General features: G+C 57.1%; 56 protein-coding genes, 1 tRNA gene and 3 pseudogenes (1 of these 60 running past the window's edge). 25 read left to right on the top strand and 35 right to left on the bottom strand.

The window, feature by feature from the left end:
* Window positions 1-388, bottom strand: partial view of a universal stress protein gene (locus WA845_RS08920; RefSeq protein WP_162719276.1) — the beginning only. Its footprint begins 437 nt before the window's first position; 388 of the gene's 825 nt are visible here — the first part of the coding sequence; the start codon lies at window positions 386-388; its stop codon lies beyond the left edge, outside the window.
* Between the two features lie 359 nt (window positions 389-747).
* Between WA845_RS08920 and WA845_RS08915 the strand changes: the two genes are divergently transcribed.
* The 5 genes from WA845_RS08915 to WA845_RS08895 all read left to right on the top strand — a co-directional run bounded on the left by WA845_RS08915 (window position 748) and on the right by WA845_RS08895 (window position 7027).
* Window positions 748-1035 carry a P-type ATPase gene (locus WA845_RS08915; RefSeq protein ID WP_162719277.1) on the top strand — a complete coding sequence of 96 codons (288 nt, stop codon included), beginning with the start codon at window positions 748-750 and terminating at the stop codon, window positions 1033-1035.
* Window positions 1036-1538: 503 nt separating this feature from the next.
* Window positions 1539-2918, top strand: coding sequence for an enoyl ACP reductase FabMG family protein (locus tag WA845_RS08910; protein ID WP_112556351.1), 1380 nt, complete (start codon window positions 1539-1541; stop codon window positions 2916-2918).
* Window positions 2919-3144: 226 nt separating this feature from the next.
* Window positions 3145-4254, top strand: a complete 1110-nt coding sequence (locus WA845_RS08905; RefSeq protein ID WP_006697873.1) for a PAS domain-containing protein — start codon at window positions 3145-3147, stop codon at window positions 4252-4254.
* 11 nt (window positions 4255-4265) lie between these two features.
* Window positions 4266-4691 (top strand): response regulator, encoded by a 426-nt coding sequence (locus WA845_RS08900; RefSeq protein WP_006697874.1) that lies wholly within the window; start codon window positions 4266-4268, stop codon window positions 4689-4691.
* A gap of 26 nt (window positions 4692-4717) precedes the next feature.
* Window positions 4718-7027, top strand: coding sequence for a GAF domain-containing protein (locus WA845_RS08895; protein ID WP_174151357.1), 2310 nt, complete (start codon window positions 4718-4720; stop codon window positions 7025-7027).
* A 368-nt stretch (window positions 7028-7395) separates the two neighbouring features.
* Here the strand turns inward: WA845_RS08895 and WA845_RS08890 are convergent, their stop codons facing one another.
* Both WA845_RS08890 and WA845_RS08885 read right to left on the bottom strand, forming a co-directional pair.
* A complete protein-coding gene (locus tag WA845_RS08890; protein WP_112556353.1) occupies window positions 7396-8013 on the bottom strand; it encodes a BA14K family protein in 618 nt (205 codons plus the stop codon).
* 226 nt (window positions 8014-8239) lie between these two features.
* A complete protein-coding gene (locus WA845_RS08885; protein ID WP_034497513.1) occupies window positions 8240-8545 on the bottom strand; it encodes a DUF1236 domain-containing protein in 306 nt (101 codons plus the stop codon).
* A gap of 168 nt (window positions 8546-8713) precedes the next feature.
* Here WA845_RS08885 and WA845_RS08880 point away from each other — a divergent pair, with 168 nt between their 5' ends.
* From WA845_RS08880 to WA845_RS08865, 4 genes are all read left to right on the top strand, one after another.
* Window positions 8714-9109 (top strand): DUF1236 domain-containing protein, encoded by a 396-nt coding sequence (locus tag WA845_RS08880; RefSeq protein WP_004446075.1) that lies wholly within the window; start codon window positions 8714-8716, stop codon window positions 9107-9109.
* A gap of 183 nt (window positions 9110-9292) precedes the next feature.
* Window positions 9293-10663: a sensor histidine kinase gene (locus WA845_RS08875; protein WP_051634459.1), complete on the top strand. Its 1371-nt coding sequence runs from the start codon at window positions 9293-9295 to the stop codon at window positions 10661-10663.
* On the top strand, window positions 10660-11307 hold the full coding sequence (locus WA845_RS08870) for a response regulator (protein WP_004446078.1): 648 nt from the start codon (window positions 10660-10662) through the stop codon (window positions 11305-11307). Before WA845_RS08875 ends, WA845_RS08870 begins: the two co-directional genes overlap by 4 nt.
* Before the next feature lie 107 nt (window positions 11308-11414).
* Entirely contained in the window at window positions 11415-11966 is a 552-nt protein-coding gene (locus tag WA845_RS08865; RefSeq protein WP_337322295.1) for a hypothetical protein, read from the top strand.
* A gap of 599 nt (window positions 11967-12565) precedes the next feature.
* Here WA845_RS08865 and WA845_RS08860 read toward each other — a convergent pair.
* Together WA845_RS08860 and WA845_RS08855 are read right to left on the bottom strand one after the other, a co-directional pair.
* Window positions 12566-12952 (bottom strand): aconitase family protein, encoded by a 387-nt coding sequence (locus WA845_RS08860; RefSeq protein WP_369250030.1) that lies wholly within the window; start codon window positions 12950-12952, stop codon window positions 12566-12568.
* A 95-nt stretch (window positions 12953-13047) separates the two neighbouring features.
* Window positions 13048-13836: a DUF4394 domain-containing protein gene (locus WA845_RS08855; protein ID WP_006697881.1), complete on the bottom strand. Its 789-nt coding sequence runs from the start codon at window positions 13834-13836 to the stop codon at window positions 13048-13050.
* Between the two features lie 197 nt (window positions 13837-14033).
* Between WA845_RS08855 and WA845_RS08850 the strand changes: the two genes are divergently transcribed.
* The 5 genes from WA845_RS08850 to WA845_RS08830 all read left to right on the top strand — a co-directional run bounded on the left by WA845_RS08850 (window position 14034) and on the right by WA845_RS08830 (window position 16312).
* The gene (locus tag WA845_RS08850) at window positions 14034-14579 is read left to right on the top strand and encodes a sigma-70 family RNA polymerase sigma factor (RefSeq protein ID WP_006697882.1); all 546 of its coding nucleotides are present in this window, start codon (window positions 14034-14036) and stop codon (window positions 14577-14579) included.
* On the top strand, window positions 14576-15280 hold the full coding sequence (locus WA845_RS08845; protein ID WP_006697883.1) for an anti-sigma factor: 705 nt from the start codon (window positions 14576-14578) through the stop codon (window positions 15278-15280). The genes WA845_RS08850 and WA845_RS08845 overlap by 4 nt, the downstream gene beginning before the upstream one ends.
* Before the next feature lie 142 nt (window positions 15281-15422).
* Entirely contained in the window at window positions 15423-15575 is a 153-nt protein-coding gene (locus tag WA845_RS08840; RefSeq protein WP_004446089.1) for a hypothetical protein, read from the top strand.
* A gap of 18 nt (window positions 15576-15593) precedes the next feature.
* Complete coding sequence (locus tag WA845_RS08835; RefSeq protein ID WP_128636256.1) at window positions 15594-15791, top strand: hypothetical protein; 198 nt, start codon at window positions 15594-15596, stop codon at window positions 15789-15791.
* A gap of 29 nt (window positions 15792-15820) precedes the next feature.
* Complete coding sequence (locus tag WA845_RS08830) at window positions 15821-16312, top strand: DUF4142 domain-containing protein (RefSeq protein WP_006697884.1); 492 nt, start codon at window positions 15821-15823, stop codon at window positions 16310-16312.
* A 253-nt stretch (window positions 16313-16565) separates the two neighbouring features.
* On the opposite strand, the gene WA845_RS08825 is transcribed toward WA845_RS08830, so the two are convergent.
* Window positions 16566-17471 carry a LysR family transcriptional regulator gene (locus WA845_RS08825; protein WP_006697885.1) on the bottom strand — a complete coding sequence of 302 codons (906 nt, stop codon included), beginning with the start codon at window positions 17469-17471 and terminating at the stop codon, window positions 16566-16568.
* A 110-nt stretch (window positions 17472-17581) separates the two neighbouring features.
* On the opposite strand from WA845_RS08825, the gene WA845_RS08820 reads away from it, so the two are divergent.
* Together WA845_RS08820 and WA845_RS08815 are read left to right on the top strand one after the other, a co-directional pair.
* The gene (locus WA845_RS08820; RefSeq protein ID WP_006697886.1) at window positions 17582-18331 is read left to right on the top strand and encodes an SDR family oxidoreductase; all 750 of its coding nucleotides are present in this window, start codon (window positions 17582-17584) and stop codon (window positions 18329-18331) included.
* 512 nt (window positions 18332-18843) lie between these two features.
* Complete coding sequence (locus WA845_RS08815) at window positions 18844-20799, top strand: methyl-accepting chemotaxis protein (protein WP_112556399.1); 1956 nt, start codon at window positions 18844-18846, stop codon at window positions 20797-20799.
* A gap of 149 nt (window positions 20800-20948) precedes the next feature.
* Here WA845_RS08815 and WA845_RS08810 read toward each other — a convergent pair whose 3' ends face one another.
* The gene (locus tag WA845_RS08810) at window positions 20949-22166 is read right to left on the bottom strand and encodes a GGDEF domain-containing protein (RefSeq protein WP_006697888.1); all 1218 of its coding nucleotides are present in this window, start codon (window positions 22164-22166) and stop codon (window positions 20949-20951) included.
* 449 nt (window positions 22167-22615) lie between these two features.
* Here WA845_RS08810 and WA845_RS08805 point away from each other — a divergent pair, with 449 nt between their 5' ends.
* Window positions 22616-23113 (top strand): DUF6985 domain-containing protein, encoded by a 498-nt coding sequence (locus WA845_RS08805; RefSeq protein WP_006697889.1) that lies wholly within the window; start codon window positions 22616-22618, stop codon window positions 23111-23113.
* 386 nt (window positions 23114-23499) lie between these two features.
* On the opposite strand, the pseudogene WA845_RS08800 reads toward WA845_RS08805, so the two are convergent.
* Together WA845_RS08800 and WA845_RS08795 are read right to left on the bottom strand one after the other, a co-directional pair.
* Window positions 23500-23905 (bottom strand): annotated as a pseudogene (locus WA845_RS08800) (GMC oxidoreductase); the annotation flags it as partial.
* 16 nt (window positions 23906-23921) lie between these two features.
* Window positions 23922-24713 (bottom strand): alpha/beta fold hydrolase, encoded by a 792-nt coding sequence (locus WA845_RS08795; RefSeq protein ID WP_006697891.1) that lies wholly within the window; start codon window positions 24711-24713, stop codon window positions 23922-23924.
* Between the two features lie 143 nt (window positions 24714-24856).
* Here WA845_RS08795 and WA845_RS08790 point away from each other — a divergent pair, with 143 nt between their 5' ends.
* On the top strand, window positions 24857-25324 hold the full coding sequence (locus WA845_RS08790; protein ID WP_006697892.1) for a MarR family winged helix-turn-helix transcriptional regulator: 468 nt from the start codon (window positions 24857-24859) through the stop codon (window positions 25322-25324).
* A 29-nt stretch (window positions 25325-25353) separates the two neighbouring features.
* Here WA845_RS08790 and WA845_RS08785 read toward each other — a convergent pair whose 3' ends face one another.
* On the bottom strand, window positions 25354-26133 hold the full coding sequence (locus WA845_RS08785; RefSeq protein WP_006697893.1) for an SDR family oxidoreductase: 780 nt from the start codon (window positions 26131-26133) through the stop codon (window positions 25354-25356).
* Window positions 26130-26456: a nuclear transport factor 2 family protein gene (locus WA845_RS08780; protein WP_006697894.1), complete on the bottom strand. Its 327-nt coding sequence runs from the start codon at window positions 26454-26456 to the stop codon at window positions 26130-26132. The genes WA845_RS08785 and WA845_RS08780 overlap by 4 nt, the downstream gene beginning before the upstream one ends.
* A gap of 136 nt (window positions 26457-26592) precedes the next feature.
* Here WA845_RS08780 and WA845_RS08775 point away from each other — a divergent pair, with 136 nt between their 5' ends.
* Window positions 26593-27489, top strand: coding sequence for a LysR family transcriptional regulator (locus WA845_RS08775; protein WP_006697895.1), 897 nt, complete (start codon window positions 26593-26595; stop codon window positions 27487-27489).
* Window positions 27490-27704: 215 nt separating this feature from the next.
* On the opposite strand, the gene WA845_RS08770 is transcribed toward WA845_RS08775, so the two are convergent.
* The 6 genes from WA845_RS08770 to WA845_RS08745 form a co-directional block, all read right to left on the bottom strand.
* A complete protein-coding gene (locus WA845_RS08770; RefSeq protein WP_112556403.1) occupies window positions 27705-28685 on the bottom strand; it encodes a D-2-hydroxyacid dehydrogenase in 981 nt (326 codons plus the stop codon).
* Between the two features lie 69 nt (window positions 28686-28754).
* The gene (locus WA845_RS08765; RefSeq protein ID WP_112556405.1) at window positions 28755-30263 is read right to left on the bottom strand and encodes a tripartite tricarboxylate transporter permease; all 1509 of its coding nucleotides are present in this window, start codon (window positions 30261-30263) and stop codon (window positions 28755-28757) included.
* A gap of 11 nt (window positions 30264-30274) precedes the next feature.
* Window positions 30275-30739, bottom strand: a complete 465-nt coding sequence (locus tag WA845_RS08760; RefSeq protein WP_112556407.1) for a tripartite tricarboxylate transporter TctB family protein — start codon at window positions 30737-30739, stop codon at window positions 30275-30277.
* Window positions 30739-31695 (bottom strand): tripartite tricarboxylate transporter substrate binding protein, encoded by a 957-nt coding sequence (locus WA845_RS08755; protein WP_112556409.1) that lies wholly within the window; start codon window positions 31693-31695, stop codon window positions 30739-30741. The genes WA845_RS08760 and WA845_RS08755 overlap by 1 nt, the downstream gene beginning before the upstream one ends.
* 94 nt (window positions 31696-31789) lie before the next feature.
* Window positions 31790-32473, bottom strand: a complete 684-nt coding sequence (locus tag WA845_RS08750; protein WP_162696253.1) for an RraA family protein — start codon at window positions 32471-32473, stop codon at window positions 31790-31792.
* 32 nt (window positions 32474-32505) lie between these two features.
* Complete coding sequence (locus tag WA845_RS08745) at window positions 32506-33555, bottom strand: hydroxyacid dehydrogenase (RefSeq protein WP_174151358.1); 1050 nt, start codon at window positions 33553-33555, stop codon at window positions 32506-32508.
* A gap of 122 nt (window positions 33556-33677) precedes the next feature.
* Between WA845_RS08745 and WA845_RS08740 the strand changes: the two genes are divergently transcribed.
* Window positions 33678-34559: a LysR family transcriptional regulator gene (locus tag WA845_RS08740; RefSeq protein WP_112556413.1), complete on the top strand. Its 882-nt coding sequence runs from the start codon at window positions 33678-33680 to the stop codon at window positions 34557-34559.
* 561 nt (window positions 34560-35120) lie between these two features.
* Here WA845_RS08740 and paoC read toward each other — a convergent pair.
* From paoC to WA845_RS08690, 10 genes are all read right to left on the bottom strand, one after another.
* On the bottom strand, window positions 35121-37325 hold the full coding sequence (gene paoC, locus WA845_RS08735; protein ID WP_112556415.1) for an aldehyde oxidoreductase molybdenum-binding subunit PaoC: 2205 nt from the start codon (window positions 37323-37325) through the stop codon (window positions 35121-35123).
* 5 nt (window positions 37326-37330) lie between these two features.
* Window positions 37331-38281 (bottom strand): FAD binding domain-containing protein, encoded by a 951-nt coding sequence (locus tag WA845_RS08730; protein ID WP_112556417.1) that lies wholly within the window; start codon window positions 38279-38281, stop codon window positions 37331-37333.
* The gene (gene paoA / locus WA845_RS08725) at window positions 38278-38913 is read right to left on the bottom strand and encodes an aldehyde dehydrogenase iron-sulfur subunit PaoA (RefSeq protein WP_112556596.1); all 636 of its coding nucleotides are present in this window, start codon (window positions 38911-38913) and stop codon (window positions 38278-38280) included. Before paoA ends, WA845_RS08730 begins: the two co-directional genes overlap by 4 nt.
* A 632-nt stretch (window positions 38914-39545) precedes the next feature.
* Complete coding sequence (locus WA845_RS08720) at window positions 39546-40415, bottom strand: D-psicose 3-epimerase (protein WP_112556419.1); 870 nt, start codon at window positions 40413-40415, stop codon at window positions 39546-39548.
* A 66-nt stretch (window positions 40416-40481) separates the two neighbouring features.
* Window positions 40482-41147 (bottom strand): nucleoside triphosphate hydrolase, encoded by a 666-nt coding sequence (locus WA845_RS08715; RefSeq protein WP_112556421.1) that lies wholly within the window; start codon window positions 41145-41147, stop codon window positions 40482-40484.
* Between the two features lie 26 nt (window positions 41148-41173).
* On the bottom strand, window positions 41174-42022 hold the full coding sequence (locus tag WA845_RS08710; RefSeq protein ID WP_112556423.1) for a sugar phosphate isomerase/epimerase family protein: 849 nt from the start codon (window positions 42020-42022) through the stop codon (window positions 41174-41176).
* 1 nt (window position 42023) lies between these two features.
* The gene (locus WA845_RS08705; protein ID WP_112556425.1) at window positions 42024-43019 is read right to left on the bottom strand and encodes an ABC transporter permease; all 996 of its coding nucleotides are present in this window, start codon (window positions 43017-43019) and stop codon (window positions 42024-42026) included.
* Window positions 43019-44032, bottom strand: coding sequence for an ABC transporter permease (locus WA845_RS08700; RefSeq protein ID WP_112556427.1), 1014 nt, complete (start codon window positions 44030-44032; stop codon window positions 43019-43021). Before WA845_RS08700 ends, WA845_RS08705 begins: the two co-directional genes overlap by 1 nt.
* Window positions 44025-45515, bottom strand: coding sequence for a sugar ABC transporter ATP-binding protein (locus WA845_RS08695; protein ID WP_006697920.1), 1491 nt, complete (start codon window positions 45513-45515; stop codon window positions 44025-44027). Before WA845_RS08695 ends, WA845_RS08700 begins: the two co-directional genes overlap by 8 nt.
* Window positions 45516-45630: 115 nt before the next feature.
* Window positions 45631-46608, bottom strand: a complete 978-nt coding sequence (locus tag WA845_RS08690) for a substrate-binding domain-containing protein (protein ID WP_337322294.1) — start codon at window positions 46606-46608, stop codon at window positions 45631-45633.
* A gap of 238 nt (window positions 46609-46846) precedes the next feature.
* On the opposite strand from WA845_RS08690, the gene WA845_RS08685 reads away from it, so the two are divergent.
* Entirely contained in the window at window positions 46847-47926 is a 1080-nt protein-coding gene (locus WA845_RS08685) for a LacI family DNA-binding transcriptional regulator (RefSeq protein WP_004446153.1), read from the top strand.
* Between the two features lie 267 nt (window positions 47927-48193).
* Here WA845_RS08685 and WA845_RS08680 read toward each other — a convergent pair whose 3' ends face one another.
* The gene (locus tag WA845_RS08680) at window positions 48194-49054 is read right to left on the bottom strand and encodes a LysR family transcriptional regulator (protein WP_112556429.1); all 861 of its coding nucleotides are present in this window, start codon (window positions 49052-49054) and stop codon (window positions 48194-48196) included.
* A gap of 217 nt (window positions 49055-49271) precedes the next feature.
* Here WA845_RS08680 and WA845_RS08675 point away from each other — a divergent pair, with 217 nt between their 5' ends.
* On the top strand, window positions 49272-50267 hold the full coding sequence (locus WA845_RS08675; protein WP_337322293.1) for a hypothetical protein: 996 nt from the start codon (window positions 49272-49274) through the stop codon (window positions 50265-50267).
* A 276-nt stretch (window positions 50268-50543) separates the two neighbouring features.
* Here WA845_RS08675 and WA845_RS08670 read toward each other — a convergent pair whose 3' ends face one another.
* The 5 genes from WA845_RS08670 to WA845_RS08650 all read right to left on the bottom strand — a co-directional run bounded on the left by WA845_RS08670 (window position 50544) and on the right by WA845_RS08650 (window position 53510).
* Window positions 50544-50966, bottom strand: coding sequence for a hypothetical protein (locus tag WA845_RS08670; protein WP_037092192.1), 423 nt, complete (start codon window positions 50964-50966; stop codon window positions 50544-50546).
* A gap of 223 nt (window positions 50967-51189) precedes the next feature.
* Window positions 51190-51579, bottom strand: coding sequence for a hypothetical protein (locus WA845_RS08665; RefSeq protein WP_037092194.1), 390 nt, complete (start codon window positions 51577-51579; stop codon window positions 51190-51192).
* A 166-nt stretch (window positions 51580-51745) separates the two neighbouring features.
* The gene (locus tag WA845_RS08660) at window positions 51746-52057 is read right to left on the bottom strand and encodes a hypothetical protein (protein WP_112416080.1); all 312 of its coding nucleotides are present in this window, start codon (window positions 52055-52057) and stop codon (window positions 51746-51748) included.
* Between the two features lie 259 nt (window positions 52058-52316).
* On the bottom strand, window positions 52317-52946 hold the full coding sequence (locus WA845_RS08655; protein WP_112556433.1) for a hypothetical protein: 630 nt from the start codon (window positions 52944-52946) through the stop codon (window positions 52317-52319).
* 171 nt (window positions 52947-53117) lie between these two features.
* The gene (locus WA845_RS08650) at window positions 53118-53510 is read right to left on the bottom strand and encodes a winged helix-turn-helix transcriptional regulator (protein WP_004446167.1); all 393 of its coding nucleotides are present in this window, start codon (window positions 53508-53510) and stop codon (window positions 53118-53120) included.
* Between the two features lie 81 nt (window positions 53511-53591).
* On the opposite strand from WA845_RS08650, the gene WA845_RS08645 reads away from it, so the two are divergent.
* Window positions 53592-54323 carry an SDR family NAD(P)-dependent oxidoreductase gene (locus WA845_RS08645; protein WP_112556435.1) on the top strand — a complete coding sequence of 244 codons (732 nt, stop codon included), beginning with the start codon at window positions 53592-53594 and terminating at the stop codon, window positions 54321-54323.
* 87 nt (window positions 54324-54410) lie between these two features.
* Here WA845_RS08645 and WA845_RS08640 read toward each other — a convergent pair.
* Window positions 54411-55161, bottom strand: a pseudogene (locus WA845_RS08640) (SDR family oxidoreductase).
* Between the two features lie 96 nt (window positions 55162-55257).
* Between WA845_RS08640 and WA845_RS08635 the strand changes: the two are divergent.
* Both WA845_RS08635 and WA845_RS25255 read left to right on the top strand, forming a co-directional pair.
* Window positions 55258-56208 carry an AraC family transcriptional regulator gene (locus tag WA845_RS08635; protein WP_112556437.1) on the top strand — a complete coding sequence of 317 codons (951 nt, stop codon included), beginning with the start codon at window positions 55258-55260 and terminating at the stop codon, window positions 56206-56208.
* Window positions 56209-56231: 23 nt separating this feature from the next.
* Window positions 56232-56407: pseudogene (locus WA845_RS25255) on the top strand (IS3 family transposase); the annotation flags it as partial.
* A 186-nt stretch (window positions 56408-56593) separates the two neighbouring features.
* Here WA845_RS25255 and WA845_RS08630 read toward each other — a convergent pair.
* Window positions 56594-56670: transfer RNA gene (locus WA845_RS08630), tRNA-Met, on the bottom strand.
* Window positions 56671-56717: the final 47 nt, after the last annotated feature.

Here is a 56717-nt window from a genome sequence, read left to right as displayed (position 1 = left end):
CAAGAACGGCCTCCAAGGTGTTTTGATCGCCGAGAAGATCGGCACCGATCATGACAAGATCGGCTAGTCTCGCCCTTCGATCAACCTCGTTATCAACGCTGAACACTTCCGTATAGGCACTTTCCACATTGTAGGGAATACCCGTGCCAGCCAGGAAACCTTCGAGTTCCCGCACCGTCTTATCAATCTGCGCTTGGTCCCTTTGCCGTTCGTTCATCCAGGGAACAGAGACATTGCTGACGTGTGCTCCGATGGGAGGAACGGCGGATGTTCCAATGACAAAAACGGAAAGATATCCGCAGAGGGCCTTCGTGGCGTTTACCACGGACAATATTTGGGCTTCGCCAATATTGGGACTGCATACGTGTAAAATAGCTAGGTCTGTCACTGCCGCCCTCCGCCCCTGGCATCCTGCTCAACCGCTCTTTCGACAACTCCTACATATCAAGTCTTAAGGTGGATATCTTTTTCGAATGCAATTTTTAATATATGTAAAATACCTGTTCAATGTCGAGCAATCGTCAGAAGGTCGCACATGCTTCCGTATGAAACGACAAGAATAATCCGGATGCTATTGCCAATCTTCCCAATCCTCGGGCTCGCGGTAGGCGTCGGGGCACAATACGGCAATCTTATCGGACTCTCAAATTCGCGCTGATCGCCGGGACAATTCCGGTTCTCGTCACTCTGGTTTTTCAAATCCTGAAAAGTCTCCGCGCGGGTGAACTCGGGCTCGACCTGATCGCCATGATATCGATGACCGGCGCGCTTGTTTTTGGCGAATACATGGCGGGGGCCGTCGTGGCGCTCATGTATTCCGGCGGGCAATATCTTGAGCATGCAGCTGAAGGACGCGCCAGACGCGAGATGACCGCCCTCCTGTCGCGAGCCCCCAGGAAAGCCAACCGGCGAAACGGTAATCACATCGAGGAAGTTTCAATTGAGGAAATCGACACGGGCGATGTCCTCGTCGTACGCCGTGGCGACCTTGTCCCCGTCGATGGGATGAGCCGCCTTGGCCACGTTGGCTCATAAAGTATTATTCCGGCCTCGGCCTGATTTATCAAATGAATGTTTTTTTCATTCATCATTCGCCAGGCGAATATACGGCCGCGCCAAAATCGGTCCAGGTGATCGAGAGCAACGTGCAAGGGAACTGGCCGGTCGCCTGTAATTCGATTGTGTCAAGGACAGCCGTTTATAGACGGCGCTTCCGAGTGCTCGTGAAAAGAGCAGGTTGGCGGCCGCCGAGAAATAACGCGCTGAAACCGCTTAGCGAAAATCTGTCTGCGTATAGAAAACCGGCAATATGGGTATGATGCCCAACTCTTCGCCGGCACTGCTGTCGCTAATTCGTACTGAAGCAACCGCGGCGAAAGGCGGATGTAATCCCGAGGTGTTTTCGGATTGCGCGGCTCTTCACGTTTTGAAATGAGCAGTCACCGAAAATGAGTTCCCATCGGCGAACTATGCGGTCATGTCTTGCTCAGATCGTATGGGCACCTGCTCGACGAAACGCGAAGCAAAGAGTTGACAATATGGAAAATCCGGTTGCGTTGAATCGTCTTTCCGAAAACACGATCTTCCGTAAGGGCGATGTTTTCGTACTCTTCGGCGAATTGTTCGGTCGCGGGTACGCCACCGGCCTGCTAGACGAAGCCAGACGGGCTGGAATGGAGATTGTGGGGATCACCGTCGGACGGCGCGACGAGAATAACGCCCTGCGGCCGCTCGACGCCGAGGAATTGTCTTCTGCGGAGGCCCAGTTGGGCGGTAGGATCATCAACATACCGCTTATGGCGGGTTTCGATCTCGATGCGCCGGCAGACGGCCCGACTCCAACCGATCTTCTGGCAAAGATGACGCTTGAGAGCTGGGAACACGACAGGCTCGACTGGGACTATCTGGAGCAATGTCGAGACATTGCCACTGCGCGTTTCAAGGCATCGCTGTCAAAGGTCATGACCGCTCTAGACGGAATGATCGCTAATGGCCGCAATGTTTTCTTCGCCCACACAATGGCCGGCGGCATTCCGAAGGCGAAGACATTCCTGGTCGTCGCCAATCGAATCTACAAGGGAACTGGCCCCCGCCACATGTCTTCTCAGACGCTGCTCGACAGCGATATGGGAAAGCTCATTCTGCAGAATTTTGACGATGTTTCTGCGAACACCTTTCGCCATCTCATCGACTTTAGCACAGCGATCCGCGAGCGCATCGAAGCCTCGGGCGGACAAGTGCGATATACGGCCTATGGTTATCACGGATCGGCGGTCTTGATCGATGGGAGCTATCGTTGGCAAACCTATACCAACTACACCCAGGGATATGCGAAGATGCGTCTCGAAGGCATCGCCGAGGATGCCTGGGCGAAAGGCATTAAGGCAACCGTCTACAACTGCCCTGAAATCCGGACCAATTCGTCCGACGTGTTCACCGGTATCGAGCTGCCCCTGATACCACTGCTGCTTGCGTTGAAGAAGGAAAACGGGAGCGAATGGGCCGACGAACAATGGCAGGCCTGCGAGCAGCTACTCATGGACGGCTTAACCATGAACGATGTTTTCCGGAAGATCACCGACATGCAGGCCAGCGAGGTCATGCGTCCATTCTATGATTTTTCGGCATGGCCCATGGCAAACAGCCAGGCACAGGCCGATTTGACCATCGGCACGTCAAACGAGATCACCCGGATGCATCGGGATGGCAAGACGATGATTAGTGATCTCCTGAGCAGTCTCGTTGTGACTGCAACAGGGCAACTGATCTTTGGCGAATCGTCTGAACCCGCGGGTCCCGTCCTTTGGCTCAACCACGATATTGTTGCCCGGCGACTTAACGCTTCCCACCCGCATTCTAAGTCTTCTGCGCCGCTCGTCGCTCAGGGGACGGCATCCCCGCATCCTGAGATGGCGTGACGGCGTCCCCAACCTGGCTTGGAAACCAGGTGTCTTGGCCTGGAGCGACAAATCCCGCCAGGGGAACGCCCCTCCAATTGGTCCCGTGTACTTGCAGCTTGTCGCAGGCGTCATAAGAAGCGAGTCCGTTGGAGCATCCAAGAAGGGCCGAAGCTCTTTTTTCCGCGACATTGGAACAAAATCGGAAGTGGCCCATTTCATCGGCGTACAATTCTCAGGGCGCTGAATGATCGACAACCAGAACTCCCGGCAGGACGCCAAAGACGCCGGTGAGCGTCTTGTGTCAGCGCATGCATCAGAAGATCCGTTTGCGGCCGCATTCAAGGCCACCCGCATGCCGATGCTGATTACGGACCCACGGCAGCCAGACAATCCCATCATTTTCTGCAACAAGGCGTTCTGCACCCTCACCGGCTACGAGGTTGGCGAGCTAATTGGACGCAACTGCCGACTCCTTCAGGGACCACAGACCGATCCGGACGCAGTCACCAAACTTCGTGACGCCGTTGCATCGCAAAAAGACATTGCCGTCGATATCCTCAACTACAGGAAAGATGGATCCAAATTTTGGAATGCACTTTTCGTAAGCCCGGTGCGCGACGTGTCCGGAGCCGTGATCTACTTTTTCGCCTCGCAGCTCGACTTCACCAATATCAAGAGTAAGGAAGCCGAACTCGCCCGCGCCCGGCACATTGCCGAGGAAGAAGTAGCGCTTAGAACGGCCGATCTGACCGAGGCCTTGCGCGCAAAAACGGCGCTCGTCCATGAGGTCGACCACCGCGTGAAAAACAATCTTCTGACGATCGCTTCCATCGTCAAGCTCCAGGCGCGAATGACAGACAACGAGGTCGTCGAGCGGACACTGATGTCCGTGCTGAACCGCGTCGAAGCACTGAGCACCGTTCAGCGCAAACTTCTGAACGATGAGGATGTTGGCCATTTCGACGTGGCGGATTTCGCCAACACCCTGATGCTGGACAAGATCGGTGCCTTGAAACGGACCGATATCAGTCTCACGACAGACCTTCACGAGGTCGTGGTTCCAGCAACCAAGGCATCTCCTCTGGCCTTGATCATCAACGAACTCATTGGAGACGCGATTGGCCGGGGACTGAAAGAAGGCGGTGGTGAACTGCATCTGGAAGTGAAGCGACTCAACGGTCACTTCCTCATTCGGGTCGTTGACACCGTTGTCCCGGTGGAAGTGGATAGCGAACAAGCCGCCTTCAGCAAGAAGATGCTGGAAGCGTCACTAAAGCAGTTGCGTGCAACGATCGTAAGGACCGTCGATGGTCGCCGTACTGACGTGCGGGTCACGCTCTCTGTAAAAGACTGAAAGGATATCGCGTGAAAATCTTGATTGTTGAAGACGAGGCTTTGCTGGCTATGGAGCTTGAGAGCGAGGTCGAAGAGGCCGGGCACGAGATCGTCGGCGTCGCCGCCGAAAGCAAGCAGGCTTTATCCTTGATCGAAAAGTCCTCGCCACAGTTCGCCTTTGTGGATATTCAGTTGCTGGACGGTCCCACGGGTATCGACGTCGGCCGTCATCTTGCGTCCCGTTCAATTCCCTATGTCTTCGTTTCCGGAAATCTGAAGCGGATTCCTGAGGATTTTGCGGGCGCCCTTGGTGCGATCGAAAAACCTTACACCATGAACGGACTGCAAAATGCGCTGGAATTCATCGACACCATTGTGAACGGTGAGCACCAGTCCGTCACCGCGCCTCCAAGCCTCGTTTTATCACCCCGTTTGCTCGCTGCTATGTCGGCGTGAAACGCATCCGTGATTAGGGATTGACCTTGAACTCACCATCTGAACGCATTGAAGCCGTTCGCAATTCTGGTTTGCTTGATGTTCAGGGCCAATCCGAATTCCAGGATATTATCGAGGTTGTCAAAGCCGGGCTGAAATCTCCAGTGGCACTGATTTCCATTCTTGATGAGCACCGGCAGGTCTTCATCGCCCATCTGGGCCTTCCGGAAAAATGGGCCGAGGCGGCAGAAACGCCGCTGACGCATTCCTTCTGCCAGCACGTGGTTCGCGACAAGATACCCCTCATTATCGGGGATGCGACACTCCACGACCTCGTCAGGGACAATCTGGCCATCACCGATCTCGGCGTGATTTCATACATGGGTGTTCCGGTCACGATGCCGGATGGCCTGGTAATCGGTGCGCTCGCGGCAATCGACGGAGAGCCGCGAAACTGGACCGAAAGCGAGCTGGAGTTGCTGAGCCGGATCGGGCGCGTCGTCTCCAATCAGATTGCGACCTTCCTCTCCGAGCGTCGATGGGGAACACTCTTTCAACAGCTAGAAGAAGGCATCGTCGTCGGCTCCGTGATCCGCGATCTTGAAGGGTCGATCATCGACTGGCGGTTTGATACAATCAACCCGGCCTGGAGTGTTCTCCTTGGCTTGCCCGGAGATGGCGTCCCGGGCCGAACAATGCGGGATGTCTTCCCCGACTTCGAGGAAGAATGGATTTCCGATGTCGCCGAAGCGATGGAGACTAGGCAAAGCAAGCGTTTCACTCGCAAGATTCGCTCCCTGAATCGCTGGTTCGATGGCTATGTCCAGGCGACTGGCAACGATAAATTCGTCATCATCTTCGTTGACGTTACCGATCGGATGCAGGCGGTGGAGGCGCTACGCAACAGCGAGACGAAGCTGCGACTGATCGTCGAAGGCGCCAAGGATTACATCATCCTGACGCTTGATGAAAACCAACGCATCACCAGCTGGTTCGGCGGCGCGGAGGAGACTTTCGGCTGGTCGGAAGCGCAGATGCTCGGCAGACCGTTCGAAGAAATTTTTACACAGGAAGATCGGGCGGCGAATATTCCGCAGTTTGAGATCGAAACGGCGGGCCGCGACGGTGTTGCACTTGATCGCCGATGGCATCTTGCCGCCGATGGTACGCGGGTTTTTCTTGACGGCACCATACGCCCGATGCCCAATCACTCCTCATCCCATCTTTCCGGCTTCATCAAGGTTGCGAGAAACGCGACAGCCCAAAAGCTGTCGGAAGACCGGCAGCTCGCTTTTCTGGAGCTGGGCGAAAAGATCCGCGAACTCGACTCGGTCGCCGAGGTCGCTTTCGCAGCAGCGGAAATCATGGCTCGAAACCTGCAAGGGGCAACGCGAGCCGGTTATGGCATCGTCGATCCGATCGCCGAGACCGTGGAGATGCTGCCTGACTGGCGCGCGCCCGGAATGTTCACCGTTGCCGGCCAGCATCAATTTCGCGATTACGGTTCCTATATTGAAGACCTCAAGCGTGGCGAACTGGTCATCATAGCTGACGTTGCGGCCGATCCAAGAACCTCGGCGTCAGCGGAGCTTTTGAACTCGCTGGGCATCTCCGTCCTCGTCAACGTCCCTATTCTTGAGCGGGGCGCTTTCGTCGGCGTCATGTTTGTGCATTACGAAAAGCCGCACGAATTTTCTTCAGAAGAACGGGATTTCGTGCGGACGATTGCCGATCGCACCCGCGAAGCAATATCGCGGATACGTGCGGAAGAGGAACAGCAGGTTCTCAACCATGAGATAAGCCATCGGCTGAAGAACACGATGGCGATGGTTCAGGCAATTGCGACCCAGACCCTTCGGCCCGTCACCGACAGAGCGCCCGTCGAAGCGTTTGTCAGCAGGCTGCACGCACTTTCAAAGGCGCATGAAGTACTGCTCACTCACGACTGGTCATCGGCGCGTATGATGACCGTGATCGATACCGCGCTTCGACAACTCTCTCTTCCGGATCGTTACCGTCTGTCAGGTTCCGACCTTGAAATCGGGCCGCGGACTGCGCTCAGCCTTGGCCTTCTCATGCACGAACTCGGCACCAACGCTCTGAAATATGGCGCGTGGTCGAGCGACGGTGGAAAGGTCATCGTGACCTGGAGGGTTGAGCCCATCGGTGGGGATGGCATGGTTGTTGTGGAGTGGAACGAACAGGACGGCCCGCCGGTGGAACTGCCGTCGGCAAAAGGGTTTGGATCGAAGCTGATCCGCATGGGCCTTCTGGGAACCGGGGGCGTCGAGATCAATTACGATCCTGACGGACTGCGCGTGACCATGCAGGCGCTGGTTTCACAGCTTGAGCAGTGACATCGAGCCGAAGCCATAGTGAGGGGCAACCATGATCGGCAAACCAGTTTTCGACCGACCGTCCATGGCTGCCGACTGCAACTGTCAGCACCAGGGCTCACCGGTGAAATACCTGCTAGTTTAGCGCTGAACCTGCAGTTAAGGATGTAGCCGAACAGCGCCAATTTGGCTCAGCAAGCACTTTCAGCGTGGCCTTCGCCCGGCGCATCGGCATTCCCTCCTCCTCAATACGCCCTCATGACAGCACGCAACGGCGAGGGGAAGGAGACAACCAATGGAATTCAGACAATGATGTTGGAGTATTGGCAATTTCTTGGCTGGCTGGCCTACTGAAAGAGCCGCCATCGAGGACGGCAGAGGTCGTCTGTCTAATTGGGAACCTGTTGGGCGAGTAGAGTTGTCCGGTAGCGTTGATCTGGCGTTTCTAGACCAGATTGGCACTTTCTCCTCGGACCTGAAAACGGCTGATAAGAATTGTCCTCAGGCTGGTAAGACCGATACCGGCTCATACACCAGGCAACATGGTCGTCGTTCAGCGAGGCAATTTGTGGTCGCTTCTCCGTCTCGACCAGATCTATCGGTGGGACGCAGCGCCTGCGTGGCCCGCCACTGAAGGGTTGGTAACTTTTATCGGCCTTCACATAAGACCGGTATTTGCGGGAGCACCATTCATCTGATTTGTGCTCCGCAACATCAATCTGAGTCGCTTTTCCAAGCGGTAGACCGCTATCTTCTATGGATGGCTTGCTTCGCGGGACATCATTGGAAGCGAGGAGCGCCTCATCAACGTCAGCCGGTAAACGCTCATAGGCTTGCTCATTTGGATCAACACGCTTGACCTGCGTGGTCCACAACGGCTCCTCATTTACATCAAGAATGACAGGTGGCTGGGACTGTGACCTGAGATCGGATGCAATCCTCATTCCACCGCCAACAACGGGTAATGAGCAGAGAAACAGTAGGGAGCCGACGATAACGTTTTGCATGGCGCATCACTAAAAAGCATCGAAATATCGCCAGAGCAGCAGGACGGAAAATTTCGTGCCGCTCGGCACACGGGTAGCCGATCAAATTGTTGGTCGCGCCACCGCGACCAACGCTGAGTGGCCGGGAAAGCTGTCAGATCGAAAGAACGTCGATGATCTTACAGCCTGCAGGATCGATGAACGACGACTTGACATCTCGCCTCCATCGATCGCCCGGGTTACCGGCTTAGTTCATGATCCTGATGACCTTGCGGGTGCCGGGATCGACGATCGCGGTCTTTCCGTTAACGACGACGTAGCTGTAGGTCACATCCGGTGCATCAATCCTGTGCAGCTCCACCGTTTCCGGAAGGGCAGTGCCAACCACGACATCGACATTTGGCACATCCACTGAGGTGACCGTGTGCGCAGTCACGTATTTCTGGATCACAACTTCCTGTTCCGGGCTGATCACGACGGTCTGCGCGTGCAGAACGCTCGACGTGCCCATAACGATCATTGCAGCCGTCATTGCGAGGACTCGGGTTTTCATATCATTCCACCTTGGCAAGTGTTGCTTTTTGCCTGCGGTTGCAGGTGGGATTTCAAGCAAATTGCGCGGAAAGTGTTCCAGACAGGGCACAAAGTCCTATGCCCGGAACTGATGCAGATCGAAAAATATTGTTTGGCTGTAGAAATTCTGCCCGAAGGAGGAACACCCATGCAGATGAAACAGCTTTCTTTCCTGACGTTCGCAATACTGGTCGCCGGCGGAGCTCAGGCTCAGGAATCGACTGTAACCGGCGCCGCTGGCGGCGCGATTACCGGGGCAATCGTAGGCGGCCCGGTCGGCGCAGCCGTTGGTGGCGTCGTGGGCGCCGTCGCAGGCACAGCTATCGATCCGCCGCCCCCGCGCGTCGTTACCTATGTTCGGGAGGCTCCGATGCCGGCCGAGACAGTTGTCGTGAAGGAAAAGGTCGTTGTGGGCGAGCCGCTTCCTTCGACTGTGGTCATTCATCAGGTTCCGGACGAACCGAAATATTCTTATGCCATCGTCAACAAGCAGCGAGTAATCGTTGAACCGACCACGCGCAAAGTCGTGCAGGTTATCAACTGATGGCATTGCCTGCCGGGTTTTCTTCCCGGCAGGCCTTTTCCTAGGGGAATAAATTAGTATTTTCAGAAATAAAAATCTTCATGCCTTCAGGCTTCGCTTTCCGTCCTCGAGATCATAATTTACTTTTGTCTGAAGTTCGCTGGGCTGACCCTCGGCGGCAAAGTCACAGGCACGCGTGTCACTATGTCAGGTCGCACAATCACTCGTCTTTCATCGAAGACCTTGGGCTCATTGTCACTCGCCCAACAGTTTTTCCTCGCCGGCGGTCTTGTTACGTTGGGTGCGACGGTTTTGATTGGATTGCTGGTGACAGATCAGATTGTTGAGACTGTAACAAGGAATGCAGGCTCGACAACCGCGCTTTACGTCGACAGCATCATTGCACCTATCCTACCGGATCTTACCCGCGCGACAAAACTCGACGATTCCATCGAACGAACGCTGGATGAAACTCTGGGACAGGGTGCACTGGGCAGACGACTGGTTTCCTTCCGGCTGTGGACGAAAGACGGAACCATTATCTACTCGAACGACAAGCGGCTGATGAACATGGTCGTGCCGCCTGGCGAAAACAGGACAAAAGCGTTCGCCGGCGAGCTCGTCGCAAATTTCGAAGAGGCAGGAGACCCGGAGAGCGACGCGGAGCGAGCGCTCGGGGAACCCCTCCTGGAGATATATAATCCCGTCTTGCAGCCATGGTCCGGAGAGGTGGTTGCCGTCGCAGAGTTTTATGAGCGGGCAACGGATCTTGAGAAAAGCCTGGCGCGAGCGCGCTGGAAGAGCTGGATCGTCGTCATCGCGGTTGCCTCTGCATTTTTCGCCGTTCTTTCCACAATTGTGCTCAAGGGCAGCAGGATGATCCGGCATCAACTGCGTGAGATCGAGGACCTGGCGCGTCGCGTGCAGAAAGGATCGCAGCGCACGGTGGCCTTGAACGAGCGGCTGTTGCGCAAGATCGGTGCCGATCTGCACGATGGGCCTGCACAGCTCATCGCCTACGCAGCACTTCGGGTGGACAGCGAGAAGCTCGTCAGTGACCAGACAAGTCGGAATGAGCGAGAATCCGAGACGACATCAATCAAGGCCAGTCTGGATGAAGCTATCCGGGATATCCGCAACATCTGCCGCGGCCTTGTTTTGCCAGATATAGAAAATCTGCCCATCGAAGACGTTGTTGGTCGGGCAGTTGAACATCATCAGTCCCGTGCTGGTACGCGAATAACGACCTCAATTGAGGATGTGAACGCGCAAGTCGGAGTTCCCGTTAAAATCTGCGCTTATCGGTTCGTCCAGGAGGGTCTGAACAACGGTTGGCGCCACGCAGCATCAACAAATCAATGCGTGTCACTCCGACAGGAAGGAACAGAGATCGTCGCTACTGTTTCAGACGGCGGCAGTGGTTTTTCGTTCGACGAGATTGGACCCGATTGCATCGGGTTGTCAGGCCTTAAAGAAAGAATTGAAAGTCTGGGAGGCCGTTTCGAAGTGCAGACATCGGCACGCGGAACGCACCTCACCATGAGACTGAACACCGTCGATGTGAGCGATCCATGACAGAAAATATAAAGGTCGTCATCGTTGATGATCACCCGATGTTTCGCTCGGGTGTATCGCAGAGCCTGAAAGAGTGTGGTTTCGACGTCCTGGGTGAAGGAGAAAACGCCGACGACGCACTAGCCCTTGCGACCAGATTAGCGCCGGACATCATCCTTCTGGATATCTCAATGCCCGGCAACGGCCTAGCGGCGATCAAATCCATATTGAGCCTGTCTCCGTCCATTCGAATTCTCATTCTCACAGCATCTGAGAGCGTGGATGATCTTCAGACAGCAATCCAGTCGGGCGCGGCGGGATACGCCTTGAAAGGTGTCGGCTCTCGTGAGCTGGTACAGATGCTGCGGACCATCGCAGACGGCGGGCGTTACATTCCACCCGAACTGGGCGCCAAGTTGCTGGCTGAAAGAAAGGCCGCATCGGAACTGATCGAGCAGCGTCAGGATCTGAGCAGAAGAGAGCGGCAAGTCATGGACCTCATCGCCATCGGAATGAGCAACAAGCTTGTCGCCCGCAAACTGGGTCTCCACGAGAAAACGGTGAAGCATCACGTGACAAGGATTTTTGCCAAGTTAAAGGTCAGCAATCGCACGGAGGCGGCACTTCTTTGGAGAGATCGTATCTCTGCTCAGCGTGAGCCCTGAAACCTTGAACGATCCTTGACCGTCGCAAGCCGATCAACGATGACACGGCCCTTATTGTCGCGCATCGAATACCGGCCTTTTCGTAAAGTCTCGGTGATGCCATTGGCGTGGCGCACTTCGAGAGCCTGGCCAGACTGCTGAACGCCAGCCCGGTTCTGACCGGAATTTCCGGCTGCTCCAGGATCTGGTGCTTTCCCGCTTCCGCTCTCGTTTCCGTTCCCTTTGCCACCTCCATTTCCATGTCCGCCATCATTGCTGCCGCCGTTGCCGTTGCCGCCACCGTTTGCGCTTCCGTTTCCGCCGCTGTTACCGCCATTTCCGTTTCCATTGCCGCCGCCGTTGTTTCCTCCGCCATTACCGCCGTTATTCCCGTTACCGTTGCCGCCGCCGTTGTTCCCTCCGCCATTACCGCCTTCATTCCCGTTACCGTTGCCGCCGCCATTGCCTTGAGCGACAGCAACCCGAACACCAGCGGCCTGCAAGAATTGGACAGCGATCAACGCAACCACGGGCCGTCCGACCATGGGAAAGGTGAAGAGGTACTTAAGCATGTTTCTTCTTGTACGCACTCCGATCTCCATATCTGCCGTCCTGCCGGAATGGACGCGAACCAATTATCTCTGCGCAGGCTGCCAGAGTTTGGCTCGGTTGAGAACTGACCTGGGGTAGTCTTGAACCCGCTTGTTCTGAAATAATCGCCGTCTGAAAGCGACTGACGTGATGGTTGCACAAGAGCCGCGCGTAAAACAAAGTGAAGAAACCCTGCACTTTCCCGCTGGCTCAGCGCGACCAAAAAAGCAACGTCGTCTCAAAAGTAAGCGTCAGCAGCTCCCGTCCGTATCGCTTTTCGGATGAGCATCGAGCTGCTTCTGGTGGCATCTCTTCAACATTTTGTCGATCAGGGCCCTGTCTCCGTTACAGTGATCCAGAATGTCGACTGCCTTCGAAATGCTCAGAGAGTATTTTTGTTGAAGTTGCTCAACGGTGTAAGGCTCAGGTCGTAAGCTCTGGTCCATCTTATCCTCTTTACGTTCTGCAATCAGATGCTGTGCGATCGATTGCGTATCCTAGACGCCGGGCGCGAAATGCGCCCATGATTGGCTTGTGTCGAGTTCTCCGGATCGTTTCCGGCTGGAGTTCCTCGAGCGACAACTTCCAAACAATCAACACTCATTATGCGGAGGGGTTCATCGATTGGGACTTAGTGCCCAAATTTGGGTGGGACTTATTCGACTGGAACGGAAGGAGGCCTTTTTCCTCAAAGCCGATCCTCGCACGGTGCGGGTGACATTCGCACCACCCCCAAGCCCAAAGCTTCCAGATCGGCAGGAAGCCCGCGCGGCGGAGATATCGCTCCGCGGTAAGCGAGCCTGGCACCAGTGAGGCCTTGACCCATGCCGCAGGTCGAATGCCAAGCTCCGTCACTTTCCAGGCGCGCAAGCCGGCGGCAATTAGCAAACGGGGGATACGAAGTATTTGTACAGCTGGTAATTGCGGCGATCGCAACTGCGCCATGATTCGGGCTACTCTCGACAAAAATGGCCAGCACTTCTCGCATGTTGAGGATTGCATCGCGAGTGCCGCAGACCTGGATCTTGTCCTGAGGTCGGCAAAAACCTGCAAGGCTCGGCTCGACCGTTGACAGGTCGAGCTCGCAAGGACAATTGAGGCCTGATTACTCGAAGAGTAAATCGGACGGAGGCAGATTGCTGGTCATCGGCCTCCGCCCGTCTTCCTGTGTCACATTTCGGGAAGAACAGCGATGTCGCGGACTTCGTTGTCCGTGCCGGTGATAGCGCCTACTTCGGTAGCGTTGCCGGTGTCGAGATTGACGGTGTAGAGCATTTTGTTTGCAGCGAGATAGGCAGTGTTCTTTCCGGCTTCCGTGCCCTGAATGTCAAAAGCATAGGTGGCTGGCGTATCTTTGAGACCCAGCTTGCCAATTGCTTTCAAAGTGCCGTCATTCGGCTTGGTCTGCTGGATCAAGGCGCCAATCGTCGCATCGATATTGTACATTGCGGTCTTTTCGGGCTTGCCGATGGAGTTGGTATAGGCGGCTGCGACAATGTTCGGCGTCTCGCCCTTGTGCATGTCACCATCTTCGAAGGCCAGGACACCGTCGACCGTCACTGCACCGGTGTCAGGATGGACACGGTGGTTGGTGGTACCAGTCATGAAACGAAGACGATCAGCCACCGGATTGAAATCGACGACGATCGGAGCCTGTGTCACCGTCAGCGTCTTGTCCATTTTTGCGAGATCCGTGGCAGCACCGCTTTCAAGGTTGATGGTAACGATACGATGGTCCGGGGTAACACCGATCACTGTCTTGTTGGCGGGGCGGTAATCAATACCGACGAGCTTATCGACGCCAGTTACTTCCATGGTCCTTGTAACGGCGGGCTTCGCGGTATCGAACATGACAAGTGTTTTGTCACTCGTCAGCCCGAGAACGGGTGCCGAAAAGGCTGTCGATGCCATGGCAGCAAAGGCGGCGGAGGCGGTCAGTGCGAAAAGGATGGTCTTCATGTCTTTCTCCCGTGCGTTCAACATTCGAGAAGGCGTCAGGCACTCGGCGTTTGACCCTTCATCATCGAAGACACCGCAAGGGAGGCGAATGGATGCAGGTCGTAAAAATAATTCTCAGGATGCATCCATTTGATCGCCGGATGGGTATAGTTCGTGAAAGCTGACGATTTTCACCGCTGGATCATGGAAGGATATTAATGGGTTCCGGGCCGGACGATCTGGATAAGGCGCTTGCTGCCTGCGCTAAGGGTGATCGTTCGGCATTACGCCGAATTTTCGATCAGGAGGCTGGGCGGTTGGTCGCCGTGGCGCAACGCATCGTTGGACGTCGCGAACTTGCCGAAGAGGTCGTGCAGGAAGCCTTTATCCGAATATGGACCCACGCTTATCAATACAGTGCGGACCGTGGCTCCGCGCGCGGATGGATTTATGCCATTGTTCGAAACAGAGCGCTCAATCTCCTGCGGGATGGCAAACTTGAACATTCCGTCGAAGAGGTAGAAGCGCTTCAGGAAGCCGAACAGGCAGACGCGATCATGGGTGCGTGGCACCGTCTGGACACACAATCGCGCCTGCACGAATGCCTGGGATCGCTCGATGAGACAAAGCGGCGCGGTATTCTGATGGCCTATGTTGGAGGCTATTCTCACGGCGAGATCGCCGGAAGGCTGCGCATTCCACTTGGCACAGCGAAATCCTGGATCAGGCGTGGGCTTCTGACGCTTCGGGAGTGCATGGGATGATCTACGGCCGCAAGGATATACCGAACCTCGCTGACGAGTATGTGTTGGGCTTGACCGAAAGCACGGCCGCCGCGGAAATCGAGGACGCCATGGAACGAGATTCCGAACTCAAGGCCGCGATTGCTGCAAGCCGTGAGCGTTTCCTGCCGCTCGACACCGCTATCACACCGGCAACCGTCAACGAGAGCCTGTGGCATCGCATTGAATCTGGGCTGACTTCGCAGCCTGTGACCCGCTACATGTCTGTTTCCACGCGCGCGAATGACAATAACAGCAAAGGCTGGAAGATCGCTGCGCTTTCGTCAATTGCCGCCGCATTGTTGCTTGCCATCGGTCTTGGATACAGCCTCATTCACAAGGCGGAGCCGCTTGTCGTCGCCGTTTTGATCAATGAGGCTGGAGATATTCAGGCGGTTGTCGAGGACTTTGGCGATGAACGGGCGATGATCCGTATACTGGCCGACTTTGCGGTGCCGAACGATAAGACGATAGAGGTATGGACGCTTCCGTCTCGAGAAATTGGGCCTGTTTCGCTCGGATTGCTGAAAGGCGTTCGCTCGGCTCGCCTTGATGGACCCGCATTGCCCACCCCGCGTGACAACCAGCTATACGAGATCACGCTCGAACAAGCGGGAGGATCGCCGACAGGCAGACCGACCGGACCGATCTTGGCCAAAGGGCTGGCGAAATTTCCGCGATGAAATCCACCGTCTGAGCGTTGCTTCAGCGCCTCATCCGACAGGCGATTTTTGTCCCATCTGCTTGCTTTCCAAATTTCCAGGAACATTGGCCCTGGTCTGTGGTTCGTCGTGGCACCAACCTCATGAACTGACAGGACGGATTATGGCGGATGTATTTTGGCTGGTTGTTGTCGCTGGAGGCCCATTGCTGCTGGGTGCCGTGGTCGTTTATGTCCTGCTGCGTCAGCGCAGGTTATCCGCCAAGGAGCAACAAGAACAAGCTCGCAAGGTTCATAAGCTTTACGACGGAAAGTAACCGGAAGCGGAGACTGATATGAACTATAGAACCATATGGCCCGTGGTAGGGGCTGCGGCTGTGGCTCTCGCGATGATCGTGGCCGTCTACTTCGTCAGGACGACTCCGGATACAGCACCGTCAAATTCACCAGACAGGGGGCAGACGGAAGACCAAGCACCTGCGGGGCCTGCTGATAGGAATGCGCTGCCGGGCAGCCAGAACACGACGCCCTGACCACAATAGTCATTGAGGGAGAGTTTAACATGAAGCCATTCCATGCCTGCTGCGCCGCTCTGTGTCTTTCGATGTTAATGCCCGCTTTCTCGAACGCGCAATCACCCGCGGACTTCACTGCCGAGGCGGCTTCCTTCAATCAGTTTGAGGTGGAGGCGAGCAGGCTGGCGCTTAGAAGCGCGCAGGATGACGCGACGAAAATGTTCGCTAATGACATCATGCGCGACCATGAGAAAGCGCTCGTCGATCTCGCCGATGCTGCTAAAAAGGATGGTACCTCGGTCCCGACGGACCTGAGCGCCGAATATGCCGAGAAGATGAGAGCTTTAGAAACCGCTTCACAAAGTGAGTTTGACCAGGCTTACCTCTCGACGCAGGTTTCGGTCCTTGAAGATGCAAAGACGATGTTCGAAGCCTTCATCAAAACCGGAATTGCAGGCTCGCTACGTGCATACGCTGAAAATCAGCGTGGCACCGTACGAACCTATAATGTGCGTGTTCAGGGCCTGACAAATCCGTGAAAGCGACCGGATCCACTCCAGCTCAACATTCGGAATTTGGATCACCATCGACAATTCAGCGGCGAGCTATGTTGACCCAGCTTGTCTGCGCCCGGCCGGCAACCGTACTTACGTTACACCGGCCGATCGATGAAGATATTTGATCTAATCCACCCTATGCCACCGCGACGATTTAATACGTAACTTTTCATCGGGTTAGTATATATAACTCTCTGACGAGGCGCAGGCGCGCGGGGCCGTTATGATGCGTCCCTTAACCCACGCCATCCTCCCAGTAGGGCGGGTCCCCGAACGACGCTTTCAAGTGAGCCGCCAGTGCGCGCAGTTTTGCCGAAGGACGGCGACCCTCGGGGTGCGCAAGAAAGACGAATTCCGCATCCGGCCGAACGCCGACATCGACGATCTTGAGCTTCCCATCGCGAATGTCCGGTCCTGCGATGAAGAGCGGAAGGAGTGCAATACCGAGACCGGCGATTGCCGCATCTCGCAGCATGTCGCCGTTGTTCACTCTGAATCCAATGCGTGCACGAACGATTTCAATGCCTCCAGGCGTAAGGAAACGCCAATCCGCAACACCCCGGTTCGTGTAGAACAAACCCTTATGGGCAGCGAGTTCGGTAGTTGTTGCAGGCATCCCGTTGACCGACAGATAGGCCTCGGAGGCCACCAGGACACGGCGGCTTGGCGCCAAACGCCAGACCATCAGTCTCGAATCGTCAATCGCCCCATGGCGCACGACGCCATCGTAAACGTCTGATGCAATATCGACTCGCCGATCGTCGAGTTCGAGCGACATCTCAATTTCGGGATTGGCAGCCAGAAACGGATACAGAGCCGGTCCCAGGTGCATCCGCCCGAAGGTAACAGGCGCAGCAATGCGGATTGGACCGCCCAGCGTTCCACGCCGCTCGGACAAATCCGCCGCTGCCTCAGAGACCTCTCGCAGGATGCGCTTGGCGCGTTCGAGAAAGGCAGCGCCATCTTCCGTCACCGAAACGCGACGTGTCGTACGGTGGAGTAAAGTAGCGCCGAGGCTGCGTTCCAATTCCGCCAGGCGTTCGCTCACGACCGATTTTGACAGCCTGAGCGTGCGTGCCGCCCCGCTGATCGAGCCCTCTTCGGCGACAGCCACGAAACTCGCAATGCCATCCAGCTTCATTGTTCGGCCTTTCCGAAAGGTACGTCCGCCATTGGCACAGTAGTACGAACAGCATGCTTGCGCCACATTCGCACTTACGAAAACCCACACAACGAGAAGGAATTCGGATTATGGGTAGGCTCAAAAGCAAGCGGGCGCTCATCACCGGTGGCACCAGCGGCATCGGACTTGAGACAGCACGTCAATTCATCAGTGAGGGTGCGCGCGTAGCAGTCACGGGAACCAATCCCGAGACGCTGGATGCTGCACGGCGGGAGCTTGGTCCCAGTGTACTGGTCATCAAGGCAGACGCTGCCGACGTGGATGGCCAGAAGGTCGTCGCTGAAACGATCAGGGAGGCATTCGGGAGCCTGGACATCGTCTTCATCAATGCAGGCGTTGCCCTTCTCAAGCCTTTGGAAGCATGGGACGAAGAAGGTTTTGACAGGGTCTTCGACATCAATGTGAAAGGCCCGTATTTTTTGCTGCAGGCACTACTGCCGATACTGGCCAATCCGGCTTCGATCGTACTGAACACCTCGGTCAATGCCCACATCGGCATGCCTAACTCGAGTGTCTACGCCGCCTCGAAAGCGGCACTACAGTCATTCATCCGCACGTTATCCGGCGAACTGATCACACGCGGTATCCGGCTGAATGCGGTGAGCCCAGGTCCCATTTCTACACCGCTCTATGGCAAGCTGGGTTTCACCGAGACTGACCTAAAGAATGTCGCTGAGAGCATACAAAATCTGGTCCCGGCCGGCCGCTTTGGCGAACCGTCCGAGATTGCAAAGGCGGTAGTGTTCCTGGCATCGGACGAAGCCGCCTACACGGTCGGCAGCGAGATCATGATCGACGGTGGCATGGGCACATTGTGACACTCCCCAAGCAACGGAATCCGGTGACAGCAGCGCGCCGGGCTCCGACGGTTGTCGGATGTCAAGGCGCGCATCGCTGGTGACGTCTGCTTTCGGTCAGCGGCCAAGCTGGTTTCTGTGGCCGGCATGAAGGCGCAAAACGGTTGCAACTGGCGATCGGCATACGACGCAAGAAAATGCCGTTTCGGCGTCCTCGATCTTGAAGAGATGATCCGGTGACGTGCCAAATTGCACTTCGTGGATACAGGTCGCTTCGGCTCGAAAAGCGAAGTCCTGTCCCCTCGGCTTTTGTTATGAGCGCCGCCGTTTCTTTAATTACATTTAAACGATAACTAATTTACCATAACAGCAGACAGAGCAAAATCAGGTTGCCATGACGGCATGCACCTTCTGTAATTCTTCATATCCATGCCGAATCCCCTGCAGCAGAGTTCTTTTTTCATTCGACCAGTTCCCGGTCGCAATGCTCCCTGCTTCGTGTTCGCGATTTCAAAACAGAACCGCGAGGAAATATGTCGTTTCTTAAAAATGCGAGCATTCGCACGAAAATTCTATCCCTGATCATCCCTCTGTGCGTGGTGGGCCTGTGTGCCACGGCGTTTATCGCAACCCGATACAAAGCAGCAGATACGAGCTACTCCGATTTCATTTCCAATGATGCTGGCGCCAGTGTCGAGATGTCGCGCGTAAACCGAAATGTCGTCGCAACTGCTTACGCCGCCTATCAAATCCTGACCTACCGCCAAAACGATCCGGCCATGAAAACAGCTATCGACTTTTACAGCGATAGCAAAGGCAAGCTTCTTGAGCGTCTCCAGCACACGAAAGAACTTCTCCCACGTGAGAGCGCTGCGATAGACAAAATCATTGAGAGAACGAAAGAAGTCATCGTCTTGACTGACCAGGCCGTTCAACTGGGTAAAGCTGATCAGGACGAACCGGCAAGGGCGACCCTGGCAAAAGCGGACTCTTTGATTCTTCCCCTGACGACCGACAACGCAGCGTTTCTGGACCAGGTCTTGAAATCCGTGGCTGCGAGAAGTGACGAACTGACCGACCAAACAAACTCCACCATCTTTACCTCGCTGATGGTTGTCGGCATCACATTCACACTCGGCATCATCGCGTCACTCGTTGTTGCCGCCAAGGGGATCACGACGCCTATCGCCTCTTTGCGCGAGCGCATGATCACTCTGGCGCAGGGGGAGACCACTGCACTCGTCGATGGTCAGGATCGCAAGGACGAAGTAGGTCAGATGGCAAAGGCGGTCTCCATTTTTCGCGACAATGCTCTTGAGAAAATCCGTCTGGAAAAAGAAGCTGATGCCAATCGCAGCCTTTCCGAACAGGAACGATTGGAACGCGAGGCCCAAAAGGCGAAGGACGCTGCCGACACCCAATTTGCCGTTGACCAACTGGCCAAGGGGCTCGACCGTCTCGCCGATGGTGATATCGCGTATCGCATCGAGACACCGTTTGTTGCCCATCTCGATACTCTGCGGAACAACTTCAATGGCTCGGTCGCGAATCTGAATGACGCGTTGCGCGCCGTCGGCGAGAACGCTCGCGGCATCGATGCAGGTGCCAACGAAATTCGCTCTGCCGCCGACGACCTGTCCAAGCGCACTGAGCAGCAGGCTGCCTCAGTCGAAGAAACAGCCGCCGCTCTGGAGGAAATCACCACGACCGTGAAGGACAGCAGCAACCGCGCCGAAGAAGTCGGCCATCTGGTCGCGAGGGCCCGTGATGGTGCGGAAAAGTCCGGAGCAGTCGTACGTCAGGCCGTTACCGCCATGAACGAAATCGAACGTTCATCCGGTGAAATTACCAACATCATCAGCGTGATTGATGAAATTGCCTTCCAGACCAATCTTCTGGCTTTGAATGCAGGCGTTGAGGCCGCCCGCGCCGGCGAGGCCGGCAAGGGCTTTGCGGTCGTCGCACAGGAAGTCCGCGAACTTGCCCAGCGGTCTGCAAAGGCTGCGAAAGAGATCAAGGCATTGATCACGACATCCGGCGAACACGTTCGCTCCGGCGTGACACTGGTGGGTGAAACCGGCAGGGCACTCGAAGTGATCGTCACGGAAGTGCAAGAGATTAACCGTCATATCGCCGCGATTGTCGAATCCTCGCGCGAACAGTCGGTTGGCCTTCAGGAAATCAACACGGCCGTCAACACCATGGATCAGGGCACACAGCAGAATGCCGCCATGGTCGAACAGTCGACAGCCGCAAGCCACAGCCTCGCCAAGGAGGCGGCATCCCTCAACCAGCTGCTATCGCGTTTCAATCTAGCCGATGGCACAAGCACAAGTCGTTCGTCTGTAGCCCCTGCGGCCGTTCGCTCGGCATCGCCAGCTTCACGACCTGCAGCATCACCGGCTAGAGCCCTTGGCCGCAAGATTGCGAACGCGTTCGGGGCTGGTTCGGCTGCCGCGGTTGCGCAAGACAGCTGGGAGGAGTTCTAAAAATCTACGGCCGCGGCGCGACAGACCAACCGCCCGGCCGTTGATCATCATCACGAGTGCCTTGGATCGGAAACTTCGCTTGCAGATTAAAAGCGGGTTTTCGGTCGAAGGAGCGATGCAAGTCGTGGGAGTTCCCTCGGCTTCCACTTTCAAGACTTGGATTTTGCCTCTGCTGCGACGAAATCATTAAGCTGTATCACGTTACCGCTGATCGCAGAGCCAGACGAACCTCTATAGACAGAGTATCCGTTTCGACTACGTTTTTTGGTCTCGTATAATGCACGGTCCGCCTGGTCGAGAAGTGCCTCAGGATCGATTTTATCCAGGGTCGTGCAGCAGGCAATGCCAATGCTTGTCTTTATCACCAAGGGACAGTCATTCCATATCATCGGTGTTGCCGTGAGCGCCTTGATCATTGCCCTCGCCCTGGCGGCGGCATCGACGGGTGACACGCCGGGTAGAAGCAGACAAAACTCGTCCCCGCCAAGCCGAGCAAAAACATCGTTGGCAGATAATTTCTCGGAAACAACGGCAGCGGCATGCCGGAGCGCAGCATCCCCGGCAGCATGCCCATACTTGTCATTGATCGCCTTAAAGCGGTCGAGATCGAAAAGCAGGACGCTAAAAACACGTTTGGTATGGGACGGACCACACATATCTGCAAGCTTGTTCATCAGCATTCGACGATTGGCGAGACCCGTCAGTTCGTCTTCATTGGCGAGGCGTTCGACTTCACCTCGAAGCCGATCGACAGCCGACAACAGGAACCCGAAATTCCAGACTACTGCGGCAAAAAGGAATGCCAAGAGATCAACAGCGGCTGCCGCTTTGAGGTCCAGTTCTGGCATTAGGCGGGTGACGATCAAGATGTTGCCGCAAGCAATTACCGCATGCGAGGAAACGGCCACGATCATTGCACCGCTGCTGACAATTGCGCCGAGATCGCCGCCATGGTGTCGCAAGAGAAAGGCTGCGGTGATTGCTAGCGGCAACAACTGCGCCAACGTGTAAACAGGATTGCGCGCGTACCAGGGATAAAAAGTTGCCAGCATCAGCACTACGCTGATCACGAAAAGACAAGCGACAGAAAGCAACTTTAATCGAGCGCCGTGGAAACAGCGGGCGCCCACGCAGTTCAGATAAAATCCCAGAACTATGAAACTGTTACCGAGTACAGTCTGGATGAGCAGACCATCATTTCCCTGGAGGGCCAGAATAGCTCCTCCGAGCACGCTGGCAACGCTGCCTGAGAACCAATAACGTGCCGCCTTCAGCTCGCCGTAGCGATAGACCACCAGACCCCAAATAAGGCATTGAGAAAGACCGAGCAGCAAGACAACGAGAAAGAGCGTATAAAAGTCGGGCATTTGATGTCCCATTCTCAGAAGTCGTGACCAGTACGGCGAAACCCGTGAACGGCGGGTAAAAAACTTGGCGGGCCTTTAATCCATCGCCAAAATCATCTGTTTTGACCACAGCAATTAGATGGAATCTGGTGCACGCAGAGGCCGGGTTAACGTCACTAACAGCATTGAACAAAAAACGAACCGGTCTTCCAAAAAGCCGCCCCATCACCGCGCTTTAATTCGACCCGAACTTTCAATTACTGCAGTTAGACCATGTTCGTTACATTGGCCGTTAAGGAGATACAGAGGACCTGATAGAGGCGTCTTGCCTCTAGGCCCCCCATCGCGGCCTGCGCTGCCTGCGCCCTCTATCCCTTCCGGCAGCGAAACATCATGATACAGTGCGCCTCCGACGCTCCCGTGGAGGCGCATTGAAAATCGGCGTGCGGCAGGATTGAAGGTGCAGATTTATGACTACGATCGTCGTTTCTTATTTTGATGGCGCTGAAGTTGAACTGGACGAAGAGCCTGATCCTGACGCTCCGGGGTCCGCTGTTGCTCTGGCCTCGTTTCTTGCGCTGACGGAGGCGGACAGGCTCTTGGACACGCGGCACGTTTTTGCCTTCTACAAGGACTATTACGAAGAGGCCGGGAAACCAGAATGGCTGGACGCGGAAATGGGCGTCCCACAATCACCCGCCGATATATGGGATCATGTCACTCCCGGACCTGTTACCGTCAAGAAAGGGCGAAAGGACGATGAAAACTGGTACGTCGTGATGCAGGCTGAGTGCGGCTGGGATGTCGAACGTGGCCTCATGATGGTTTGGCAAAACGGTGCGACGCTTACGAAAGTCGGCGGATATAATGGTCACCTGACCAATGTGAATGCCTACGCAGATCCCGCTTTGGAGGCTGTCGTCTACAAGGCGCGAAACCCGGAATACACAACTAGGATTGCCGAGTGAGTACCCGAGACTTGCTTACGGGCGTGTGAACCTATCAGGAAAAACGCTCACCACACGTTGTTTGAGAAAGCCATGAAAGGCGAGACGACCTGGGCTATACATCGGAAGTCCCCACCTCCTCGCCGCCATGGCGCACACTCGCAGCAGAAACAAGATGCTAAACGGACGTGTCGAAACCGTGAAGAACAATCGGTCGCACAATGCCGCCCCTCTCCAGTCGTTGTGATCTCGTCCGTAATCACGTCAGCATTCCAAAGATTTTGCTCTTCGATCTCGGTGAAGATGCCAAAATAATCTGCGCAATCTGGAAGCAGACGAACTGTTCGGCGTCCGAAATCCTGGCCAGACCCACTTCAACGCCGACACATGAAGACCGGAGATGCCTGCATGACGGAGGCGTCCGCAATACGGAGGCCGCCGATCCCGTAGACTTTCAGCTTGTTATCGACAACAGACATGCTGTCACGACCCATCTTTGCAGTACAGGACTGATGCCAGTATGTGACGGCCGAGCGGCGAATAAAATTGATCATGCCCGATCGGTCGCGCGCGCCCGGAGCAGTTTCGCCTTTCACCGGAGGCGCGAAACTTTCACTATTCCCGAGCACGCGGCACAATTCCACGGCGGCCAAAGCGGCAGCCACGCCTTCCGGCTCACTGAGTGAATTCGGTTCGATCAGGATCGGATCAGTTGCGTCGGAGCCGGAGAGTCGCCCGGCCCCGACTCTTCGGCTGGGCAAGTCCGTTGAACATCGTCCAGCCATGTTCCGGTGTTTCCAGACCTGTTCCGATGACGCCGTGCCTGCCATTACTTCTTCGCGGAGACGGCCTTGGCGGCCTGATCAATGGTATCGGCCACGACCTGCGGCTGGGTCATGAACAGTGCGTGACTTGCCGAGACCTTTGTGATTTTTGCCTTGATGCGCTCTGCCATATGGATCAGCATTGCCTGATCGAACGCCTTGTCTTCGGTTGCGATGACAGCCCAGCTGGGCTTCATACGCCAGGCAGCATGTTCAAGCTTCGTGCTGAACGCCGACATATTGATCGGGACCTGGGCATCTTTCATGAACGCAACATCGGCGTCGCTGACGTCATGGGCAAACCCAGCCTTGAACTTATCCAGGCTGACATAGCCAAATCCATCCTTCGTGGTTTCGATGACGAACTCCGATGCAGGAGCAAAACCCTCGTATTGCTGAGCCGTCGTTTCGCCGACATCCGGAGAAAGCGCGGAGACGTAAACGAGGCCGGCAACCTTCTGATCGATACCGGCTTCTGTGATGACAGTGCCGCCCCAGGAATGTCCGACAAGAATGACCGGACCATCCTGACGCTCAAGCGCGCGGGCAGTCGCGGCAACGTCATCAGCGAGAGACGTCAGTGGATTCTGGACGATGGTCACGCGGTAACCACGCTTGGTCAGATTATCGTAAACCCCCTTCCAGCCGGAGCCGTCCGCGAAGGCTCCATGAACGAGGACAACGTTTCTGACGGACTGCTCCCTGGGGATGGTATCGGCTGCGTTTGCCGGCAATGCGGCAGTTAATGTGGCTGCGGCTGCAATTGCTGCGACGGTGGGCGCGGTCTTGCGTGTCATGACTTTCTCCTCTTTTATTCGCGATAACATTTATTGCGATACATTAAAGCTGGCAGATTTCGAACTGTGCGTCAACATAATTATTATCGCGATATTGTTTTTCGCGATTTCGTTCGTTACATTTGACGCAACTGGAGTTCACAATGACCAAACGCCATAACGATCCGCCGCCCCTGCACGACCAGCTATGCTATGCGATCTACACCGCGGCCATTGCGATCCAGCGTGCATACAAGCCTCTTCTCGATGAACTGGGCCTGACCTATCCGCAATATCTCGTACTCAACGTGTTATGGAGCCAGGACGGACAGACGGTTGGCGCCATCGCCCAGGCCCTTGCTCTGGAATCAAGCACGCTGACACCGCTGCTGAAGCGACTCGAAACCGCCGGCTTGCTGCGCAGGACGCGCAACCTTAGCAACGAGCGGCAGGTAGTCATCGCCTTGACCGACGACGGCCGTGCCTTGCAGCACAAGGCCGGCTGCCTCAGCAACACTCTGCTCGCGGCCTCTACACAGACGCCAAAGGAACTCGCTGCTCTTAACCGCGATGTCCGGTATCTCCGTGACGCGATCTATTCCCAGATCGGCGGATGGGACGCACCCGCCTGACCTTCGATAGTGGTAAATCGCCTCAATGCTCAGGCGGTCGGTACGGTCCCACCGTCAATCACATGCTCTGTACCCGTAATTGACGACGCTCGATCCGACGCAAGGAACGCGATCAGGTCGGCGACTTCTCCAGGCCTGGCCGGCCGGCCAAGCGGTATACCACCAAGCGAGTCCATGATCGTCTGCACAGCTTCGTCGTAGCTGATGCCGGCTTCCTCCGCGATACGAAGCGCAAGACCGTTGGAGCCCGGATCTGCAATCCAGCCGGGAGAAACACGAACCACCCGTACACCCTTGGGAGAAACCTCCTTGGAGATGCTCTTGCTGTAGGTATTGAGCGCGCCCTTTGCGGAGGCGTATCCGGTCGTCGCCTGGTGCAGCGGAAGGACGCGCTGGATCGACGTCACGTGAATGACGACGCCGCTTCCTTGCGCGATCATTCCGGGGATAAGGGCGCGGTCCAGCCTCACCGCAGGGAAGAAATTAAGGTTAAATTCCTTTTCCCATTCCTCTTCGGTCAACGCCGCAAAGCCGCCAGAAGGTGCTGAGGATCCGCCCAACACGTTGACGAGGATATCGAGTCCGCCGAGCTCCCGGTGGACTGCGTCAACAACTGTCTGAACGCCATCCATCGTGGTCAGGTCGGCCTCGACGAGGGCCGCGCCGGAAAAGTCCTCCGGCTTTCTGCGTGCGGTTGTCAGCACGCGGGCGCCGAGCTCCTTGAACTGAGCCACAGTCGCAGCGCCAGCGCCCGACGTCCCGCCGGTGATGAGAGTTCGACGGCCCTCCAGTGTCAGAAACGGCGTCATAGGGTGATCTCCAGCTCAGCAATCCTGTCGCCCGAAAGGACGAAGATAAAGCGAAGGTCGATCGGACTTCCGGGGAAGTTGCCGGCTGCGTGGGCCATCACCTGGGTCTTTCCATTCTCGACGGCGATCAGGAAAGGCCTGACCGTGTAGCTGTACTGCTGGGCCTCATCGGTCATCCACGCCCGAATGGCCTTCTGCCCGATGTGAATCTTCCGCTTGTCCTTGACGACCCCGTTTTCGGTGAAGGTGGCAGCGATGGCGTCCGGACAGCCTGACCTGTCGGCTTCGAAATAGGCTTCGATAGCGCTGGGTAGTTCGATCATCGTAGTATCTCCCGTCGTTTTGGTATCTTGGGCTGTGGCTCCGCCTTCGCGATATCCACTGGCTGGAAGATAGATCAAGCTTATTGACGGGATAAGCGGGATAAATAAGGATGAGGTATTGCGAAAAGAGGGATAAATGACCCGTTCCGTCCTTGCTGACCTTGATGCCGTCCTCAGCATCGCCCGCCTTGGAACCTTCCGCGCAGCGGCTCTCGACCTTGGAATGTCAACAACGGCCTTGAGCAACTCCATCGCGAAGCTGGAGCAGCGCCTCGGTATCCGGCTGTTCAACAGGACGACGCGAAGCGTGTCCCTGACTGATGCGGGGAAGACGTTTGTAGAAAGGGTCGGACCAGCGGTGACCGACATCCGCGACGCAATGCTCGCGGCCCAGTCGCTTCAGGAGACCCCGAGCGGAACATTGCGCATCAACGCCTTCGCCACGGCAGCACGAGAAGTAATGGCGCCGCTCGTCCTGTCATTTCTGGAGAAGTATCCGCAAGTGCATATCGACCTTGTCACGGAGGGACGGATTGTCGATATTGTCGCGGCGGGTTTTGATCTGGGTCTGAGACCGGCCGATCTCGTTCCTGCCGACATGATCGCCGTGCCTTTGGGCTTGAAGCGCAGCAATGCGGTCGTCGCATCACCGGAATTCCTGCGCAGACATGGCAAGCCAATTGTACCAACTGACCTCTACAGGTTTCGCTGCATTCGCGCGCGCCTTCCGAACAACGCGCTTTTCCGTTGGAAATTCGAGAAAGACGGAAATGCACTCCAGATCGACGTGCAAGGCGCGATCACTCTGGACGAGCCAAGCCTCGTTACGATAGCAGCCCAAAATGGGGTGGGGCTTGGTTATCTCATGGAAGCGGATGTTCGAGAGGATATTGAGGCTGGGCGACTGGTGCGCGTTCTTGAGGACTGGACGCCCTCGTTGGCCCCGCTGGCGTTGTATTACCCTGGTAGGAAGAACCCCCCTGCAGCGTTCACCGCATTCATTCAGGCTGCTCGCGAATTTGCAAGAGAATGACCGGCGTGCAGATGTTCGATGCCAGTGAACGCTGGGCGTTCTTAAACTCTTGAAGCTATTTGAACCGGTTAACTGCTGGGACACAGCTAAAGTTCAAAAGTCCCTTGTCGAGAGGTTTACTTCGCCTCAATAAAATGGGCGGATACCTTCCGCGAAATCATCGAGGCAGAGATATCCCGAAGGCTGCGCGCGTTTGTCCGCGACTGCCGCCATGATCAAGCGGCCACGGTGTTCGTGGGGGCGCCGCGCTCGAACGCATCGACATTATCAATCAGTTGGTCGACCAGCGACTGCACAGCCTCCCGGCTCGCCCACGCCACATGCGGCGTCAGGATGAAGTTCGGCAGATCGAGCAGCCGCATCAGCGGATGATCGCGTGCAGGCGGCTCGGTGGTGACGACGTCGAAGCCGGCGCCGCTGATCTGGCCGCTTCTCAAGGCGTGTTCCAGCGCGGCCTCATCGACGAGTCCGCCGCGTGCGGTGTTGATCAAAAGGGGCCGCCTGGCCATCCGTGCGAACTCCGCGGTCGAGATCATGTTGCAGGTCGAAGGCATCAAGGGAGAGTGCAAGGTGATGATGTCGCTGAGCGCGAGGACCTTTTCGAACGGCGTATAGAGCGGCCCCATTCCGCTGGTGCCCTTGTAGTCCGAAAAAAGAACCTTCATCCCGAAGGCACGACCAAGATCGGCCACCGAGCGCCCGAGGGCACCGTCACCGATGATGCCGAGCGTCGAACCGGCGAGATCGTTAATCGGGAAGTCGAGATAGCAGAACTGGTTTGCTTCCTGCCAGCGTCCGGCCTGCACCGAATTGCGATAGGCGAGCAGGCTGCGGCGAAGCGCAAGGATCAGAGCGAAAGTGTGCTCGGGAACGGTGTTGACGGCGTAGTTGCGGATGTTTGAGACGATGACTCCACGCTGCGCGCATGCTGTGACGTCAACGACGTCGGTGCCCGTCGCCGCTACGGCGACCAGTTTAAGTTTGGGAGCGGACGCGACCGCTGAACCGCGCACAGGGGCCTTGTTGGTAATGACGATGTCGGCATCCTTGATGCGCTCCGGCACCTCGTCGGGAGCCGTCTGGTCAAACTGAACGAGCTCATGAGCAAAGGAGAACGCTCGAAAGTGAATATCGTCGGGTAAGGTCTTCCGATCGAGAAGGACGATCCGAAGAGGCTTGCTGGAAGCATGAGGCATTGGGGGGACACCAGGTTCAGAGGGAGAACAGCGGCCGCTTTCAAGCGGCCGCTCAATTTAAGATCAGCCTCAGGCTTCTTCTTCCTGAAACGCTTCTTCGCGTGTTTTGCGGAATGGCGGCAGGATCATCAGCAGAAGCACGCCGGCTGTCGCGATCAGCAGGACCAGACTGATCGGCCGCTCCACGAAGACACTGGGGTTTCCGTGCGAAATTGTCAGGGCGCGACGGATGTTGGTTTCCAACAACGGTCCCAGGACGAACCCCAGAAGTAGCGGACCCGGCTCGCACTTGGCCTTGCGGAAGGCATATCCCAGCAGGCCGAACCCGGCAGCCAGTACCACGTCGAATATGCGGTTGTTGATGCTGTAGACACCGACGCAGCAAAAGAGAAGGATTGCCGGATACAGCAGACGATACGGGACCGTCAGGAGCTTCACCCAGACGCCGATCAGTGGCAGGTTGATCACGACGAGCATCAGGTTGCCGATCCACATGCTGGCAACGAGTCCCCAGAAGATTTCCGGCTGGGTTGCCAGTACCGTCGGTCCCGGGGTGATGCCGTGTATGATGAACGCACTCAGCATCATCGCCATCATGTTGTTCGATGGGATGCCCAGGGTCAGAAGCGGGATAAACGAGGACTGTGCGCCGGCATTGTTGGCAGCCTCCGGTCCGGCGACACCCTCAACGGCACCCTCGCCGAACTCCTGGGGACGCTTGGATACTTTTTTCTCGACCGAATAGGCGCAGAAGGAGGCAAGAGTGGCTCCGCCGCCCGGAAGTACGCCGAGAAACGTCCCGACACCCGTGCCGCGAAGGACAGCCGGCCAGGCCCGTTTGAAGTCCTCTCTGGTCGGCCACAGGCGGCTGAGCTTGCTGACAAGCACACCACGAGCTTCGACGTTCTCAAGATTTTCGATGATCTCTGCGAAACCGAACAGACCTATGGCGATGACCACGAAGTCGATCCCGTCGAAGAGTTCGACTGCAGTGAATGTAAGGCGTTCCTCCCCGGAACTGGCGTCGATCCCGACCATGCCGAGCAGCAGACCGAGAAGGATCATGCCGATCGCCTTCAGGACTGGTCCGCGGGCGAGGATAGTGGCCGCCAGAAGGCCGAACAGCATCAGCGACACGTATTCTGCCGGGCCAAAGGAAAGGGCGAAAGACGATAGCGTCGGACCAGCGATAGCAATTCCGAACGTCGCGACCGTTCCGGCGAAGAAGGAACCGAGCGCCGCGACGGCAAGCGCTGACCCGGCCCTTCCTTTCTGAGCCATCTTGTAACCGTCGACAGCGGTCACGACCGACGACGCCTCTCCGGGAAGATTGACGAGGATAGCCGTCGTCGATCCACCGTACTGCGCGCCGTAATAGATGCCGGCGAGCATGATGAGGCCCGCCAGAGGCGGAAGGTAGAACGTAATCGGCAGCAAAACCGCGATCGTCGCCGTCGGCCCGATACCTGGTAGCACCCCGATCAGCGTTCCCAGCAGAGCGCCAAGCAGACAGAAGCCCAGGTTCGTCGGCGTCAGGGCCTCGCTGAAGCCCAGCATGAGAAGGTCAACGAAGTTCATGTATACCTCCCTCAGAACGGCCAGATAGGCATTTGCACGCCAAGGCCGACAATGAAGACCAAAACGCCAAACGCTGTTAGCCCAGCGGTCAGCAGGATGACTTCACGAAGCCGTGAATCGCGGTCAGCGATGCTGCCGACCAGAAGCAACCATAGGGACGCCGCAACGAAACCAAAGAACTCCGCGATGAAGGCGAAGCCAACAACTGCTGCAAGGATGACCACAAGCGGCCAGAGCTTCGGTTTATCGATGTCGACCCGTGCCCGGACCGCGCCCAACCCGCCGATCGTGGCGCCAATGATGATAAGAAGCCAGCACACTATTCGAGGCAGGTAACCTGGGCCCATGGCGGATGCCGTGCCCATGGTCAGGTCGCGCCCGGCCCATAAGCCAAGCGCGCCGAATCCCATAAATAACGCTGCGGTGAAGAGGTCCGGCCGGTCACCGGTGCCTCCAGCCTTGCGGGGAGCGGCCATTACTTCTGTTCCTTGGCCAGTTTCCAGATCGCGCCCAGGCGCTCAGCGCGCACGGGAAGCTCCTTGTCCCAATCTTGGGACGAGCGATAGGAAATGGCCAGCGACATCTGCTTCGCCTTTGTCTTGAACTCTGGATCGTCGAGAGCTTTCTTCACCGCGGCGGAGAACTTCGTCCGAATTTCCTCCGGCACGTCACAGCTCATTGCGATTCCGCGCTCAGAACTCATCAAGACTTCAAAACCCTGTTCTTTTGCGGTTGGGAGATCGGGAGCGATGGAGGCGCGCTCTTCGGCAAACTGGCCGAGATTCTTGAACGCGGAGTGATCGCTGCCCACGAACTCTCCGACGTTGATGCCGATCGTGTCGACGTGCCCACCGAGAAGCGCGGTGCGAGCCTCGTTCGCCCCATTGAAGGTGACCGCAGTCAGATCGATACCTGCAGACTTCTCCAACTGAAGCATGGCAAGATGCTCGTCGGTTCCGAGGCCAGTTGTGCCGACGGTAACAGCCCCAGCGTTCTCCTTCGCATAGGCGACGAGGTCTTTGAGCGTATTGAACTTGGAATTGGTTTGGACAATGAACGAACCGGGATCTTCGACAATGCGCGCGACGAGGCAGAGCTTTTTCGGGTCGAACCGCACCTTGCGATCCATTTGCATCGTCAGATAGCCAGGCGTGTTTAGCGAGGAAACTGTGTAGCCATCGGGGCGAGCCTGGGTCATCGCAGTATAGGCGATTTCACCGGACGCACCTGGGCGGTTTAGGACGGTTATCTTCGCGTCCAGCTCCTTTTCCACATAAGGAGCAAGCGTACGGTTCATCACATCAGTGCCGCCGCCCGGAGCAAACGCCACGATAAATTCGATCGGACGATCCGTTGGCCAGTCAGCGTGGGCTACGCCTGTGGCGAGAAGCAGCGTCGTTGCCAGTGCGGTATTTCTAATCAAATGCTTCATCTTATCCTCCCAGGATAGTTTGTATTTGGACGGTACCGTCCAAGGTCTCGGTGACTGGCCGACGTTTCCCCTCCGGAACATCGGCCAGCTTCGTTCAGTTAGTCGACGGTAGCTCACATCCCGCCTTGACGAGGGCGTCGTTGAACCAAGTCGGCTTGTGCGTGCCAGCTTTGATATTCTCGATCTGCTTTTGCTCGGCGGCGTGCTTGGCAACCGTCCGCTCGTAAACCTCCGCCACATCGTCGATCGGAACAACGACGACCCCGTCCGCGTCGCCTACGATCAGGTCACCCGGCATCACAACCATTCCTCCAATGGCAATGGGCGTATTGATTTCGCCTGGGCCGTTCTTATAGGGGCCACGGTGGGTCACGCCGACCGCGTAGGAGGGGACGTTCATTTCGAGAAACGCATCCGCATCGCGGATCGCACCGTTGAGAACGAAGCCCACAACACCGCGGCGATGAGCGTAGTCGAGCATCATCTCCCCCATCAGGGCGTGGGTCACGTCGCCGCCGGCATCCATGACGATGACGTCGCCGTCCACGGCCATGTCCATCGCCTTGTGGAGCATAAGGTTGTCGCCCGGAGGCGCTTTGACGGTCAGTGCGCGGCCGACAAGTTTGCCGTGGCGGTGCATCGGGCGAAGCTGAGCGCCGCCCGCGTACATGCGGTGCATGCTATCGCTGATGTTGGCGACGGGAAGCTCCCTGAACTTGTCGATCCATTCCTGTTCGACGATCCTGTCCCTGTTGCGAACCCTAAATCCTATAGTCAACGTATTCTCCTCGATGCTCTTGATTGTCTTTTTCAGGCAGGTGTCTTTGCCAGCGCGCGATGGTTCACGATCCTCTCGCGGCCAAGCTCACGACCTTCCACGATCGCAAGAATGCCCTCAACGGCATCGACGCCGACGCGAACGTTCGCCTCCTGGGTTACGCCGCCGATATGCGGCGTGACGACGATCCGCTGATTCTGCCAGAACGGGTGGTTGTCTCCAGGAGGCTCTGTCTGGAACGTGTCAAGCCCGGCCCCGGCAATCTGTCCGCTTTCGACAGCGCGAAGAAGGGCATCCTCATCGATCAGGCCGCCCCGGGCTGTATTGATAACGAACGATCCCGGCTTCATCAGGCCGAGCCGGCGGTCATCAAGCAAATTCCGCGTGTCGGGCGTCAAAGGGCAGTGCAGGCTCACGATATCCGACGAGGAGAGGAGGCGGTCGACATCAGTCACCTGGCGGACACCTGCCTCGACAAACGCCGCCTCATCTGTAAAGGGGTCGAAGGCTTGGACCTTCAAGCCAAAACCCTTAGCGAACAAGGCAGTTTGCCGAGCAATCGCGCCGAACCCGACAAGGCCGATAGTCATGCCAGCCAGTTCCTTGCCAGCAAAGCCCGCCTTCTCCCAGCGCCCAGCGCGCAGGCTGCTGTCGAGCGGCACAATCCGCTTTACCACGGCAAAAAGTAGTGCAATCGCATGTTCAGCGACCGAAAGCGCATTTGCGCCAGCGGCGACGACAACGGGGATTTCGCGGCGAGACGCGGCATCCACGTCGATGTTGTCAACCCCAACCCCGTGCTTGGAAAGGACACGTAGCGAAGGCGCGGCTTCAATCGCTGCGGAGCCGAACCGCCCCATACGCACCACCACGCCGACAGGATCAAGTTCCGTCACAATCCGGACCAGGTCGTCTTCGCTCGTGTAAGGGGGAACGTAAGACACCTGATAGCCGTTCTCGGCGATCAGCTTGACTGCTTGTTCGTTGATGGCTGGTCCAGTGACCAGGATGTTTCGGCTTCCCATGCGTACCTCAAACTGGAATGCGCGAGGACGCGAGCGCTGAGCGCGCAGCGTAGCCATCCTCCCATACGCCAAAGCTCCTCCTGGCGTCTCCTGAGCGGAAGTTAACATAAGCCTCTCTTGATTAAAGCGAATAATTCTGGCCAAGATGAACAGAGAATCTTAATTAGTCGGAGGATGGTTTGGATACGCGGCAACTGAAGACCTTCATCGCGATCGCTGAGCACGGAACTTTTGCAAAGGCTGCTGAGGCCGTCGGTTTGACCCCATCCGCAGTCAGTCAGCAAATGCAGGCACTGGAATTAGAGGTCAGCGGAGAACTCTTCGATCGCTCGAGCCGGCCGATCACGCTTAACGGCCATGGGCTGCAGATGCTCGAAGCAGCACGTACTCTGGTGCGTGATGCAGACAACATCATTGACACTATCTCCGGCAGAGCCATCAGCGGGACCTTCACAATCGGCTCCGTTCGCTCAAGTGCGCTTTCGCTCCTGCCTCTCTCAATCGTCGCCCTCAAGGCAGATTATCCTGATCTCAGGATCAAGCTACAGGTCGCCAATACAGATGAATTGATGAGCGGCGTCCTGTCCGGCCGCCTGGACTGCGCGATGGTCGCCGAGTACTCTGGAATCCCTTCAGCGCTAAGGTGGCACCCCTTTATCAACGAACCTCTGCTCGTGATCGCTCCCAAGGGCACTCCCCGAATGTCCGGCATCGACATGCTGTCGACCATGCCTTATGTCAGGTTCAACAGTCGGTTCAGATTGGCCCAGATCATCGAGACCGAGCTTGCAAAAACCGGCGTCGTCCCGAACCTGATAGCCGAGATCGACACGATCGCGTCGGTGGTCTCTTGCGTAATTCATGGTCTCGGCGTGTCCGTGGTGCCCTGGATCGCGCTGAGAGATATCGCTGTGCCGATTGTCTCTGCGCCATTTGGTGAGCCGCAGATATTTCGGCCTATCGGGCTCGTGCAAAGGCGGGCCGGGACGCGCGTCGCGATTATAGATCGGCTGCACCAGCACTTGAGCAGGCTTAGCGATCCGTACGGCATAGCCCGTTGACTGACGCTGGCATACTGATGCCCATCGGTTGACCTCAATCCTCCCCGATCGACGATCAAGCTTGTGGACGAGGGATGAACGCCTCGCCGCTGCGGCTCAGAAGATCGGCGTGGCGCTTCATGCTTTCGCGAATATTCCTCAATAGACATCCGGCGAGGAGCTCTCGAACGCCGATAGCTCAACACTTGTCGAGATTCGAACCCAAGCGCCCCGGCGGACTAATTCAGATCCAATTGATTTCCTGTTTGGATCTCCACTTTCTTGTTAGGCGTTCTTTTCCCGCAATAGGACTCGGGACTTCTGTATTTCATCAACCGGTAGAGGCGGCGACATAGGGCGGACCATTGATGACGAGCTCGCGTATCCTGGCAAATCTACCCACGCGCCCACTGGCAGGAAAATAAGCGTCGTTTTGACCCCGCCTTCCGGATCATCTTGTGATTGACGATGTTGAACCTGAACAGAGGGCTTGGGACATATGCCGATTTCAGAGCCTACGCAGCGGCGTATGCCTGTTCGCCAAGCGGCTTGCGCATGGCGATTTCCAGGGGTATGGCGCAGTTACGCAACGTCTGGCAGGCCCCCAATAAGCTTGTCCAAGGTCATCGGATAGTGTCGCAGGCGGATGCCGGTTGCGTTATGAATCGCGTTCGCGATCGCTGCCGAAACTCCGCATAGTCCGAGTTCGCCAATACCCTTCGCCTTCATTGGCGAGGAAACTGGATCAGTCTCATCCATGAACACGACTTCCTGGTACGGGATGTCCGCGTGAACCGGCACCTCGTAACCAGCGAGGTCGTGGTTGACGAAAAACCCGCGACGGGTGTCGACGGCAAGTTCCTCTGACAACGCCAGACCGGCGCCCATCGTCATCGCACCAATCACCTGGCTGCGGGCCGTGATCGGATTGAGAATGCGGCCGGCGGCACATACCGCAAGCATCCGGCGAATCCGCGTCTCGCCCGTGGCAACGTCGACGCCCACCTCCACGAAATGCGCACCGAAGGTCGATTGCTGATGACTGTCTGAAAGCTTTTCCCACTCGACCGTGTCTTCGGCGACGAGCCCTTCGGAACCCGCCACTTCGGCCAGCGGAACCGAACGCGAACCGGAACGGACCTGACCATCTTCGAAGACGACGTCCTGTTCGTTGAAGCCGAGCTTCTTGACGATAGCGTCCCTAAGCTTGACACAGGCTGCGTAGACGCCTGAGGTCGAGCAGTTCGCGCCGAACTGCCCGCCGGAGCCTGCAGATACGGGAAAGCGAGAATCGCCAAGCTGCACGGCGACCTTATCAATCGGTAGGCCCATCATTTCCGCCGCGGTTTGGGCGATGATCGTGTAGCTCCCGGTGCCTATGTCCGTCATGTCGGTTTCGACGGTGACGACCCCTTCCTTGTCCAGACGGACGCGAGCGCCCGATGGCACCAGAAGGTTGTTGCGGAACGCAGCCGCAACACCGGAACCGATCATCCAGTTGCCTTCGCGACGTGAGCCGGGTTGCGCTTGCCCCGGCCAGCCGAACCGTTCTGCTCCGAGCTTGAGACAACCGACAAGATCGCGATGCGAAAACGGACGTTCGGGCTTTTCCGGATCCACTTGTGTGTCGTTGAGGATACGGAACTGCACTGGATCCATTCCGAGCTTTTCGGCCATCTCGTCGATAGCGATCTCGAGCACCATCAGTCCGGGTGCCTCCCCGGGTGCGCGCATGGCGTTGCCCTCGGGAAGGTGCAGCGTCGCCAGCCGCATCGCCGTCATGCGGTTTTCACCGGCATAGAGAAGCCGCGTCTGCATGGCAGCCGTTTCAAGCTGGCCATCGGGCTGATCGCCCGACCAGCTTTCATGGGCGATTGCCGTTATTTTTCCATCGCGAGCTGCACCAATGCGGATGCGCTGGATCGTTGCTGGACGATGCGTCGTGTTGTTGACGAGGAAAGGCCTCGGCAGCGCCACCTTTACAGGCCGCCTTGCTGCCTTCGCGCCGAACGCGGCCAGAACAGCGTCGGCACGTAGGAACAGCTTACCGCCAAAGCCGCCGCCGATGAACGGCGACATGAGGTGGATTTTCTCCTTGTCGACACCAAGCGTCGTTGCAAGGTCGGACCGCCACCAATCGATCATCTGGCTGGAAGTCCATACCGTCAGCTCGTCACCATTCCAGGCAGCGATGGAGGCATGCGGCTCCATCATCGAATGTGACTGGTCCGGCGTTGTGTAGGTCTCGTCCAATGTCACCTCGGCGGACTTGAACGCACCTTCGAAATCTCCCACGGCGGTATCGGGCGGGGCGCCGCCCGCATCTTTCGGCTTGACTGCCGAACCCATCGCCTCGGCGAGATCGTAACTACCCTGTTCTTCCGCGTAATCTACCTTTACTAGCGCTGCCGCTGCGCGGGCTTGTTCGAAGGTTTCGGCGATGATCACGGCAATCGCCTGATGATAGTGCTGGATCTCATCGCCACCGAAAAGTATCGCAGTATTGTACTTGCCCTTCTCAAGTTTGCCGACGTCAAGCGTCGTTACCACAGCAAGCACGCCCGGCGAGCGTTCGGCAGCCTCGATATTCATCGAGATGATGCGGCCCTTGGCGATGGTCGATCCGACGGGGTAACCGTAGGCATAGGCCAGGTTCGGATCATGCCACTCATAGGCGTACATGGCCCGCCCCGTTGTCTTGAGCTCACCGTCGATGCGGTGAACGGGCTGACCGACGATTTTCAGCTGGTCGATCGGATTGGTCGTTGCGGGTGTATCGAACTTCATGGCAATTACCCCCTCGCTTCGGCGATTACGGCGCCGAGTGTGCGCTCCACCAGATCGATCTTGAACTTGTTCTGCTCGGTCGGATGAGCGCCGTTGAGGAGAGCTTTCGCTGCGAACTTCGCTCCCTTTGAGAGTTCGTCATCCGCAGCTTCCACGCGCCACGGCTTATGAGCAACGCCGCCGATTGCTACCCGGCCAGTACCATCAGGCTGGATGACTGCACCCACAGAGACCAGAGCAAACGCGTAGGAAGCGCGGTCGCGGACCTTGCGGTAGATCTGTTTTCCTCCAGTTGGCGGCGGTAGCACCACTGCGGTGATAAACTCACCCTTTTCCAAAACCGTTTCGATCTCAGGGGTATCGCCCGGCAAGCGATGGAAGTCGGCGATTTGGATTGATCGGCGGCTACCATCGACCTTTACCGTCTCGATAACCGCATCGAGTGCGCGCATGGCAACGGCCATGTCACTGGGATGCGTGGCGATACAGCTATCACTCACACCCACCACGGCGTGCTGGCGACTGAAGCCGCCGATGGCGGAACAGCCACTTCCCGGCGAACGCTTGTTGCAGGGCTGTGCGGTGTCGTAGAAATATGGACATCGTGTTCGCTGCAAGAGGTTGCCTGCGGTTGTTGCCCTGTTGCGAAGCTGGCCCGAAGCCCCTGCAAGCAAGGCGCGCGACAGGAGCCCATAATCACGTCGAACAATTGGATCGGCGGCAAGGTCGGTATTGCGAACCATCGCTCCTATGCGCAGGCCTCCCTCAGACGTCTTTTCTATTGTATCGAGCCCGAGACCATTCACATCGATCAGATGTGTCGGCGTCTCGATCTCCAGTTTCATCAAATCGAGGAGATTGGTGCCGCCTGCAATGAACTTTGCTTGCGAGTTCGAAAAGGCGGACCTGGTTGCAGCCTCGATAGATGAGGCCTTTTCGTAGGTGAAGGCTTTCATGCTTTTGTCCCCGCAACTTCGACGATGGCCTCGACAATGTTGGAATAGGCGCCGCAGCGACAGATGTTGCCGCTCATCCTCTCGCGAATTTCGCCCTCACTCACCGATGTCTGCGCGTTAAGATCCAGCGTGACATGGCTCGGAATGTTTGCCGCGATCTCCTCAAGCACCGCCACGGAGGAACAGATTTGTCCCGGCGTACAGTAGCCACACTGGAAGCCGTCAAACTTGACAAACGCCGCCTGCATCGGGTGCATATTGCCGGGCTGTCCCAGGCCCTCGATCGTCGTAACGTCGTCACCATCATGCATCACGGCAAGCGAGAGGCACGAGTTGATGCGGCGTCCACCGACCAGTACGGTGCAGGCCCCGCATTGACCGTGATCACAACCTTTCTTGGTTCCGGTCAGGTGAAGGTGTTCGCGCAGTGCGTCGAGAAGAGACGTGCGATTGTCAACATCAAGGTCTCGGACCTGTCCGTTGACCTTCAACGATACGCTTGACGTGTGTTTCATGGTTTCTCCTCCTGACTGGGCTGCTGCTCCCCTGGTGACAGTGGTGGCAGCGACGGTCGCGGCCGAAGATATAAGTAAGTTTCGGCGTGAAAGTTCAAATATGCCGGTGCCTGGCATCGCCAGTTCCACTTCATCGATTGGAGAAATCAAAGGTTTCGCATCAAGGGGCGAGAACGCGGATCATTGAAAACTGACCCGTGAACGAATGAGCAGCAGAAGGAGTTCCCGATAGGCCTTGTTCATAGCGCGAAAGGACCGGCTAGGAGATCGAGGCTCCTTGCCGATTGTGGGGCGGGCCCGGACATCGGTTCTTGACACCAAATTCTGGAAGAGCGGTTTTTAGCCGTCGTCCCGATCGAGCCGCATGCTCTTGCTTCCTAGGCGGTTCCCGTTAATCTCTGGCAATCGCACTGGCAGATCGAGACCCCTTGTGGAGCGGTCTCGGCCTAATGGGTGATCCTCTTGCATTGCATGCGTCACCCATGTGCATATAAGGGCGTTTGGAGAGCCACTCACGTCTCAAGTGCCTCCACATTATCAAGCACCCGCCGAAGCAAAGACACCAGTGTGTCCACCTCTTCCCGCGATAATCCCTTGGTCATGTCCCGCATTGCCCTGGCGCAAAAAGCGCGGCCAGCTGGCAACCGCGCAAGTGCCGCCTGCGTCAACGATACCAGACTGGACCGCTTGTCTCACGGATCGGGCTCACGCTTGATCAAGCCATCCCGCTCCATCCGCGCCATGGGGCATCAGCTGCCAAGGACGAAACGGGAGAATGCCAGGGCATTGCGCGCATCCTCGTCCATTTTCGCGAGATCGGCGCCGCCGCTCAGATCGCGCCACACCTTGATGTCGGAGCCGATCGTGCCGCCGGTCTTCACGAAAGGCTCCATGACGACCGCGCCGGTGTAATTGATATCGCGCAGGGCGAGGCCAATTTCGTGCCAGGGCATCCTGCCCTTGCCCGGTACGCGGCGATTACTTTCGCCGGTATGGAAATGCCCCAGCAACGGGCCAGCCGTGCGGATGGCCTCGCCAAAGCTGTCTTCCTCGATATTCATGTGGAAAGTATCCAGCATGACTTTCACGTTGTTCTTGCCGACATCTTTGACGAAACCGACGCCTTCGGCAGCCGTGTTGAGCACGTGGTTTTCAAAGCGGTTGAGGACTTCGATGCAAAGGTTGATGCCGAGGTCATTGGCGAAATCGGCAATGCCATGAATGCCTTCCACGCCGCGCGCATAATCGCCTGCCTTGTCGACCGGCTGCGAATAGTCGATCGGCCAGTAGGAATGCAGCGCGCCGCCAATCGTATGGATATCGAGCTTGGCGACATTGGTAAGGGTGCGTTCAAAGAACGCCTTGCCGGCTGCGCGAACCGCGGCATCCTCTGACGACAGGTTTTTCGTTTTCGAAGGGCCGATACCGGCAGTGAGTATGATGCCGTTATCCTTCGCGCTCTGCCTGATGACGGCGAGTTCGGCGTCACTGTATTCATTGATGTGATGGGCGGCGACTTCGATGATATCGAAGCCGAGCTTGGCAACCTTCTCGATATAGGGGCCGAACTTGGCGCTCCACTCATGTTCCCAGTAAGAGTAATAGATGCCGTGTTTCATGGGGGTCTCTTTCGCTTTTCTGTTTTGCTTGACTTTGGGTGGGGAGGCGCAACCCTTCAGGCCGTTTCACGACGCGGGAGTGCTTCCCGGATTTCCGATGCGAAGGTCCGGCTCCGTGCTTGTGGATGTGATGAAGCGGCCATTGGGGAGATCGTTTTCCTCCACCTTCCGGTTGATCTCCCCCTCGCCGAGACCGAAGCTCCGCCAGCGATCCCGCAGCCGCGCACGCAGATCGTCCTCGTCGACATCAACGAAGACAGTGAGATCGAAGATCGGCTTGAGGCGATCCCATGGCGACTGGCCGGCGAGGAGATAATTGCCCTCGCAGACGATGATATCGACGGATTGCGGGATCAGGCGGCCACCGGCGCGGGCGATCTCGATGGCGCGGTCAAAGACGGGGACGGCAACGACGTCGTCCTGATTGGCTTTCAGGCGCTCAAGCATATGGCGCAGGCCGTGAGCATCGAACGTATCGATGGCGCCCTTGAAGGGCCGGCGGTTCATCTCCTCAAGCACCGCATCGTCATAATGAAAGCCATCCATCGGGAACAGTGCGGCGGACACGCCTTCGCCCGCGTTCAACGCATCGACCACACGCTCGGCGATGGTTGATTTTCCCGATCCGGGGGCACCGGCAATCGCAACCATCACACGCCGGGCCTTTGACCCTTCCAGTCGCTGAAGAGCAAGGCCCACAATCTCGCGGGCATTATCGTCAATAGTGTTCAAGGTACTTGCCCCGATAATGAGTGCTTTCAGAAAATGCGGTACTGGTTTGCCTTGTCGCGCAGGAATGGCAGTCCCTTGTCGAGAACCTCATCGGCGCTGGGCGCAACCGGGCGCCAGGTTGAAATCGCGCCCGCCATCTCCTTGGGCATCGCGGCGAAGCTTTCGAGCGTCAGCACGCCCTTGAAGCCGATGCCTGCGAGCGCTGAGAACACTTCGTCCCACGCAACGTTGCCGCAGCCCGGCGTGCCGCGGTCGCTTTCCGACATATGCATGTATCTCAGATGGTTGCGGGCGGCGATGATGCCATTGGCAATGCCCTTTTCCTCCATATTCATATGGAACGTATCGAGATGGATGAAGACATTGTCCGCACCGATGCGCTCTACCAGCGCCACCGCCTGTTCGGCGGAGTTGAGCAGATGGTTCTCGTAGCGGTTGACCGTCTCGATGCCGAATTGCAGGCCGTGTGTTTTTGCGTGGCCGGCAGCCCGCGAAAGCGCCCTTGTCAGGTTGTCATATTCACCCTGTGTCGGCGGAAATCCTGTTCGCTCATTGGTGCCGCCGTAGGTGACACCCGTCAGCGCTTCCGCCCCCATATCGGCGGCTTTGTCGAGCGCGGTGTTCAGATAGTCGATTGCCGCATCGGGACGTATGGACGCCCAGGCGGGCTCCGGCAGCACCAGCGAGCAGACGGCGCGCAACCCGTATTTTTCCAGCAGCGTGCGCGTGTGTTTTGCATCGACGGAGGGGATATCGATAAGCGGAATCTCGATGAAATCCTGACCGTAATCCGCAGCAGCGGCGATGGACCGTCTGGCGTTTTCGTGGTCCCAGTTCAGGGACCACATCATTGCGTGAACACCGAAGCCTTTCACGTCATACCTTCTTTCTGAGAGATGCGAAGTAGCTGGAGAACAGGCCCCGCGCCGCCATGACGACAATCATCAGGACACCCCAAAGGGCCGTGGCGAGATGCTGGTTGGCGCCGAGAAGATTAAGGCCGGAGGACAGGAGCTGCAGGACGATGAGCGCGACAAAAACGGGAAACACACGACCGAAACCACCAAAGGGATTGATGCCGCCGAGAAAGGCCGCGAGCACCGTGATCAGCAGATAGGACTCCCCGTGGCCGACACGGACGGAGTTGAAACGGGCAAGCATGATGATGCCTGCGACCGCGCACATCAGACCCGAGAGCGTGTAGACGAGCACCTGGATCTTGCGCGTGTTGAGGCCGGAATAACGCGCGGCTTCGATATTCGAGCCGATCATCAACAGCCCGAAGCCGAGCTTCGTGCGCGTCAGCAGCACATGCCAGAGCGCCACGCAGACGATGAAAATCAGAAGCGGGATCGGCAGACCGAGAAGCGTGCCATGGCCAAGGGGCGCCATGTAGGCGGGAAACCCTGACACGTCACCGCCGCGCGTCAGAAATTCGCCGAGGCCGCGCAGGAAAATCATCATCGACAGCGTCACCAGAATGGGATGCGCGCGGGTATAGGCGATCGCCGCACCCGTCATGGCACCGGCAGCCCCGCCGGTGACAAATGCAGCAAGGCAGGCGAAGAGGAAGGCGCTCGGCGGTGCATCTACGCCGCCATGGGCCTGGAGTACCCAGGCTGCGGCAAGTCCTGAGAGATTGGCCGCGAAGGTGACGGACAGATTGATCCCGCCCGTCAGCAGTGGCAGCAGCATCGCCAGCGTGAGAAGGCCGAGTTCCGGCAGCTGGAAAGCCACTGAACCGAATGTCGCAAGCGAGAGGAAGTTATTCGCGAACGTTCCGAAAATGAGCATGACTGCGATGAAGGCAATCACCGGTCCAGCCATATCGGCACCGAAAATGGCGTTGAATTTCCTGACAAGGCTGCTCATCAGTGGGCGCTCCCCTTTCTCGTGGACGTGCGAAGCGCACTCGGCAAAAGCTTGTCGAACCGGGTGGAAGAGAGGGTGATCGCGATCAGAATGATGGCACCGACGATCATCTTGAAGGCAAAGGGTGACACGCCCATCAGGTTGAGACCGTTCTGGGTGATCGACACCATGAGAACGCCGAGGACGCAGCCGATGACAGAGCCTTTGCCGCCGCCAAGCCGCGCACCGCCGAGGACCGTTGCTGCAAGTACATCCAGCTCGCGGCCATAAAGCGCGTTGGGCACCACTTCCTGCGCATAATGCGCCTGCATGAGGCCCGCAATGCCCGCCATCAGGCCGAGCCAGCCGAAAGAAATGTAATGCATCGCGCCGATATTGATGCCGAAGCGGCGAGCACCTTCCGGGTTGTCGCCGAAGGCGTAAAGTTTGCGCCCAACAGTGGTGCGCGAAATCATGAACCACGTTGCAATACAGCAGAGGATCATGACTACGACCGGCAGCGTCAGCTCTACCCATGAACCATCAGGCATTTCATGTTCGTAAAATACCACACGCGTCGACAGCCATTCCGGCAGGTCGTAGATCGACACACCCTTGGTGAAGAACATCAGCAACCCGAAGAAGATGTTGAAGGTGGAGATCGTCGCGACGATTGAAATGATGTTGAGCCGCCAGACGAGGAAAGCGTTGACGAAACCGAGACCAAGCCCAACCGCGCCGGCAATGATGAAACCTTCCGCCCAGTTGCCGCCGCCGAGCGCATTGAGCGCCAGCACCGTCACATATTGAACGACGGAAGCGGCGACCGCGAAGGAAATGTCGATACCGCCCGAGATCAGCACCACAAGCAGGCCGACCGCAAAGATGATGTTGACCGCAGAGACATTCAGTACATCGAAGGCGTTTGAGATGGTGAGGAACCGGTCGGTGGCGAAGGACAGTCCCGTGCAAAGCAGCACCATGACCACAAGCAGCGTAAATTCGGTCGTATGTCCGAGGATGAGCCTACGCATAGATGGCGGCCTCCAGTTCGGTCAACGACAGTCGTCGCGGATCATAGGTGGCGTGGAACCGGCCTTCGACCATGTGGATGACCCTGTCTGTATTGAAATAAACTTCTGGCGGCTCGTCGGAGATCACGATGATCGAGAGACCTTCTGCGGCGAGCTTGCGGACGATTTCGAAGATGCCGGCGCGGGCGCCGACATCGACCCCCACGGTCGGCGCGTCGAGAATGAGGATTTTCGGCCCGATCGCCAGCCACTTGGCGATCGCCACACGCTGCTGGTTGCCGCCCGAAAGCGTTCGGATCGGGTCTTCGGGCAGGCCGATCTTCACCCCGAGCGCAGAAATCCAGCGGGAAACGACATCCGCCTTTTTCGACGGTGAGATCAGGCCGCCGCGCAGCAGCCGGTCGAGCGAGGCCATGACCAGATTGTCGGCAATGGATTGCGGCTGGTTGAGACCAAGCGAAAGCCGGTCCTCGGAAAGATAGGCTACGCCCGCCCGGATCGCATCGCGGTTGGAACGGAAATCAACCTTCTCGCCGTCAATCAGTACTTCACCCGATTGCGGCCGATGCATGCCGAACAGTGTCAAAGCCAGTTCCGTGCGGCCGGCTCCCAGTAGGCCCGTTATGCCAAGCGTTTCGCCCCGCCGCAGATCGAACGAAACATCCTCGAACTCGCCGGCACGGCTCAGCCCGCGCACCGAGAGAACGACGGGTTTGTCATCGTGATCGGCGGCAATGACGGCACTGTCGAAATTGCGGCCGGTCATCAGCTCGGTCACCCGTGACTGGGTCATGCCTTCAACGGGAAAGACACCGACAAGCGACCCATCCCGCAAAACGGTTATGCGGTCTGAAATCTCAAGCACTTCCGCAAGGCGGTGCGAGACGAAGACAACCGCGACACCCGAGGCCGACAGGTTGCGGACGATGTCTATCAGGTAATCCGTTTCCGACTGCGTGAGCGACGCGGTCGGTTCGTCCATGAAAACGAGCCGTGCCTCACCGACCAACGCGCGGGCAATCGCCACGATCTGACGCTGGGCGATGGGCAGTTCCTTGAGCGGCCTGTCGAGATCGATCTCGACACCGAGCCGGGCCAACGCCTTTTCGGCAGCCTGCTCGATGGCGCGCTTGTCGACCAGCCCGTATTTTGCATTCACCGCGTACTGGAAGCCGATATTTTCAGCCACCGTCATTTCATCGAACAGCGCCAGATCCTGCCAGATCACCTGAATGCCAAGCGATTGCGCAAGCGTTGGGGTCATTGCGGCTATCGGCTTGCCGTCGAAATAGAGTTCAGCATCACTTTGGGGCGTGTAAACGCCCGTAATGACCTTGATCAGCGTGCTCTTGCCGCAGCCGTTCTCGCCGGCAAGGCAATGCACTTCACCCGGATTGACCTCGAAAGAAACACCCTTCAGCGCGCGAACACCGCCGAAGGTGACTTTGACATTTTTGAGGGACAGGAGCGGTTCTGCGCTCATGATAACGTAAATCTCCTCGCCGCGGCAGCATTGCAGACGTGGCGCTCGGCATGTTTTCCAGATGAGGCGTCGCGCGAGTATGACACCTCGCGCGACGCCTTGGCCTTGGGGAGGATCAGAGGCCCATGGAAACGAGCTTGTCGATGCTTTCCTTGTCGATCTTCAGAAGCTGGTCGACGACGATGGTGTTGCCCTCGGGATTGATGATGCCGAGACCTTCGATATTGTCGCCGGCCTTGGGTGTCTCACCCTTGGCGATGCGATCCGCGAGCGTGATGAAGACCTCACCGGCCTGCTTCGGGTTCCACATGAAGCCTCCCGTCAGCGCCCCCGTCTTGATGAGCTTGGCGCCCTGTCCCGGCGAGAACGGGCCGATGACGAAGACCTTGCCATCCTTGCGCCGCTCTTCAACTGCACGCCCGGCTCCGATCGGTCCCTGCGAGCCGAAGGCCAGAAAGCCCTTGAGGTCGGCATTGGCGGACATCAGGTCCAGCGCGGTTGAACGGCTCTTGTCGAGGTCCTCAGCAACGCCGTAGCGATCACCGACCAGCTTCATGTCCGGATAATTGGCCTTGATATAGGCGATGGCGGCATCGGCCCAGGCATTGTGAAGCGGAACGGTGAGAGAACCGACGAAGACGGCATAGGAGCCCTTGCCGCCCATCTTCTCCGCCAGCAGCTTGCCATGCGCTTCACCGAAACCCTTGGCGGAGGCGAGTTCGAAATCCCAGTCGGCACCGAGCTGCTTCGGGGATTCATGGGTAATGACCTTGATACCGGCGGCCTGGGCTTTTTTCAGAACTGGCTCCAGCACCTTGGCATCATTCGGCACGACGCCGATGAAATCGACCTTCTGGGCGATCAGGTCCTCGATGGCGCGGACCTGCAGGGCGGGATCGGCGCTCGTCGGGCCGACCATGAAACCGTCAACGCCGAGCTTCTTGCTCTGCTCCTTGATCCCGGCCTCCATGGCGTTGAACCACGGAATGCCGCCGATCTTGACGACGACGCCCACCTTCGGCCCTTCGGCAAAGGCTGCGGACGAGAGCAGCGCGAGCGACAGACCAACCGCTGCAGCAATAATTTTCTTCATGATGTTCCTCCTCCAAAAAACAGGCAAACGAAACCCGCCGCAGCCATTTTTCATCTGGCGCGTTCAAAATTTCTCATCTCGCTTATTCGAGACTCTCCCTTGCCACTCCCACAGCAACCATCTTGCACAATCGATATTGCCAGGTTGCACAATCGATGGTGCAATAACCATATCATGAAGCTCCCTTCCGTCAAGGGGACGCCTACTCTAATAATTAGAATCAGTTGGGGAGATCACAATGACGGGCATGAGTTCCAAGAAGGCCACTATATACGACTTGTCGCTATTGTCCGGCGCATCAGCGTCGACCGTCAGCGCCGTCCTGAATGGATCATGGCGAAAAAGGCGGATTTCCGAGGAAACGGCCAACAAAATTCTATCGCTCGCCAAGACGCACCGCTACACCGCCAACCTGCAGGCGAGAGGTTTGAGGAGCTCGAAATCCGGACTCATTGGCCTACTGGTCCCGATTTATGACAACCGGTTCTTTTCCTCGATGGCACAAACATTCGAGGGACAGGCACGCAAGCGCGGCCTTTCGCCGATGGTTGTATCGGGGCGGCGCGATCCTGAAGAAGAACGCCGCACGGTGGAGACACTGATCGCCTATTCGATCGATGCACTCTTCATTGCGGGCGCGACTGATCCCGACGGCGTGCACCAGGTCTGCGCCCGCGCAGCACTGCCGCATGTCAATATTGACCTTCCCGGCAAATTTGTACCCTCGGTCATTTCCGACAACAGACATGGTGCGGAAATATTGACATCGGCAATCCTTGCCCATGCGGAAAAACACGGACCTCTCGGCCCTGACGACGTCATCCTGTTCGGCGGTCATGACGACCACGCCAGCCGCGCCCGTATAGATGGCTTCCACGCCACCAAGGCCGCCTATTTCGGGGTGGATAACGGAGAGGATATCGAAATCACCGGCTATTCACCACGCATGACGGAACTCGCTTTCGAACGTTTCTTTGAACGCAAAGGCCGCCTGCCCCGCTGCTTCTTCGTCAATTCATCGATCAATTTCGAAGGATTGCTGCGTTTCATGGGGCGCCATGACGGCGAGGCGTTTGGCGATATCGTTGTCGGCTGTTTTGACTACGACCCCTTCGCATCGTTCCTTCCGTTCCCGGTCTACATGATCAAGCCCGATATAGCGCAAATGCTCAACAAGGGGTTCGAACTTCTGGCAGAGAACCGGACCGAACCCGAAGTCACCATTATCGAACCGACGCTCATTTCGCCGCGAACCGCTCTCGAAGGTCCGCTCGACGACATATGGGACCCCCTGGCATTGCGCCGCATGGCGCGATGAACATACGAAATGCCACGTGACCTCAACGGTCGGCGCGTCGCGATATATTTCAATCGGCTGGAGCACTGGAGCGCCATGGCTAACGAATGCACGCTCGGCGACCGCCTGGTGATCGGCGCAAGATGGACGTCGAGGCTGTTTTCATCCACGAGTATCTCCTTTCGCCCCGCAGATCAGTCGCCAACCTGTCGTAAACTCGACAAGATGACCGCCGCTTTCACATGCGGAATCCGAGCTGCCGAAAGCCCGACGAAACCGCAATTCGCTTCAGCTGTTACTCAAATCGCTGATTGCCATTTTGATCGTCTCGATGCCTCGCTGCGCCTGGTGCGAGCGGACCTGCGACAAGAGCATAATATCGCGAGACGGCAGCCGCGGAAGGCCGAAAGTATCGCCAAGGTCGAGCAAACCGTTTTCTGTCACATTGATCGATAGCGCGCCGACGCCAAATCCCGCCAGGATCGCCGCGCGGAGGTTAGTGGCTGACGTAGCGATGAAGGCTTCGCGCCATTGCACGTTCGCATCGCCCAACGAGTTAATGACCATATTTCGCATACTGCATCCTTCGGGATAGATGACGATCGGAATTTCTTCGCGCGTCCCGCTCTCGAAATCCGGCGCCCCGAACCAGCCGAAACGGGCAACGCCGATCTTCTCTCCGTGCCGTCTCCCTGACGCGTGCTTCATCAAGATAATTGCGTCCATTTCGCCCTGCTCATATCGGGCGAGAAGGGCCTGCGATCCGTCCACAGTGAGATTGACAATCAGGCCGGGATTCTCGCGAGCGATAGATGCTAAAACCTGTGAGACGTCGAGGCCCACCAAATGGTGGCTTATTCCTATGCTCAATTGTGGTCGATGCGTTTCGAACACTCCCATCGCCCGGTCATGCGCGCTCAGAAAGTCTCGCGCCGGCTGTATAAAAGCCTGCCCTGGCGAGGAAAGTTTCAGGCTCCGTGTCGATCGCTCGACAAGCAGGACCCCCAATTCTTCTTCCAACCGACGCAAACGCATGCTGACGGCCGATTGAGTGGTGTTAAGCGCGTGCGCCGCCTTGGTAAAACTCTTGTGTTCGCTCACCAAAATGAAGGTCAGCACCGCCTCGGGATCCAACATTAGTAATGCCATTTATTCCAGATCGTGATCACTGAAATCTATTCCAACCTGCTTCTAAAGGCCATCCCAGACTGCAAAAACGGCGTATCCAATTCACATAACAACAGGGCCGGACGCCTCTCGCGCTAAGGTCCAGCGGAGCTTGAAAAGTGGCTGAAATGCCGAACCTGAAATCGAGGCCTCCCGTGGCCGATTGACGTATGATTCTAATTTAATCAGCATCCGTATCGTGACGGCCGTCACGCTCTTTGCCGTTTTGGGCGAAGCTAATATCTGGCTCGATGCTACCACAAATACCGTGCTGGCCCTCGGCTATCGCTTTGGCCTCGTTTTGCTGCCAGTGACAATTCATCTGTTTGGTGGCCGGTCCTTGCTGGTCTCACTTGCCGCCATGGCGGCAGGCGCCGGCTTGCTGTCTCTTAATTGCAGCCTGATACAATCGCTTTCTGCGGCATGCCTCTTTTCCTATGGCGCGGCAAACAGTGGCTATCTGATCAAGAACGTCGCTGCGCAATCCAAACGCGGCTCGGCCAATAACCGCATCGCCATGAATGTCGGTGCGTTCACGGCGGGACTTGTGATCATGCTGCCATTTCTTACACAAGACATGTTTTTCTGGGGCGCCGCCGCGCTGATCGCGGGTTGCGCGCTTGTCGCAATGCCTCGACGCTTCGATACAACCCTCATTCACGTCAAAATATTCCAGGGGCAATCAGCCGGTGCCATCGTCGCGTGGATATCTGTCGGCACAGCAATGGGAATGATGCTTTTTGGTGTTTTTTCGGTGCTACCACAGACAATTTTGAAATCGGGGCAGTCGCTTCCTGCCTGGTATGGTCTGATGATCATCCTCAACAGTGCGGTGGTGGTCCTTGGCCAGATACCGACGTTAAAATTCATCGAGATGACCTGCCGCTTCCGACTGTTGGTGATCTTTGCCTTTATCTTCTCCGGCTTTCTTCTTCTGGCTTTTCCGGGTGCATTCCACGTCCATACATTCACCGGCGCTGTGGTCTGGGTGTTCATGATTTCGCTGGCAGAATGTACCTTTGGTCATACCATGTTCATCAAGGAGATCTGCATAGGCATCGGTGCGGCGTTGACTGTCGGGCTCATGCGCTGGGTATCGTTTTCGTTCAGCGCCATACTCGTCGCTGTGATCGGCATTCTCTTGACCCTGACATGGTGGGTCCTGATGCGGCGCGAGTTGCGCGCGTTCGACTAGAGGGATGCATATGCATCTGAACCGCAGAAGGAACGTCGAATGAAATTGGCTACATAATGATCTATGTCGCGGACGAGCCGGTCACGATCGAATTTTATGGAGACGCTTCCAACGATCCGTCTGGCAATTCGATATCGGTTTCCAGTCGCGCTTTCCGATTGATGGATTGATCGATAGAGGCCCGAGCTAATCTTGCCTGCCCTTCAGCCGCATTGACGGTCACGGTCCCAAGCCCTGATTCGCAGGGGCCGCGCGCGGCGGGCAGAATTTGATGTTTCAAGTGGCTTTTTCGAATACATCTGCCTCACTCTGGGTCGTGAAGGTGAACGTGACCAGTTCGCTGTCATCGTCCTGCCGGAGACCCATGGCAGTTACAATCAAACGCGCGATCTCGTCCTGTGCTTCACTTCCCGAGCGGTACGACCCCACCGCCTTCTCGATGGCGGGGCCGAATACCTCGCTGATTACACCGAGGCGCATATTGTATTTCATGATGATATCGCGGTCCTCGATGATCGCTGCCTGTTCGGCCTTTGGGATGCCGGCGTTGTCCATGGCGGTTATCGTTGCGTTCGTCGCGAGCTTGATCGGACCTTCTTCCAGCCAGCGATCAACCATCTGATGGAACTGGCGCATCCGCTCGGCAGGAATTGTTCTCTGTACAGTGATCGACATCCGGATTCCTTTGTCGGCTCTCATGCGAATACACTTTTGCTTCGCTTCAGCTGCGACGCGAGGCGCTACCGTGATAGTCAAAACACGTCGGGAATTCCAGATGGAGTCCACGCAGAAACGGTTCGTCAGACGGTCTCATCGGGTAAAGCAATCCAGGATCGTGAAGATGCCTCGCTCTACAAGGAAAACTTCAGGCCTATCTTCCTACCGCACTCCCACGAGGAAGCTGCGCGAGCTGTTCCTAAACTCAAGACCTGCGTTGATCGGCCTTGAATGCGCCGTGGTCTTCGAAGACCCCAATGGCTCCACGCTGTTGCAAGACGTACCGACTTTCAGCAAGTATTTCGCGATACCTCTGGACCTTTGCGGCGCCCATCCTGCGCAAATCGACCCTTGATGGAGGTACTGACTGGACTGGAAAAACGGCTTCGTTTTCCAGAAGGTCTAGCAGAAGATTACGCATGACCGCGTTTTCCTCTCGCAGCTCCGCCAGTTCGATAACCTTTCCGCTCGATTCAAACCGCCTTGCGATCGCTTTGTCGATTTCGCGTTCGACAAGGAGAGCCTTGGCGGCGAAATACCGACAGGCAAAGAATGTTACCGCGAGCGCGCACAACGCGAAAATAACGTAGATCATTCCGACCTCCAGGTTACCCCTGAAATCGATACTCTGCCGCCGGTTTTCAATACGGATTCGGGCCACTCGACTGAAAAATCACATGCTCCTGAAATCCGCAACTTGTGAATTGCGAAGACGGCCCTCACCCCTCAGGCGCTCCGCCGTCAGACGTTTCGTGATCTCGTCACCATGAAAGGTAGGTCGCTTTTCTCACAGGATATGCGAAAGGCTCACCATTCTCAAAAACGAAACCCTTGCGATACATGCAACTGCGCACCTGGGCGGAGCCATAGGCACCTGCATAGAAACCCACGTCGCCATATGATGGGTAACGTTCGATACTGCATCTGTCGAGGGCTGTCTGATGGGCCATCTCCAGTACATGGTTACCCGTCACCGGAACGGTGCCGTAAAGATGCAATTGTGTCCGCGCTTCCGCCGCTGCCGCCGTAAAGGTAACGCTTAGAACCACGCTTAAAGCCAGCTTGAGTCTCATGACGCGCCTCCAAAGAAATTATTGTGACGAGCAACGGGGATTTTGTCCTGTTTGTTCCGTCAATCAGAAGTTTCTCCCACATTGTGGTGGGGCGGCTTCCATTATATCCCGGCCGGAAGTCTATGCCGCCTTCCATTCCGCGAAGGTCGACCCAGGCCCGCGGCCACGATTGATGCTGCGTGATAACAACAGAACGTTCCGTAACGCTGGAGGGACAGCCTCTCGAAATCGCTGGAGGCACCATGTTTGGTGCGATTGCCTAGCGAAGGAACCCATCCCGGTCGAACTCTCCCCATCCACGAAGGTCGGCCGCACCTTCGTCAACCTTCTGACCCGCCTTTTCTCCCGGCTTCAACTTCTTTTTGAGCGATCGAGCCAGCCGCCTCTGATAGGCCGCTTTCTGTCGTTTCTCTGCCTTCGCCTCGGCGTCCTCCACCCGCCACTCTTCCACGACCCCGCGATCGAGAAGGTCCTCGACCACCTTCGGATCGAAGACATGGAAGGTGATGCGCCGGGCACGGCCGTTCAGCCGCACGGTTCTCGTCCCGGCGTTCTTGAGACGCCCATCCGCAAGCCAGCGATGTCGCTCGCTCGTCTTGATGGCGAGGATGTCCTGTATCTCGCGCGGGATCACCGGAAGAGTTTCGGCTTCCATCATCACGCCGGCCACGGTCCTCGCAGCGGCGTCGAAGGCGTTTTTGTCGCGGGCTGGCATCGCGAGCGTGATCTCGTTGCCCTCCAGGCTGATCGCTTTCTTCAAAGCCGCAGGCAGTCGGGCCTGCATTTCCTGCAGAATGCCTTTCGCTCGCACGGACGATCCCAGCGTCATCGCAGGCGACAACATCCACGTCCTGATCAGTTCGATATCGCTCTTCTCGAGTTTCCGCATCTCTTCTAAATAGTGCCGATCTCCTTTCGTTCAACGAGGTGAACTGTTCGGCAACCGCAGATCCGAACCAGCCTACGATTATCGGAAACGTCCTGCTTAGCCGGGGTATGGCTCTCCGGTTTAAAACGACGAGCCTTCCGGCCAGTAGGTGCTCAAGCGGCCATCGCGATATCAGCGATGATTTGCCCTGTTGTCATAAAGCAGCACAGCGGCCTCGACCTTATCGCCATTAGCTACTGCCCATGAGCACAGGGCCTCAAACGGTTGCCGCAGAGAATGGCCCAGCGGGGTGATCGCGTATTCTACACCCACCGGCTGGGTCGGCAGGACGGTCCTCGTCACAAGACCGTTCCGCTCAAGCCTCTTTAGAGCATCGGCCAAGGCCTTGTGGGTGATACCGTCGAGACGGCGCTTGATCTCGTTGAAGCGCGAGGGCTTGGGACAAATCACCGTCAGGATCAGGATTGTCCATTTGTCCGCGATCTTGTCGAGCACGGGGCGAACCTGCGCCATGTCTCTAAGGGCGCACTGAGAAAGTGCTTCAAGGTCAGTATACTCGTCCATATCTAGGCTACTTAAGGTGCGTAATTGATACCAGATATCTAATGTATATCATGCAGCGACCATCAATTGAAAGGACTTACGATGGCTCGGATGAGTAACAAGGTCGCCCTGATTGTCGGGGGCGCCAAGGGTATCGGCTTGGCAATTGCAGAGCGGCTTTCGGCCGAAGGAGCGATGGTTTTCATCACCAGTCGCCGAAGTGAAGATGCCGAAAAGGTGGCAACTGCCATCGGTCATGGTGCGGTCGGCATTGTCGCCGATGCCGCGCTCCCCGAAGATATGCGGGAGGCGGTCGAAAAAGTGAGAAGGGAACACGGCCGTATCGACGCGCTGGTCTTGAACGCCGGTCTTTCCGAGCCCGCCCAGATCACGGAGATAACGCCTGAACACTTTGACCGCCACTTCGACGTCAACGTTCGAGGAATGGTCTTCGGCTTCCAGGCGGCTCTGACGGCGATGAGGGAAGGCGGCTCGGTCGTCCTCGTCGGGTCAATTGCAGACAGCGGCGGCTATGCTTCCTATGGCACATATGCTGCGACCAAGGCAGCCGTGCGTTCCTATGCACGAACCTGGACTGCAGAATTGGCATCCAAGGGTATACGCGTTAACGTCGTCGCACCGGGTCCAACCGATACGGAAATGATGGCTGCGGTTCAGCCAGACATGCGCGCGGCCATTGTCGCTCCGATTCCCATGGGACGGATGGCGCGACCCGCCGAGGTGGCTGCAGCTGCCTTGTTCCTGTTAAGCGATGAGGCGAGTTACATCGCCGGTGCCGAACTGTGCGTCGATGGCGGCTTGCGGCAGGTCTGAGCCAGAATTCGAAGCGCTGTACCCGATCTGGAATGACCGGGTACAGCAAACGCTCGACAGAGAAGCGACGGATCGCAATTTCGCTGATTACAGGCCCGCCTCAGCCATCCATAGCGCTGCGTCTGCACCTGCCGGTATGCGCAGTGGCGCAGACGGATCGGTGGCAGCCTTCCAGATCGCTTCCGCGACATCGCGCGCGTGGGTCACAGGGCCCTTGTCGTCCTGAACATTCCTGACGAACTGCTGCAAAAGAGGCGCATAGTCCGCATCGTCCATGCCGCGCAGGTGTGGGCGGGCACTGGCGCCGAAACTCGTTTCCGGCGAACGTCCGGGCAAAACGATGTGGACGCGAACGCCGAAAGGCTCCATTTCAATCGCAAGGGACTCGCTGAGCGCATTCACTGCGGCCTTGCTGGCGCGATAAACCCCAATGACCGGTAGCGGTTTCAGTGTGACCGAGGACGTAACGTTGATAATGACGCCAGCCCGGCGACGACGCATTTGCGGGCCGAGGGCCTGGATCATCGCCAGAGTGCCTATCGTGTTCGTCTGAAATAGTGCCTGTGCGGTCTGGGATGCAGTCAGTTCGACAGGAGATGGTGCTCCGAACCCGGCGTTATTGACGAGCACATCGATTTGACCCGTTGCCTTCATAAGCTGAGATGCTGTCCGGGACGGTGACATCGAGTGCTAGAACACGCAGACGCCCGGACGCAGGGAGTAAGCTCTCGTCGGGCGTTCTCATCGTGGCGATCACGTCCCAGCCTTTTTCAAGGAACAGTTTTGCAGTTTCCAGGCCAAAACCCGAGGAACAACCGGTTATCAGAATTGCGGGCATTATTTTCTCCATAAGTGGCTGTGTCATTATGGTAGCGACCCGAAGGAAGACTTTATATATTCAAAGCTCCTCATTTCTTTAGTAATAGTCCTGGATATGACAACAGACCCGCTCACCGAGATCGTCACACTCCTGCAACCCGCCGCGCGGGCTTCGAAACTGGTGGAGTGCGCCGGTGCATGGCGTATACGTCGTGAGGGCACAGGCGAGCCGTTTTATTGTGCCATCCTGGAAGGGCAATGCCGGGTCACTTTCGGTGGCCGACAAACGTTTATCCTGCAGGCCGGAGACTTCATTCTCGCGCCTGCCATGCGCGATCTCGTCAATGAAAGCGCCAACGCCACAGCCGACTTGCCGGCAACGGTCCCGACAAAGATCAATGAGGGACATTTTTATTTGGGACCACATGACGGCCCACCCGCGCTACGAATGCGTATCGGACATTGCAGCTTCGGCACGCCGGATGCGGCCCTGCTCGTTTCCCTGTTGCCGGACGTGATTCTGGTTCGCGACAAACCCCGACTTGCGACGTTGATGCAGTTGATCGACGAGGAGACGCAGGAACGGCGCGCAGCGCGCGAACCGGTTCTGGAACGACTTATCGAGGTGCTGTTGATCGAGGCACTACGGTCCTCAACCGACACCAATTCTGCACAGGGCCTCGGCAGAGGGCTTGGTGATGAGCGCCTTTCGGCGGCACTTCGGGCTATGCATGACCGTCCCGGCCATCCCTGGACCGTCGTTGATCTCGCGAAAGAGGCGGCGCTCTCCCGTTCGGCATTTTTTGCGCGCTTCAACCGAATAGTCGGGGTTGCGCCGATGGAATACCTGCTGACATGGCGTATGGCGTTGGCGAGGCAGCTCTTGCGGAGCGGTGATCTCGCAATAGACGATGTAGCCGAGCGGGTGGGATATGGATCAGCAAGTACGTTCAGCGTGGCTTTTGCCCGACGCACCGGCATCCCTCCTGCTCGATACGCCCGTATGGCCGCACAGAACGGCGAGGCAGGAGACAACCGATTGCTACGGCCACTGACAGAATTATAACAATGCAGTTGGCCTATCGACAATACGCCCGACCAGCGCCTTCAAACTGGCGCAGCGATTCCAACGATCATCGACTAAACTCTGGACTCGGGTGGCTGACATCCGCCTAGTTCTTCGCTCAGACAATCAACCCGCGACGTGACGTGATGAGGTGCTGCGATACAGCAACCCAAACCGCTGGAGCGAACTCAAAACTGGACAAAGGGGACAGGGTCAAAGGTCATGGAGGTTGGAGAGATCGACACGCAGCAGAAACACAAAAAGCTCCTCGACGCTGACGCGGAGGAGCTTTGTTAAGTCGAGGATTTTGCCTGTTTGATCGTAGCTGTTTAGCGCGCTGGATCGTAGTTTTTTGGCTATTGTGGGATACTGTAGCGTAGGGTTTTGGTTGCGGGGGCAGGATTTGAACCTGCGGCCTTCAGGTTATGAGCCTGACGAGCTACCGGGCTGCTCCACCCCGCGTCCAGCGCATTCGGCAAGGCCGAATGTCGCGGTTACGTCGTTGCTTT

It is taken from the genome of Agrobacterium sp. CMT1 (assembly GCF_037203725.1).
GTDB classification, from domain to species: Bacteria; Pseudomonadota; Alphaproteobacteria; order Rhizobiales; family Rhizobiaceae; genus Agrobacterium; species Agrobacterium pusense.
The sequence above is the reverse complement of the archived record's forward strand: the minus strand, read 5'-3'. Positions and strand labels throughout refer to the sequence as shown.

Excerpts from the sequence above, each read along its gene's own strand:
- WA845_RS08885 (WP_034497513.1), bottom strand. The coding sequence starts at position 8,545 with ATGAAAACCCGAGTCCTCGCAATGACGGCTGCAATGATCGTTATGGGC.
- WA845_RS08910 (WP_112556351.1), top strand. The coding sequence starts at position 1,539 with ATGGAAAATCCGGTTGCGTTGAATCGTCTTTCCGAAAACACGATCTTC.
- WA845_RS08840 (WP_004446089.1), top strand. The coding sequence starts at position 15,423 with ATGGCGGATGTATTTTGGCTGGTTGTTGTCGCTGGAGGCCCATTGCTG.
- WA845_RS08775 (WP_006697895.1), top strand. The coding sequence starts at position 26,593 with ATGACCCGTTCCGTCCTTGCTGACCTTGATGCCGTCCTCAGCATCGCC.
- WA845_RS08660 (WP_112416080.1), bottom strand. The coding sequence starts at position 52,057 with ATGAGACTCAAGCTGGCTTTAAGCGTGGTTCTAAGCGTTACCTTTACG.
- WA845_RS08890 (WP_112556353.1), bottom strand. The coding sequence starts at position 8,013 with ATGCAAAACGTTATCGTCGGCTCCCTACTGTTTCTCTGCTCATTACCC.
- WA845_RS08915 (WP_162719277.1), top strand. The coding sequence starts at position 748 with ATGATATCGATGACCGGCGCGCTTGTTTTTGGCGAATACATGGCGGGG.
- WA845_RS08835 (WP_128636256.1), top strand. The coding sequence starts at position 15,594 with ATGAACTATAGAACCATATGGCCCGTGGTAGGGGCTGCGGCTGTGGCT.
- WA845_RS08695 (WP_006697920.1), bottom strand. The coding sequence starts at position 45,515 with ATGAGCGCAGAACCGCTCCTGTCCCTCAAAAATGTCAAAGTCACCTTC.
- WA845_RS08820 (WP_006697886.1), top strand. The coding sequence starts at position 17,582 with ATGGGTAGGCTCAAAAGCAAGCGGGCGCTCATCACCGGTGGCACCAGC.
- WA845_RS08845 (WP_006697883.1), top strand. The coding sequence starts at position 14,576 with ATGATCTACGGCCGCAAGGATATACCGAACCTCGCTGACGAGTATGTG.
- WA845_RS08785 (WP_006697893.1), bottom strand. The coding sequence starts at position 26,133 with ATGACGCCGTTTCTGACACTGGAGGGCCGTCGAACTCTCATCACCGGC.
- WA845_RS08705 (WP_112556425.1), bottom strand. The coding sequence starts at position 43,019 with ATGAGCAGCCTTGTCAGGAAATTCAACGCCATTTTCGGTGCCGATATG.
- WA845_RS08875 (WP_051634459.1), top strand. The coding sequence starts at position 9,293 with ATGTCAGGTCGCACAATCACTCGTCTTTCATCGAAGACCTTGGGCTCA.
- WA845_RS08635 (WP_112556437.1), top strand. The coding sequence starts at position 55,258 with ATGACAACAGACCCGCTCACCGAGATCGTCACACTCCTGCAACCCGCC.
- paoC (WP_112556415.1), bottom strand. The coding sequence starts at position 37,325 with ATGAAGTTCGATACACCCGCAACGACCAATCCGATCGACCAGCTGAAA.
- WA845_RS08855 (WP_006697881.1), bottom strand. The coding sequence starts at position 13,836 with ATGAAGACCATCCTTTTCGCACTGACCGCCTCCGCCGCCTTTGCTGCC.
- WA845_RS08830 (WP_006697884.1), top strand. The coding sequence starts at position 15,821 with ATGAAGCCATTCCATGCCTGCTGCGCCGCTCTGTGTCTTTCGATGTTA.
- WA845_RS08760 (WP_112556407.1), bottom strand. The coding sequence starts at position 30,739 with ATGGCCGCTCCCCGCAAGGCTGGAGGCACCGGTGACCGGCCGGACCTC.
- WA845_RS08795 (WP_006697891.1), bottom strand. The coding sequence starts at position 24,713 with ATGACACGCAAGACCGCGCCCACCGTCGCAGCAATTGCAGCCGCAGCC.
- WA845_RS08880 (WP_004446075.1), top strand. The coding sequence starts at position 8,714 with ATGCAGATGAAACAGCTTTCTTTCCTGACGTTCGCAATACTGGTCGCC.
- WA845_RS08905 (WP_006697873.1), top strand. The coding sequence starts at position 3,145 with ATGATCGACAACCAGAACTCCCGGCAGGACGCCAAAGACGCCGGTGAG.
- WA845_RS08700 (WP_112556427.1), bottom strand. The coding sequence starts at position 44,032 with ATGCGTAGGCTCATCCTCGGACATACGACCGAATTTACGCTGCTTGTG.
- WA845_RS08680 (WP_112556429.1), bottom strand. The coding sequence starts at position 49,054 with ATGGCATTACTAATGTTGGATCCCGAGGCGGTGCTGACCTTCATTTTG.
- WA845_RS08790 (WP_006697892.1), top strand. The coding sequence starts at position 24,857 with ATGACCAAACGCCATAACGATCCGCCGCCCCTGCACGACCAGCTATGC.
- WA845_RS08665 (WP_037092194.1), bottom strand. The coding sequence starts at position 51,579 with ATGATCTACGTTATTTTCGCGTTGTGCGCGCTCGCGGTAACATTCTTT.
- WA845_RS08670 (WP_037092192.1), bottom strand. The coding sequence starts at position 50,966 with ATGAGAGCCGACAAAGGAATCCGGATGTCGATCACTGTACAGAGAACA.
- WA845_RS08720 (WP_112556419.1), bottom strand. The coding sequence starts at position 40,415 with ATGAAACACGGCATCTATTACTCTTACTGGGAACATGAGTGGAGCGCC.
- WA845_RS08685 (WP_004446153.1), top strand. The coding sequence starts at position 46,847 with ATGACGGGCATGAGTTCCAAGAAGGCCACTATATACGACTTGTCGCTA.
- WA845_RS08690 (WP_337322294.1), bottom strand. The coding sequence starts at position 46,608 with ATGAAGAAAATTATTGCTGCAGCGGTTGGTCTGTCGCTCGCGCTGCTC.
- WA845_RS08770 (WP_112556403.1), bottom strand. The coding sequence starts at position 28,685 with ATGCCTCATGCTTCCAGCAAGCCTCTTCGGATCGTCCTTCTCGATCGG.
- WA845_RS08805 (WP_006697889.1), top strand. The coding sequence starts at position 22,616 with ATGACTACGATCGTCGTTTCTTATTTTGATGGCGCTGAAGTTGAACTG.
- WA845_RS08780 (WP_006697894.1), bottom strand. The coding sequence starts at position 26,456 with ATGATCGAACTACCCAGCGCTATCGAAGCCTATTTCGAAGCCGACAGG.
- paoA (WP_112556596.1), bottom strand. The coding sequence starts at position 38,913 with ATGCCAGGCACCGGCATATTTGAACTTTCACGCCGAAACTTACTTATA.
- WA845_RS08755 (WP_112556409.1), bottom strand. The coding sequence starts at position 31,695 with ATGAAGCATTTGATTAGAAATACCGCACTGGCAACGACGCTGCTTCTC.
- WA845_RS08810 (WP_006697888.1), bottom strand. The coding sequence starts at position 22,166 with ATGCCCGACTTTTATACGCTCTTTCTCGTTGTCTTGCTGCTCGGTCTT.
- WA845_RS08730 (WP_112556417.1), bottom strand. The coding sequence starts at position 38,281 with ATGAAAGCCTTCACCTACGAAAAGGCCTCATCTATCGAGGCTGCAACC.
- WA845_RS08870 (WP_004446078.1), top strand. The coding sequence starts at position 10,660 with ATGACAGAAAATATAAAGGTCGTCATCGTTGATGATCACCCGATGTTT.
- WA845_RS08850 (WP_006697882.1), top strand. The coding sequence starts at position 14,034 with ATGGGTTCCGGGCCGGACGATCTGGATAAGGCGCTTGCTGCCTGCGCT.
- WA845_RS08745 (WP_174151358.1), bottom strand. The coding sequence starts at position 33,555 with ATGGCTACGCTGCGCGCTCAGCGCTCGCGTCCTCGCGCATTCCAGTTT.
- WA845_RS08655 (WP_112556433.1), bottom strand. The coding sequence starts at position 52,946 with ATGCGGAAACTCGAGAAGAGCGATATCGAACTGATCAGGACGTGGATG.
- WA845_RS08645 (WP_112556435.1), top strand. The coding sequence starts at position 53,592 with ATGGCTCGGATGAGTAACAAGGTCGCCCTGATTGTCGGGGGCGCCAAG.
- WA845_RS08815 (WP_112556399.1), top strand. The coding sequence starts at position 18,844 with ATGTCGTTTCTTAAAAATGCGAGCATTCGCACGAAAATTCTATCCCTG.
- WA845_RS08765 (WP_112556405.1), bottom strand. The coding sequence starts at position 30,263 with ATGAACTTCGTTGACCTTCTCATGCTGGGCTTCAGCGAGGCCCTGACG.
- WA845_RS08650 (WP_004446167.1), bottom strand. The coding sequence starts at position 53,510 with ATGGACGAGTATACTGACCTTGAAGCACTTTCTCAGTGCGCCCTTAGA.
- WA845_RS08825 (WP_006697885.1), bottom strand. The coding sequence starts at position 17,471 with ATGAAGCTGGATGGCATTGCGAGTTTCGTGGCTGTCGCCGAAGAGGGC.